The organism is Pseudomonas sp. H11T01 (genome assembly GCF_048515765.1).
Taxonomy (GTDB): Bacteria; Pseudomonadota; Gammaproteobacteria; order Pseudomonadales; family Pseudomonadaceae; genus Aquipseudomonas.
Genome location: NZ_JBLYED010000017.1, coordinates 1 through 57,671, shown reverse-complemented (window position 1 = coordinate 57,671; position 57,671 = coordinate 1). Strand labels below are relative to the sequence as shown.

Sequence of the window (57,671 nt, the reverse complement as noted above, 5' to 3'; positions counted from 1 at the left end):
CACCTTCACGCACCGGGGTGCGTTCCTGAGGTAACAGGCCGACCCGTTTGCGGCTGACACCGGTTTGTTGCTGAGCGAACACGCTTTCTGCGCCAGGGAAGCCGCCGGCACGAAGGCCATCGGCGCGACGAGTCTTGGAGATGGCCCAGAGCAGGCTGGCCTCGATAGGTGTGGTCTCGGTATTCATGTCGTGGCCGTAGAGGCACAGGCCGGCTTCCAGGCGCAGTGAGTCGCGGGCACCGAGGCCAATTGCCGCCACTTCCGGTTCAGCCAGCAGTGCGCGAGCCAAGGCTTCTGCATTGGCGGCTGGCACGGAGATTTCAAAACCGTCTTCGCCGGTGTAACCGGAACGGCTGACGTAGCAGTCCACGCCGAGCAACTTCACGCTGGCGAACTGCATGAAAGTCATCTTCGACACTTCAGGTGCCAGACGCGCCAGTACCGTTACCGCTGTCGGGCCTTGCAGGGCGAGCAGGGCGCGTTCTTCGAACAGTGGCTGAATCTCGCACTGGCCGCCGATGTGTTTGCGCAGGTGCGCCAGATCCTGATCCTTGCAGGCAGCGTTGACCACCAGGAACAGTTCGTCGTTGCCAAGGTTGGCGACCATCAGGTCATCGAGAATGCCGCCGGTTTCATTGGTGAACATTGCATAACGCTGCATGCCTACCGGCAGGTCGATGATGTCTACCGGTACCAGGGTCTCCAGCGCCTTGGCGGCATTGGCGCCGGTCAGGCGAATCTGACCCATGTGCGAGACATCGAACAACCCGGCTTGATCACGGGTGTGCTGGTGTTCTTTCATCACGCCCAATGGGTATTGCACCGGCATGTCGTAGCCGGCGAATGGCACCATGCGCGCGCCGAGCTCCAGATGCAGGGCGTGCAGCGGGGTTTTCAACAGATGTTCGGTGGACATGTTCAGCTCCTGAAAAAATGCACTGATGCAGCCTGGCTCGCATCAGCACTCAATAATGTTGACCGCCAAACCGCCACGGGCGGTTTCCTTGTATTTGCTTTTCATATCGGCGCCGGTCTGGCGCATGGTGCGGATGACCTTGTCGAGGGAGACGTAGTGTTGACCGTCGCCGCGCAGGGCTATGCGCACCGCATTGATGGCTTTCACCGAACCCATGGCGTTGCGCTCGATGCATGGCACCTGGACCAGGCCGCCAATCGGGTCGCAGGTCAGCCCGAGGTTGTGTTCCATGCCGATCTCGGCGGCGTTTTCTACCTGTTGCACGGTGCCGCCCAGCACTTCACAGAGTGCTCCAGCGGCCATCGAGCAGGCAACGCCCACCTCGCCCTGGCAGCCGACTTCGGCACCGGAGATCGAGGCGTTTTCCTTGTACAGAATGCCAATCGCCGCTGCGGTGAGCAGAAAACGCACCACGCCGTCTTCATTGGCGCCCGGAATGAAGCGCATGTAGTAATGCAAAACCGCAGGAACAATCCCTGCCGCGCCGTTGGTCGGTGCGGTGACGACACGTCCGCCGTTGGCGTTTTCCTCGTTGACGGCCAGGGCATACAGGTTGACCCAGTCGAGCACCGAGAGCGGATCGCGCAGGGCCGCTTCGGGGCTCTTGCACAATTGCTGATACAGCGCTGCCGCACGGCGTTTGACCTTCAAGCCACCGGGCAGAATCCCTTCGTTGCGGCAACCGGCGGCGACGCAATCCTGCATCACTTGCCAGATTTTCAGCAGGCCGGTACGGGTTTCCGATTCCGGGCGCCAGGCGCTTTCATTGGTCAGCATCACCTGGCTGATGGACAGGCCGTAGGTGGTGCAATGGCCAAGCAAGTCCTTGGCACTCTTGAACGGGAAGGTCAGCGGCGTGGCGTCTTCGACGATGCGATCAGCGCCTGCGGCGTCTTCATCGACGACGAAACCGCCGCCGACCGAGTAATACTCGCGGCTGCGGACCTGCAAACCGGCCGCATCAAAGGCACGAAAAATCATGCCATTGGGGTGATAGGCCAGCGGTTTGCGAATCATCGCCAAGTGGAGTTTTTCGTTGAATTCAATGCTGTGCTCACCGAGCAGGTTCAAGCGTCCGCTGCTGCGAATATCGAGCAGGCGGGCGGCGATGGTCTCGGTATCCACGGTATCCGGATGTTCACCTTCCAGGCCCAGTAACACGGCCTTGTCGCTGCCGTGGCCCTTGCCGGTGGCGCCGAGTGAGCCGTACAGCTCGACTTTGACGCAGGTGGTTGCGGCCAGTAGCCCTTCACGGCGCAAACCTTCGACGAAGCGCGCAGCAGCGCGCATCGGGCCGACGGTGTGGGAGCTGGAGGGGCCGATGCCAATCTTGAACAGGTCGAACACGCTTAACGACATGGTTGTTCTCCGGTTTCTTGTTATGAGGATCGACACAGATCTTATGGGGGCTGCGGTCCTGTGGGAGCAAGCTCGCTCCCACAGGGTTATGCGGATTTCTTGAGTGGGGCGGGTTAACCGCCCCCACACAGTTTTAAGCGTAGCTTTCGATCGACGGGCAGGCGCAGATCAGGTTGCGATCACCGAACACGTTGTCGACCCTACCGACTGGTGGCCAGTATTTGCCTTCGATCAACGATGCAACCGGGTACACCGCCTGTTCACGGCTGTACGGGTGAGTCCACTCGCCAACGATTTCCGCTGCGGTGTGCGGGGCGTTTTTCAGTGGGTTGTCATCCTTGTCCAGCGTGCCGTTTTCCACTGCGCGGATTTCTTCGCGGATGCGGATCATGGCGTCGCAGAAGCGGTCCAGTTCTTCCTTGGATTCACTTTCGGTCGGCTCGATCATCAGCGTGCCGGCCACCGGGAAAGACATGGTCGGTGCGTGGAAGCCGAAGTCGATCAGGCGCTTGGCGACGTCATCGACGCTGATGCCACTGCTGTCTTTGAGCGGGCGCAGGTCGAGGATGCATTCGTGAGCCACCAGACCATTGCTGCCGGTGTACAGCACCGGGTAGTGCTCTTCGAGGCGACGGGAAATGTAGTTGGCGTTGAGGATCGCCAGCTGCGACGCACGCTTGAGACCTTCGCCGCCCATCATACGAATGTACATCCAGGTGATCGGCAGAATGCTTGCGCTGCCGAACGGTGCTGCGCAGACCGCGCCTTCCTTGCGTTCCATGTTGGCGTGACCTGGCAGGAACGGCGTCAGGTGGGACTTCACGCCAATCGGGCCGACGCCCGGGCCGCCACCACCGTGAGGGATGCAGAAGGTTTTGTGCAGGTTCAGGTGGGACACGTCGCCGCCGAACTTGCCTGGAGCACAGAGGCCGACCATGGCGTTCATGTTGGCGCCGTCGATGTACACCTGGCCGCCGTTGTCATGAATGATCCCGCAGATTTCGCGGATGCCTTCTTCGAACACGCCGTGGGTCGACGGGTAGGTGATCATCAGCGCGGCGAGGTGTTCACGGTGCTCGATGGCTTTGGCGCGCAGGTCTTCGATGTCGACGTTGCCGCGAGCGTCGCACGCAGTGACCACCACGCGCATACCGGCCATGTTGGCGGTTGCCGGGTTAGTACCGTGGGCGGACGAAGGGATCAGGCAGATGTCGCGACGATCATCGCCACGGCTCTGATGGTAAGCACGGATCGCCAAGAGACCGGCGTATTCGCCCTGGGAGCCGGCGTTCGGCTGCAGGGAAATCGCGTCGTAACCGGTAGCAGCGCAGAGCATTGCTTCCAGTTCGTCAGTCAGTTGCTGGTAGCCGGCGCTCTGCTCGGCCGGTGCGAACGGATGCAGTGAGCCGAACTCGGCCCAGGTCACCGGGATCATTTCGCTGGCGGCGTTGAGCTTCATGGTGCACGAGCCCAGCGGGATCATGGTGCGATCCAGCGCCAGGTCTTTGTCGGCAAGCTTGCGCAGGTAGCGCATCAGCTCGGTTTCCGAGTGATAACGGTTGAACACCGGGTGGCTGAGGATCGGCGATTGGCGCAGCAGAGTGGCTGGAATGCGGCTCTCAACAGCAGCGGCCAGTGCAGCGAAGTCCGGCAGTGCTTTGCCGTCAGCCAGCACGTTCCACAGGGTTTCGATGTCGACCTGGCTGGTGGTTTCGTCGAGGGACACGCCGAGACGCTCGCCATCGACCACACGCAGGTTGATGCGTTGGGCGCGGGCCTTGTCTTGCAGGGCGGCGGTCTGGCTGCCGGTGTTCAGGGTCAGGGTGTCGAAGAAGCTCTCTTGCTCGACGTTCAGACCCAGATCGCTCAAGCCTTTGGCGAGGATCGCAGTCAGGTGATGGATGCGATTGGCGATCTGCTTCAGGCCTTTAGGGCCATGATAAACGGCGTACATGCTGGCGATATTGGCCAGCAGCACTTGGGCGGTGCAGATGTTGCTGGTGGCTTTCTCGCGACGGATATGTTGCTCGCGGGTTTGCATGGCCAGGCGCAGTGCTGGCTTGCCGTGACGGTCCACCGAGACGCCGACCAGACGGCCCGGCATGTCGCGTTTGAACGCGTCGCGGGTGGAGAAGTAAGCCGCGTGCGGGCCACCGAAGCCCAGCGGCACGCCGAAGCGTTGGGCGCTGCCGATGGCAACGTCGGCACCGAATTCGCCTGGCGGAGTCAGTACGGTCAGGGCCAGCAGGTCAGCGGCCACCGCGACCAGGGCATTGGCGGCGTGGAAGCGTTCGGTCAGTTCGCGGTAGTCGAACAGGTCGCCGTTGCTGGCCGGATATTGCAGCAGGGCGCCGAAGAAGGCGCTGACATCGGTCAGTTCGCGTTCGTCACCGACCACGACGTCGATGCCCAACGGCTCGGCACGGGTGCGCAGCACGTCAAGGGTTTGCGGGTGGCAGTGGCTTGAGGCGAAGAACGCGTGGCTGCCTTTGTTCTTGCTCAGGCGTTTGCAGAAGGTCATGGCTTCGGCAGCGGCGGTGGCTTCGTCGAGCAGCGAGGCGTTGGCGATCGGCAGTCCGGACAAGTCGCTGATCAGCGTCTGGAAGTTCAGCAGCGCTTCCAGACGGCCTTGGGAAATCTCTGGTTGATACGGGGTGTAGGCGGTGTACCAGGCCGGGTTTTCCAGCAGGTTGCGCAGGATAGGCGACGGCGTGTGGGTGCCGTAGTAGCCCTGGCCGATGTAGGTCTTGAACAGCTGGTTCTTGGCGGCGATGGCTTTGATCGATGCCAGGGCATCGGCTTCGCTTTGACCGGCGCCCAGCTCGAGGACGCTGGTGCCCTTGATGCTGTCAGGAATGACGCTGGCGCTCAGGGCTTCCAGAGAGTCGAAACCGAGGCTGTTGAGCATGGCTTGCTCATCGCCCTGACGCGGGCCGATGTGGCGCGCGATGAATTCGTTGGCGGTGCTCAAATTGATAGTCATGACGGCTCCTCAGGCTTCGGCGTTGGCTTTGATCAGACGGTCGTAGGCGTCTTGATCCAGCAGTTTGCCTACAGCGTCGGCATCAGCCGGGACAAAGCGGAAGAACCAGCCTTCGCCCAGAGGATCTTCGTTGACCAGTTCAGGGCTGCTTTCGAGCGCTGGATTGGTCTCGACCACTTCACCGTCCAACGGCATGTACACGCCGCTGGCCGCTTTTACTGATTCAACGGTCGCCGTTTCTGCGCCTTTTTCATAGGACTGCAGGTCCGGCAGTTGCACGAAAACTACATCGCCCAGCGCGTTCTGCGCGAAAGCGGTGATGCCAACAGTGACGCTGCCGTCAGCTTCGGTGCGCAGCCATTCGTGATCTTCAGTAAAACGCAACTCGCTCATGGAAACTCCTCAGGGGGCCAGACTCGTCTGGTGGACGCGATTGAATGCTCGTGCAGGGCAGAGCTGAATGGTGAGTTAGTAAGCAAAATCGCGGCCAATGTTTTTTATTACATATAAATCAATGGATTGGGCGTTTTTGAATGGGCAAGTAAACCCATGGATGTAGCGAAATCGCTACAGCGCCAAGCGAAGAAAAAAGCCTATGGGGATCAAAGCCTTGCGTAGCGGCGATTAGCGAGGTGTGTAGCGATATCATTCCACTGTAGCGCTTTCAGTACAGATGGAGGTCGCTTTTCGCTCCTGCCAGGGGGTGGTGTCAGGCCTTGCCCGGAATCCCGTACTTGCGCAATCGATGGGCGATGGCGGTATGGGAGGTTTGCAGGCGGCTGGCCAGTTGTCGGGTCGAGGGGTAATTGATGTAGAGTTTTTCCAGCAGGGTCTTCTCGAACTCTTCCATGGCCTGCTCCAGACTGTCGACTTCGGTATCGCTCTGGCGCGCTACGGAGGTGCCAGCGATATCCAGATCACCAATGTCCACCAACGTGCTTTCGCAAATCGCAGCGGCACGGAAGATCACGTTCTGCAATTGCCGCACGTTGCCTGGCCAGCGGTTACCCAGCAGCGCCGGATAAGTGCCCGGCGCCAGGCGACAGACCGGACGCTGGATCTGCGCACAGGCCTGCTGCATGAAATAACGCGCCAGCAACAGGATGTCCTGACCGCGTTCACGCAGCGGTGGGACTTCGACGTTCAGCACGTTCAAGCGATAGAACAGGTCTTCGCGGAACGAACCTTCGCTGACCATTTTTTCCAGGTCGCGGTGGGTCGCGCTGAGGATTCGCACGTTGACCTTGACCTCGCGATCACCCCCCACCCGACGGAAGCTGCCGTCGTTGAGAAAGCGCAGCAGTTTGGCTTGCAGGTACGGCGACATCTCGCCGATCTCGTCGAGGAACACCGTGCCCTGGTTGGCCAGTTCCATCAGCCCCGGTTTGCCGCCGCGCTGGGCGCCGGTGAAGGCGCCGGGGGCGTAACCGAACAGTTCACTTTCAGCGAGGTTTTCCGGCAACGCCGCGCAGTTCAGCGCCAGAAACGGTGAGCTGTGACGAGCGCTGATGGCGTGACAGGCACGAGCCACCAGCTCTTTGCCGGTGCCGGTTTCGCCCTGGATCAATAACGGGGCGTCGAGGGCCGCCACTCGTTGGGCGCGGGCCTTGAGGGTACGGATCGCCGGGGATTCGCCGAGCAGTGCGTCAAAGCCTTCGGCATGGTCGTGGTGCAGCGCGGACAGACGTTCGCCGATGCGATTGGGCTGGTACAACGTCAGTAGGGCGCCAGCATCGGTGATCGGCGTGGCGTCGAGCAATAGGGTCTGACCATTGACGGTGATTTCGCGCAACGGCAGACGAAAGCCCTGTTCGAGCAACGCCTCCAACAGCGCCGGATCGGCAAACAGTTCAGCAATGCTTTCCCCGGCCGGTTCGCGGCCATACAAAGCGATCAGCGCCGGGTTGGCCAACAGCACTTTGCCAGCGCTGTCGAGGGCCAGTACCGGGTCAGTCATCGCCGCGAGCAGTGCGTCGAGCTGCAGATGTCGACGCTGGCCGGGAAGGATATCGACCACCGTCACCGCCTGCACACCGCGCACACTGAACAACGCATCGCGCAGCTCTTCCAGCACCTGCGGGCTCAGGGTCGGGGCGTCGATGTAGACGTTGGGCGGAACCATCTCCACCGCATCCAGATTGAGATTGCGCCCACCCAGCAGGGCCAGGACTTCCTGGGTGATGCCGACGCGGTCGATGAAACTGACGTGGATACGCATGGGGCGACTGACGGTTCTGGAGTGCGGAGGGTGGCAAGTATGCCTTGGGGGAGGGGGTTAGGTGAAATCCAGCGCAAGGCTTCAGAGCGATGGATGACTCCTGTGGGAGCGAGCTTGCTCGCGATAGCGGTGGGACAGTCGACATTACTGTTGAATGTTAAACCGTCATCGCGAGCAAGCTCGCTCCCACAGGAGAGGGTTTATTCCAGGTGTTCGGGCTTCACCGGGTCACCGGGTTTGACGTTGAGCTGTTCGCGGATGTCTTCGAACATCAAGTCGTATTCTTTATGCATTGTCCGCAAGTCGGCGCTTTTCGGCATGCCGTGCTTCATCGCGGCGTGGAACGCTACGCTGGCGAAGTTGCAAGCCATGTCCTTGGTCAATGTGAATTCTTCCTCGAAGGCTTTACCGTTGATTTCGCCATGCAGGGTGAAGTGCATCGACGGGCCTTCCTTCGGGTCGCTTACGACTTCATAGTCGAGCTTGATGTCATAACCAAAATCGCGGGGCTGTAGCTTTGCGCGCTGGATATGCAGGTGACCGGGCTCGAACGTGGCCATAGGCGTCTCTCCTTCAAAGGCTGAAGAAGGGCAAGCCGTTGGCCTGCCCTGAGGTTCTTACAGATAGTAATGCCAGGTTTCGCCGTGCTGATGCGGGTGCCGGCCGTGCCCTGGACGATCGCTTCGATGTCCGAGAGTGAACCGATCACTGCGACTTTGCCAGTGCTGCGGGCTTGCTCGCGAAAGCTATTTGCAAGTCACCACCACTGCGCCCGATGCGAACCCAATTCCCCGGCCGGAATCGTCCATTGCAGTGGTGTGCCAGTCATTTTCAATGGCACCTGCAAACGATGCGCCGGCCCCCATGAAGTCTGCTCGATCAGCATCCCCTGATCACCTGCATCTTCTGCCCGCAAAGCCTGCGGCGTATTGACCTGACCATGCTCCAACAACAACTTCGCGGTGCGTGCCAATGACAGGCGCGCCGAACTGCAGTGGCCGCTACTCAAGCGCTCAGTCAGTGCGCGAATCGCGCTGGCGGCCATCAGGTAGCCAGTCCCATGATCCAGTGCCTGAACCGGCAGCGGTGTGGGCTTGTCGGTTTTTTTCCAGTGCATCCCGGCGTCGGCGATGCCGCTGCTCATCTGCACCAGGCTGTCGAAGCCTCGGCGGTTCTGCCAGGGGCCGCACCAACCGTAGGCATTGAGGCTGACGTCAATCAGCCCCGGAGCGATGTTCTGCCGTTCATCTTGCCCGTAGCCAAGGCGTTCCAGTGCGTCGGCGCGGTAGCCATGAAGCAGGATGTCGGTGTCTTTGAGCAGCGCTTCAAACACCGCGCGATCAGACTTGTCGTGCAGGTTCAGCCGGGTGCAGCGTTTGCCCAGCGTGACTTCCGGGACCACACCCGGTTCGTTCCAGTCCGGTGGATCGACGCGCAATACATCGGCACCGAGCCCGGCCAGGAAGCGGCTGGCGATCGGGCCGGCGAGGACGCGGGTCAAATCCAGCACCTTGATACCGGCCAGCGGTTGCGCCACCGAACCTTGCCATGTTTTTTCGGTTTGGTGGATGTTCGCAGCGAAGTGGATCAGCGGCTCGGCATTCACCGCCACACCTTGGGGATGGGTTTGCCATTGCTCCCAGGAACGCATCTCGGCCGCACAACCTCCGGCATCGACGACCGCTTGTTCCAGCTCGGTTTTGCCCCATTGGCTGACCTTGGCGGCCATCGTCGCTCGATCCGCGCACTGGCCCAGAACACGCTCGGCGCTGGCGCGGTGATGCGGTGCGTTGGTGTGCAGACGGATCCAGCCATCGCGGGTGGCGTAGTCGCCAGCAATCGGGTCCCAGAGTGGCGGGACGCTCCAGCCGACGGGGCGCAGCGAGGTGGCAAACCAGAAGGACGCCAGACGTCGGTCGACTTCGAGCGAGGGCCAGCGGCCGGTCTGCCTGCAAAGGAGTTCGGCGACGGCAAGGCCTGCGGCAGCGATGCTGGCGCAGGCCAGATCGGTGACGGCAAAGGCTGAGGGCAGGGCGCCGGTCGAGGTGAAACAGATGGCTTCGGGTGTTTGCGGCAAGCCGAGTGCGGCTTGAATGGACGTCAGAAAATCAGTCATCAAAGGCCCTCCGGAAGAGAGGGCAGCATAGATCAAAACTGTAGATCGTTCCCACGCGCCGCAAAGGAATGCAGCCCGTGACGCTCTGCGTCACAGAAGCGGACGCAGAGCGTCCAGTGAGGCATTCCCACGCGGGAGCGTGGGAACGATCATCACAGCGGGCTACACCCGAAATTGATGGATCAGTTTCATTTGCTGCGTCGCCAGGGCATTCAGCTGGCTGCTGATCTGGGCCGATTCGGTGGCCTGTTCGGTCAGAGTTTCGGTCACGGTGCGGATCGCCGAAACGTTGCGGTTGACCTCTTCGGCCACGGCGCTTTGCTGCTCGGCGGCGCTGGCGATTTGCAGGTTCATGTCGCTGATCACCGTCACTGCATCGCTGATCTTGCCCAAGGCTTGCACCGCTTGCTGGATTTGCCCGGCGTTGCTGTGGGCCTGGGTCTGACTCGAATGCATGGTCGCAACCACGCCACGGGTGCCACTTTGAATGCGCTCGATCACCAGGCGGATTTCTTCCACTGAGTCCTGAGTGCGTTTGGCCAGATTGCGGACCTCATCGGCGACCACCGCAAAACCACGACCGCTTTCCCCGGCGCGCGCTGCTTCAATCGCTGCGTTCAGCGCCAGCAGATTGGTTTGCTCGGCGATGCTGCGGATGACTTCCAGCACCGAACCGATCTGCTCGCTGTTGACCGCCAGCGCTTCGACTTCGGTGACCGCTTTGCTGACTTCTTCCGCCAGTAGATTGATGTCACGGGTACTGCGCTCGATGATCGACATCCCGTCCTTGGCCGATTGATCGGCACCGCGGGCGGCGCTGGCTGCATTCGAAGCACTGTTGGCAACGTCGTGAGCGGTGGCGCTCATTTCGTTGGACGCCGTGGCGACCAGATCGATTTCGCGGAACTGCACCTGCATGCCTTCACTGGTCTGGCGGGCGATTTCCGAGGACTGATCGGCCGTGCCGCGGGCTTCGGTGATGCTGTGTTTGATCTGCGCGATGGTCGGTTGCAGCTTGTCGAGGAAGCGGTTGAACCAGCTGGCCAGCTCGCCCAGTTCATCTTTCTTGCTGTACTGCAGACGCTGGGTCAGGTCGCCGTCGCCGCTGGCAATCGCCTTGAGCATTTGCGCGACGCTGTTAATCGGCCGGGTCACGCCCGACGCGGTCAGCCAGATCAGCAGCAGGCCGAGCAGGCCGGCACCGATGGCCACCAACAACGCTTTGAGCGTGCCGCTGGTTTGCGCTTCGTCGAGTACCGCTTGCAGCTTCACCGAGTCGGCGAGCAGTACCTGTTGCGGTAAATCGATCACGATGCCCCAGGCCTCGGAGTCGGGGATCGGGCTGACCGGGTAGATGGCGCGGATCAAGTCCCCTTGTTTGAGAATCTTTGGTGTGTTGCCGCTCAGCAGCTGCAGGACGTCCTTGCCGTCTGCACCGAGGGTTTCGCCGATGCTTTCACCGACCTTGCTGGCGTCAGCGCTGTAACCGGCGAGCACACCGCTGCCGGAGACAATCAGCATGTGTCCGGCGCCGTCGAACAGTTCGCGCTGGGAATCATTGGCGGCGGCTTGCAGCGAGTCGAGGGCGATGTCTATGCCCACCACACCGATGGCCTTGCCGTCGACCAACAGCGGCACGGAGATGGTGGTCATCAGCATCTGCTTGCCGGCGACGGTGTCGGCGTATGGATCAAGCAGGCAAGTGCGCTTGCTGTCGCGCGGGCAGGTGTACCAGCTGTTGTATGGGGTACCGCTGAGGCTGAGGGTGGTTTTGGTCATGTCCTCTTCGGCCATGACCGTGTTTATCCCGGGACCACCGGCGCGACTCCAGTAACTGGCGAAACGCCCGACTGAGTTGGACACGCGCGCGGTGTCGTTGGCGAACTCGCTGTCCTTGCCGTCGAGGCCGTTGGGTTCGTAGGCCAGCCAGATGCCTAGCACCGTGGTGTTGCGCTCGAAAGCGGTTTTCAGGCTGTGGTTGAGTTCTTCACGCAACGCCGAAGGTTCCAGCGAACGTTTGTCGGCCATGACTCGCAAGTCATTGATCTGGTCGGCGAGGGCGGTCACCACCCGCAAGCTTTCACCAAACGTCTTCTGCACCCGCACCGCTTGCTCGGCGGCCTTGGCCTGGAGCAGGTTTTCGACGCTGCCTGTGAGCATCCTGGTGCTGGAGGCGCTGATCAGTTGATCGTTCTGATGGGTCTGGTAAATGTTCATACCGACGATCAGACCGACCACGCCGAGCAGGCACAGACCGGACAGCAGCACGATTTTCAGGCGGATGGAGAGAGAGTCGAGCATGAGGCGATCTCGCTAATGGACAAGGAATGAGCAATGAGTCGGATGACTCGAGTGGCCAAATCCATTTAGCGCCATCTCCGGAACATCGACTCGCAGGGTGCTGGTATGAGAGCAGGCCGACGAGCGGCAGGCAGTCTGTCATAAATAATTGACGGAAATCGAGAGGGAGATATCGCGTTTTTTTGGTTTATACGCGCTTTTGTTCTGTTATTAGGTCGGGTGAGGCTCTGGGGCGGGCGTTTGCGTGGAAGAGTTTGTATATTATTTTTAACGATTTGGCAGCAACCTGAAGTGCAGACGCCTGGGAGTCAGTGGCGCTGGCTTGTCAGTGATCGAAGGTCGCGGGGGGGTTATCAGGAGGTTTGCGGCAACGCTTCCGGCCGCGACCAGATCCACAGATTGCCCAGGCTCATCCCGGCGATGGCCAGGTAGATCGGCCAGCTGTGCTCGAGGATTGCCAGCATTAATCCGGCACACAACAACATGCTCAGGGTGGCGCTGATCTTGGCCCGGCGGGCGATGATCTTGCCGTTGCGCCAGTTGCTCAGGATGGGCCCGAACAGCCGGTGGTTTTCCAGCCACGCACTCAGGCGCGGCGAGCTTTTGGTCGCGGCCCAGGCGGCTAGCAGGATGAATTCGGTGGTCGGCAGGCCCGGTACGACGATGGCGATCAGACCCAGCGCCAAGCTGGCGTAGGCCAGCAGGCCGAAAAGCAGTCGGGTGAGTTTTGAGGTGGCTGGGTGAGGCATGGGGCTCAGGGTGGATTGTAAGTCTTGCGGTTATACACATACCCTGTGGGAGCAAGCTCGCTCCCACAGGGGGTTGCATTCAGTCAGGCAATTTCGGGGGTGGTTGCATAAGCCTGTTCGAGGAGAACTGTGAAGCGATTGAACGCATCAATCGCACCTTTTTCGATATCAGCTTCTTCTTCAGCGCTGAACTCAAGCCCGTCGAGGGTTTTGATGAAGCTCTTCCAGCCTTCGGCACGACCACCGGCTGGCTCGCCGAGGTGACGGGCACCGAAGGTGTCGCTCAGACCCAGGCCGACGGCACGCTTGATCAAGAACGCTGCGCCGAGTTTCGAACCCTCTGAAACGAAGATCCAGCCCAGAGCCTCGGCTTTAGTCGGGTTTTTAACCGCGCCGGCGATCGCTGCCGGTACGTCTGTCTCGAGATCGGCGAGGTCAGCCTTGGCCTGTTCGGCGCGGCAGCGAGCTGACAGGTCCGGGACGATGGTGATCAGCTCGGCATCGTTGTACAGCGCCACCAATTCTGACTGGAACAGGTACTGGGCCACGACGAAGCGGGCGAAGTTGGCCGGGGTTTCGAACGGCGCGTGTGCTTTGACCAGCGCGTCGAGTTTGCGGTGAGGTTCGTCCGTGATCTGGTTCAAGCGTTGCGAGCGCAGACTTGGGCGCTGGGATAAATCCTGAGTGGTCATGAAGAAGTCCTTGAGAATGAGAGGCGCTTTGTAACTAGACGAACCGGAAGACGCGGCAGCGTAAAAAATCCTCACTGCGTCACGGCAAAGCGCGACGCAGTGAGGGCCACGGATCAGATATCCCAGACCAGATTGACCGCGAAGTTGCGACCCGGCTGGGTCAGGCGGTCGAGGTTGGCCGGCGCGAGCACGGCGGCTTCGCCGGTACCGTCAAAGCCGCGCACGTCATCCCACAGCCAGTACTTCTTGTCAGTCAGGTTGTACAGGCCAGCGTTGACGGTGACGTCGTCGGTAACCTTGTAGAACCCGCTGAGGTCGAGAATGCCGAAGCCTGGTGACTTGAACTGGCTGCTGACGCCGTCCGGCGACTTGAAGTTGCTGTCGTCGACGCGGTCTTTTTTCTTCACCAGAGTCCAACTGAGCAAGGCACCGTAGTTGTCCTGGTCGTAGCCCAGGCCCAATACGCCGGTCAGCGGGTTGACGCTGTTGATCGGCTCGCCGGTGTCGTTGTTGCGACCGTAGGCGTAGGCCACCGAACCCTGGGTGTAGAGACCTTGCGGTGCGCCGAGGGTGTCCAGTTGCAGGCGACCTTTGACTTCCACGCCCTTGATGGTGGCGTGCTTGATGTTGTTGGTCTGGAAGGTTTTCTCGGTGTAACCGGGTTTGATCGCGTCTTCGTTGATGAAGTCGCGGTATTTGTTATAGAACACCGCCACGTCGAACGAACCGGACTCGAAATTACCGCGCAGGCCGGTTTCGTAGCTTTTACTTTTCTCGGGTTCCAGGCCTGAGTTGGGTTCGACGATGTAGTTTTCGCTGAGGTTTTCAAAGCGGCCATACAGCGCCTTGGCCGATGGCGTGCGGAAACCTTCGGCGTATTGACCGTACCAGGTGTACTGATCGGTCAAGGCGTAGGTCAGGCCGAACTTGGGCGATACTCGCTCCCAAGTCTTGTTCTTGTCGCTGACCGTGCCTTTGCCGTCGGCGGCGACGGTGTTGAGAAATTCCTGAGTGATGTGCGGCTTGAGCTGGGTGTAGTCGTAGCGCAGGCCCGGCAGGAAGGTCCAACGGTTCCAGCTGATTTGATCCTGGGCGAACAGGCTGTAGGTGTTGATGGTCGGGTCGGGGAAGTCGCTGGATTTCTTCAGTACGTCGGCGGGGCTGATGGCACCGATGGTCCTGCAACTACCAAAGACCGTCAGGCAGGTACCGCTGCCGCTGCGCGAACCGGTGACTTTCTGCTGCTTGAGGGTGGTGCCGTAGGTCAGCAGGTGCTCGGTCTCACCGATGCTAAATGCCTTGTCCAATTGTGCATCGAGTACCCATTGGCGCTCTTGGTAAAGCGTGTCGCGGCTACGCATGACGTTGCGGCTGAACGGGAAGTAGTTTTCCAACGTGCTCTGATCGGTCTTGGCGATCTGATAGTTCAGGCTCCATTTGACGTGATCGGCCACTGCTGTATCGAGGGCAAAGCTGTTTTCCAGGCCGAAACGCTCGCGGGTAACAGTGTCATTACCGGTACGTGAACGGTACATGCCCTGGCCCTGGCCTTTGTCGAACGGACCACCGACGGCACTTTTCTGATGGGTGTCTCGGTCATCCTTGTACTTTTCGTAGGTCAGGCCCAGACGCGAGTCCTCACCGTAGTTCCAGCCCAGTTTGGCCAGCACGTTGGTGGTGCGCACGTCTTCCGGGTTGGCGGCAGTGCGTTCCAGGCCGGTGCCGTTGTTGCTGCCGAAGGAGTCGGTTTCATGACCGTCGCGCTGACTGAAATGCAGCAGGCCGTCGAACTGATCGACGCGACCGGCGACGGTGCCGGACTTAAGCCAGCTCTCGTCGGCAGAGTTGTAGCCGGTTTTCAGGCGCGCGCCGAAATCCTGCCCCGGCTTGATGATGTCGTCCGGGTCGAGGGTGAAGTAGCTCACTGCGCCGCCAATCGCGTTACTGCCGTAGAGCACCGACGCCGGGCCGCGAAGGATCTCCACGCGCCTGATGATTTCCGGGTCGACGTAGTTGCGGTGGGTCTTGGCGTACGGGCCGTTGTAGAAGTCATCGGGGACTTCTACGCCGTCGACCTGGGTCAGAATCCGGTCGCCATCGATACCACGGATGTTGTAGCCGGTGATGCCGCCACGCTGGCCAGCACCGCCCACCGAAACACCCGGCTCGTAGCGCACCAGTTCCTTGATGGTGTTGACGTTCTGCCGGTCCAGCTCTTCACGGGTGTGAACCGTGACGGTGCTCGGCACGCTGGTCACGTCCTGTTCCTGACGGGTGGCGCTGATGGTCATCTGTTGCAGGGCAAGGGCGCCGCCGGTGCGCCGTTCCAGAACGATGTTGTTGTTACCCAGTTTGCGGTAGCTCAGGTGGGTGCCCGCCAGCATCCGGTCCAACGCCTTTTCCGGCGGCAGTGAGCCATGCACGCCAGGCGATGCGACACCTTCAGCGAGTTCTGCCGGCAGGCCGACTTGCCAACCCGTCACGGCAGTAAAGGCGTTCAATGCCGACACCAGCGGTTGCTGAGCGATGGCGAAGGTGTAGTCGCCCATGTTGCGGGTCGGTTGCTCGGCTGCGGTGGCCGCCATGACCGGTGTGGCGTGCGCGCAGGTCAGGATGGCAGCAGTGAGCAAGGACAGCGTGCAGTTTTGCAGACGTGCAGAAGATGAAGAGGACCGGCTGTTGAGGCGAGAGGACATCGATAACGCTCCGTGTCGCACGAATCTTATAGGTGCAGATCAGCATTCAAAATGCGAATCAATTGCATTGGCTATAACGAGACGTTCTACCGATTGCGATCGAGTAAAAATAAATTCGAATTAGTTGAGGATCACCAACGCCGGGAATTCCTGGAGCCTGGCGGAAGTGATCTGGGCCAGGGAGCGAACCACGTCCAGCGGCTGGTCGAGGCGATAATTGCCGGTGACCGCAACATCAGCAAGCTGCTCGTTGTTGTTGATGATCCAGCCCGGGTAATAACGGCGAAGCTCGGCCAACACTTGGCTCAGCGGGCAGTTCTCGAATACCAGCCGACCCTGAACCCACGCCAGATCCTTGTCGAGGTCGAGCTTGGCCGGCCGATCAAACCCGTTTGGGCCGATGCGGATGCTTTCCCCGGCAAAGAGGCGCACTCGCGCATCGTCATGGGTCGTCTGTAAATCGACATCGCCGCGCTGAACCCGGACCTGAGCCACGCCGTCCAGATAACGCACGGCGAATGCGGTGTCGCGCACGCTGGCCTTGACCGGGCCGGCATCGATTTCCAGCGGCTGGCCACGATTGGCCGGCACGTCGAAAAACGCCTCGCCCTGATACAAACGGGCAACGCGCTGTTGGTCGTTGATGGTGCTGGAGAAGGCCGAGTTGGTGTTGAGCAGCACTTGGGAGCCGTCTTCCAGTTGCAGACGCTGGCGCTCACCGACGACGGTCAGATGATCGGCCTGTAAACGCAGTGGCAGGTTGCTGAAACTGAACAAACCCAGCACCAACACGGCCGCAGTGGCCAGGGGCTTCCAGTGCGGGCGCAGGCGTGAAAGAAACGATATTTTGCGTTTCGCGCTTAGATTTTGCGCGCACTGCGCCACTTGCGGGCCGTCCCAGATGGCCTGGGCTTTGGCAAAGGCCTCGGCATGTAACGGCGAGGTTGCGAGCCAGGCGTGGAATTGCCGGGTGTGTTCCTCGTTCGGACTTTCCAGCACGATCAGCCAATCCAGCGCCTGATCCATGGCGTTGTCGCTGGTGGAGTCCGGCGCCATGGCTGGCGGGCGGGGTCGGTGGGTGTCCGTCACGGGCGTTCCTCGGCGGTGTCTGCAGCACAGCAGTTTCAAGCGTCAAGCGGCAAGCTTCAAGCTGTTGCGTCTAGAAACGTTCGGCGACGCCGACGCAGATGGCCATGATCAGTTTGAGTTCTTTTTGCACGGTGCTCAGGGACACGCTGAGCTGCTCGGAGATTTCCAGGTAGCTGTGCCCATGCAGGCGGCTGAGAATAAAAATTTGCTGTTGGCGGGGGCTGAGTTGGCTGAGGCTGATGTTCAAGCGTTCGAGCAACTGTTCGGCATGGGCAGCATCTTCGGCGCTGCTCAGGGGCGCGGCGACACTCTGAACCACGTCCAGCGGGACGTCTTCGAGCATAGTCCGGGCCTGGATGCGCCGCGAACGCAGATGATCCAGAGCCAGGTTGCGGGCGGTCTGAAAAACGAAGGGTTCCAGGTGATCGATGGCCCGCTCGCTCAGGGCGCGGGTCACGCGCAGGTAGGTTTCCTGCAAGAGGTCCTCGGCGGTGCTGTGGTTGTTGACCATTCGCTCCAGCGTGCGCAGCAGAGAGACTCGCTGAGCGAGGAAGACGTGGTTGAAATGCGATTGACTCACAGTAGGACCTGATCCATTTCTCAGTCAATGATAATGATTATCATCTGCATAAATGGTCAAGTACTACTTAGTGAGGGCTGTATTTACGGCCGGGCAGCGCGGCCGCTGATGTGAGTCAGTTCCGCACTCTGCAGACATCAATATCCCCCCCACATCGCTGCCATAAATGACTCGCCAATACTGGAAGTGCCCACTTTTTTTATGAGTGGGGGGGCAAAACGCATGACGCGCCTTCAGACAGATACACGTCTCTTCGAAGAAATACGCGATACCAAAAGTCCTACTCCTGCCGGGTAAAGATGGCTCGATAAGTCGGATGTTTCATTGTTTGTCGTAGGGCTTATCCCAAGCTGCTCCGGCCCACTCAGACTGTTCTGGATGAGTGCTATAACGCCCTGTTTTCACCCCGCGCCAGCGGAGGTTATAGACAGGAGCATCAAGTGATGGCACTCCAGGAATGGGAAAAGCCTTTTTTCAACAACGGCGCATCGTTGCCGCGCATGCGTAGGCAACTCGCTCGCGCACTGGCAATCAGCAGTCTGGCCCTGGCCGCCAGCGGTTGTGCGTTTGCCCCCGCCGAGAGTTTCACCTTGCAGGCCGAGGTGCCGGCGGATTTCAGGGTCAAGGCGGATGCGTATTACGTGCCGGCCACCGGGGAAACCTGCGTGGCACCGCCGCGCAAAAGCGGGCGGGTGGCGCCGGATCGCAAGTTCTTCACCAGTGAATACCAGAACGTCCCGCGCACGGCTGAATTCCAGATCCCGCTGAGCACCCGCGCCGGCGGCTGTCCGTTGGTGTTGAGCAGTTTGAAGCTGGATCTGCGTGGGAAGTGGGGGCCAGACCGGCTTGATAGTGATGGCGACTTTGCCAGCCTTTCCTTTCGCGATGAACTTCCCGCAGGGCTTACAGCCTTTCCCGTCTCGGGTACGCAAGCGTTTGAGGGGCAATGTCAGTGGCTGTTTCGCACCGCTGGCCCCGAACGCTACATCATAAAAATCTTGCAATGCCGGGCCGCCGATGCGCAGGGGAACAGGCTGAAACGCATGGCCGGCGGGGTGTTACCGCGCGATCAGTTGCCGGGCAGGACGGTGAGGATGGTGTTCAGGATGGCGGAGCAGGAAGAGCCGTATTACAGCGGATGGTGGTTAGAAACGCCTAACGGCTGGAAAGCGTGCACTGGTCGTTGGGGGACCACCAATGAAGAACGATGTATCGAGCCACCTCAATTTACTGATTTCAAAATGCCGGATGGTCGCGAGTGCACCGTCTACCCCAACTGCACTGAATAAGGATATAACGCTATGACACTCCAGGAACGAGAACAGCCTTTCTTTAGCAGCAAAATGCTGGCCTGCCCGCTGCGCGGGCATTGGGTGAGCTTCCGTCTGGTGGACGAATTTGGCGACGGCAAGCCCTATGGTGGCTTGCCTTATGTTCTTCGGGACAGCGTCGGCCAAGAATACACCGGCAGACTCAATGGCGAAGGCTTTGTAAAGTTAGAGAACCACTACCGTGGTCCTATTGTGCTGACTTTAGATGCGCCGCATTCCCGTATCCACGAACTTTACACTCGACTGATGGACCGGAAGCACTACCCCCTCCCCATCACCGAACTCCAGGTCCGCGCCGAACAAACCCGCTTCTTCCACGACGACGGTTTTCGCCGTGAACACAATCCGGCCATCAAAGACGCCGACGTCTTCACACAGGTCGAAGTGCGGGACCTGGTTCGTCATGGCGCGCATTTGCCGCCGGTGGTCAAGCGCATCTACGAGCCGCAGTGGTCGCTGCTCAGGGCCATGGGCGAGCTGGGTTTCGACACCGCGCAACGCCGGGAGGGGAGGTTGCCGCGCATGCGTAGGCAACTCGCTCGCGCACTGGCAATCAGCAGTCTGGCCCTGGCCGCCAGCGGTTGTGCGTTTGCCCCCGCCGAGAGTTTCACCTTGCAGGCCGAGGTGCCGGCGGATTTCCGGGTCAAGGCGGATGCGTATTACGTGCCGGCCACCGGGGAAACCTGCGTAGCGCCGCCGCGCAAAAGCGGGCGGGTGGCGCCGGATCGCAAGTTCTTCACCAGTGAATACCAGAACGTCCCGCGCACGGCTGAATTCCAGATCCCGCTGAGCACCCGCGCCGGCGGCTGTCCGTTGGTGTTGAGCAGTTTGAAGCTGGATCTGCGTGGGAAGTGGGGGCCAGACTGGCTTGATAGTGATGGCGACTTTGCCAGCCTTTCCTTTCGCGATGAACTTCCCGCAGGGCTTACAGCCTTTCCCGTCTCGGGTACGCAAGCGTTTGAGGGGCAATGTCAGTGGCTGTTTCGCACCGCTGGCCCCGAACGCTACATCATAAAAATCTTGCAATGCCGGGCCGCCGATGCGCAGGGGAACAGGCTGAAACGCATGGCCGGCGGGGTGTTACAGCGCGATCAGTTGCCGGGCAAGACGGTGAGGATGGTGTTCAGGATGGCAAAGGAAGAACTGCCAGCGGTTGGCGATAACTGGGTTCAGTTTCCTAACGGCTGGAAACGCTGCATGGGCGAAAACCTTGAAGACCAATATGCCTTTTGCCGTGGTAATACGAGCGACTTTAAACCTTTCAAAATGCCGGATGGTCGCGAATGCACCGTCTACCCCAATTGCACTGAATAAGGAAATTAAGACATGGCACTCCAGGAACGGGGAAAACCCTTCTTTAGCAGCAAAATGTTGGCCTGCCCGCTACGCGGGCATTGGGTGAGCTTCCGTTTGGTGGACGAGTTTGGCGACGGTAAGCCCTATGGCGGCTTGCCTTATACCCTTCGCGACAGTGTCGGTCAGGAATACACCGGCAGGCTGGATGGCGAAGGCTTTGTAAAGTTAGAGAACCATTATCGTGGCCCTGTTGTACTCACACTGGATGCCGCCTATCGAGGCGTGAACGATTTCTATGACGCCTTGCTAAAAAGGGAGCACTACCCCCTCCCCATCACCGAACTCCAGGTCCGCGCCGAACAAACCCGCTTTTTCCACGACGACGGTTTTCGCCGTGAACACAATCCCGCCATCAAAGACGCCGACGTCTTCACACAGGTCGAAGTGCGGGACCTGGTTCGTCATGGCGCGCATTTGCCGCCGGTGGTCAAGCGCATCTACGAGCCGCAGTGGTCGCTGCTCAGGGCCATGGGCGAGCTGGGTTTCGACACCGCGCAACGCCGGGAGGGGAGGTTGCCGCGCATGCGTAGGCAACTCGCTCGCGCACTGGCAATCAGCAGTCTGGCCCTGGCCGCCAGCGGTTGTGCGTTTGCCCCCGCCGAGAGTTTCACCTTGCAGGCCGAGGTGCCGGCGGATTTCCGGGTCAAGGCGGATGCGTATTACGTGCCGGCCACCGGGGAAACCTGCGTAGCGCCGCCGCGCAAAAGCGGGCGGGTGGCGCCGGATCGCAAGTTCTTCACCAGTGAATACCAGAACGTCCCGCGCACGGCTGAATTCCAGATCCCGCTGAGCACCCGCGCCGGCGGCTGTCCGTTGGTGTTGAGCAGTTTGAAGCTGGATCTGCGTGGGAAGTGGGGGCCAGACCGGCTTGATAGTGATGGCGACTTTGCCAGCCTTTCCTTTCGCGATGAACTTCCCGCAGGGCTTACAGCCTTTCCCGTCTCGGGTACGCAAGCGTTTGAGGGGCAATGTCAGTGGCTGTTTCGCACCGCTGGCCCCGAACGCTACATCATAAAAATCTTGCAATGCCGGGCCGCCGATGCGCAGGGGAACAGGCTGAAACGCATGGCCGGCGGGGTGTTACCGCGCGATCAGTTGCCGGGCAGGACGGTGAGGATGGTGTTCAGGATGGCGGCCGAGGAACGCCCCTATATGCGGGACAACTGGATTCGTTTTCCGCAAGGCTGGAAACGCTGCATGGGCAAGAGTCTTGAAGACCAATATGCCTTCTGCCGCGGAAACACTACTGATTTCAAACCTTTCAAAATGCCGGATGGTCGCGACTGCACCGTCTACCCCAACTGCACTGAATAAGGACATAACGCTATGACACTCAAGGAACGGGAAAGACCCTTCTTTAGCAGCAAAATGCTGGCCTGCCCGCTGCGCGGGCATTGGGTGAGCTTCCGTTTGGTGGACGAGTTTGGCGACGGTAAGCCCTATGGCGGCTTGCCTTATACCCTTCGCGACAGTGTCGGTCAGGAATACACCGGCAGGCTGGATGGCGAAGGCTTTGTAAAGTTAGAGAACCATTATCGTGGCCCTGTTGTACTCACACTGGATGCCGCCTATCGAGGCGTGAACGATTTCTATGACGCCTTGCTAAAAAGGGAGCACTACCCGCTCCCCATCACCGAACTCCAGGTCCGCGCCGAACAAACCCGCTTCTTCCACGACGACGGATTTCGCCGCGAACACAATCCGGCCATCAAGGACGTCGATGTCTTCACTCAGGTCGAGGTGTGTGATCTGGTTCGTCATGGCGCGCATTTGCCGCCGGTGGTCAAGCGCTTCTACGAGCCGCAAGGGTCGCTGCTCAGGGCCATGGGCGAGCTGGGTTTTGGCCCCGAACAGTCAGCCGACTCGTTCGGCATTGCCCTGAGCCCGAACCAGCACCATGTGCTGGAGGTGCGGCCGATGCGTGCCTTGCGGCCGATGCTCTCCACCGATGACAAATTCTGCGCGCTGAACCTCTATCAGTTGGCGCTGATGGCGACCTTGAGTTACACCGATTTCGGCCAGGAACCGGCCAAACGCCCGGTGGACACAGTGCGCTTTCCGCTGGACCCGAGCATTGGCAACTTGTTTGGCGAGGCGCTGGCCAATTACCGGGAAAGCTGGCGAGTCGATAAGGACCAGCCCCATCGGTTCTACCCGCTGTATGAAGACGTGCCGTATTCAAAGCGTCTGGAGATTTTGCCGTTCGACCCGACGTTGTATGAACTAAACCATCCGGACAAGGGCGAAGAACAGGAACATCCGGCCAACCAGCACTTTTTCGATGACCAGCAAGACGGTGGCGATACCCAGGCGTTTATCTGCCATCACGACGAAGTCATTCTGATTTCGGTCCGTGGTACGGCGAGTCTGAAAGATGGGATGCGTGATGTGCACGCTCTTCAAGTTCCGTTCGAAGAAGGTGTCGGGCAGGTTCATAAGGGTTTTTACAGCGCGTTTCAGGCGATGCGGGAGTTTGTACAAAGCTATCTGGGCCGATTCCACACGGGTCAAAAAATCATTATCTGCGGGCACAGTCTGGGTGGTGCCATCGCCCTATTACTGGCAGAAGCACTGCGTCGCAACACCAAGCAGAAATACAACATCCTCCTCTACACCTACGGCGCCCCGCGCGCCGGCGACTCGACCTTCGTCGAAGGCGCCGCCGACCTCGTTCACCACCGTATGGTCAATCACAACGATCCGGTGCCCGGCTTGCCGGCACCCTGGATGAACGCCGACTGGAAGGTCTGGGTACCGGGTCTGGCGTTGACTTTTTTCAGCGCCCCTTATGGCCTGTTGATGTTTGGTACAGGCCTGGTGCGGGTTGACGGTTATCCCTATCAACATCACGGGGAACAGCAGCACTTTATGCCCGTGCGCTTCGATGCCAAGGAATGGTCGTCGATTCTCTGGAAACCGGGCTGCGAATCCATCGAAGAGGCCGCGTGTACCGCGATGCTGAGGACCACTCGGCGCGGGGATATGCCGGTGCGCGACGGCGTGCTCGCCCAGCTGATTCACTACAAAGATCACATGATGATCGCCAGTTACATCCCTTTCGCCTGGGCGACCTTGCGCCGCTGGCAGCAAACTCAGGAAACCGGTGTAACCGTGGTCACCGAACGTGAGTACATCGTTGTCGATGACGCACTGATAACACTCAAGAAGGACCTGTACGAGTATGCCCGCGAGCCGTGGCATAACCCGAACCTGCGCGCCGAGACTGCGCAGGAGAAAGCTGCAAGGGGCGCTTTGCGCGCAGAGCGTGATCGGCTGGAGCGAACCCGCAAGCGCCTGGAAACCTTGCGTTATCGCAGCCTGACCCTGGCCGATGTGTATGGCAGCGCCGCGCAATTACCGGAGTTCACCACGGGGTTGGAGCGCTGGGCAAAGCACACTGAAAACCAGAGTTTGGTGCAAATGGCGATGATCCCCAAGCCCTTGGATGACGGCCTTTGGCTGGCGGGCCAACCGCATACGCTGGATATCGACTCGATTATTTGAGTGTCGCCCACTTCGACTTTAAAGGACTAACGAATGTTTGACTCTTACTCTAGACCGCCCCTGTACCTCGATATCACGGGGCAGCAGCACGACTTCCAAGTGCTTGCCTTCAAGGCCAGCGAATCGATCAGCCAGCCCTATGAAGTCACCCTGGAACTGGTCAACGAGCGTTCGAATCTCGACCTCGAGACGCTGCTGCACCAACCGGCCTTCCTCGGTTTTGGCCCTCCTGGCGAGGGCCTGCACGGGCTGATCCATAGCTTTGCGCAACGCGAATCGGGTAACCGCCTGACACGTTATGAACTGACGCTGGTCCCTCACTTGGCTTATCTGGCCCTGAGCAGTGATCAACGAATTTTTCAGCAGCGCAGCGTCCCGCAGATCATCACCCAGGTGTTGAAAAAGCACGGCATTCTCGGCGATGTATTCAGCTTTCAGCTGGGCCGCACCGTCTATCCACCGCGCGAGTACTGCGTGCAGTTCAACGAAACCGATTTGGGTTTTATTCAGCGACTCTGCGAAGAAGAAGGCATTCACTATCATTTTCAGCAGAGCCCACAAGGGCATTTACTGGTGTTTGGCGATGATCAGACGGTGTTCCGGCGGTTAGCCCCCTCAATGTTTCAACAAGACAGCGGCCTGCTTGCCGAGCATCCGGTGATCAACCGCTTCGGGGTGCGTCTGGCCACCCGCTCCAGCCAAGTGGCACTGCGGGACTATCACTTCGAAAAGCCGAACCGCACCCTTGAAGAAAAGGCGAAAAGCCCGGTCACTCCGCCCCTGGAGGATTACCACGCACCGGGCCGTTTCACTAACGGTGTCGAGGGAAAGCGCCTGGCCACTCGCAGGCTGGAGCGCCATCGCAGTGATTACCGGTTAGCCGAAGGCGCCAGTGACCTGAGTAACCTGCACAGCGGACATTTTCTCGAACTGCGCGACCATAATCGCGCTGAATGGAATGATCTTTGGCTACTGACTGCCCTGGTGCATGAAGGCCATCAACCTCAAGTCCTGGAAGAAGCGATGTCCGGTCAGACCAGCGCCACGGATTTTCAGGGCTATCGCAATACGTTTACCGCGACACCTTGGGATGCGCTGTATCGACCGCCGATCAAACACCCCAAACCCACCATTGCCGGCAGCCAGACCGCCAAAGTGACCGGGCCTGCGGGGGAGGAAATCCACTGTGATGAATACGGGCGGGTCAAAATCTGTTTTTTCTGGGACCGTACCGACCCGCAAACCGACAAAAGCAGTTGCTGGTTAAGGGTGTCGAGCAGTTGGGCCGGAGACCGTTACGGGGCTGTCACCATTCCCCGGGTAGGGATGGAGGTGCTGGTCACTTTTATTGATGGCGACCCTGATCGCCCGTTGATTACCGGTTGCCTGCATCACCTCACCAACCCGGTGCCCTATGAGCTGCCGGCAAACAAGACCCGAAGCGTTTTTCGCAGTCGCAGTTCACCCAAGAGCGGGGGGGTCAATGAGTTGCATATCGAAGATCGCGTCGGGCAAGAGTTGATCTACCTGCGCGCTCAGCGCGACCTTGAACATAAGGTCAAAAACGATAGTTGGCTGGAAGTTGGCCGCGAGCGTCGGGAAACCATCAAAGGCACCAGCATCAGCGTGCTGGAGTCCCAGGAGCTGCGCACCACCCACGGTGATCGCCAAACCCGGATCATGGCCAATGATCATCTGTCTGTCGCGCAGAACAGCCATACCCGCGTCGGTCAGGTTCTGGTGGCTGAGGCGGGTCAGGAAGTCCACTTCAAGGCGGGCGCACATCTGGTGCTGGACGCGGGCGCTAGCCTGACCTTGAGTGCCGGCGGCCACCATCTGGTGATGGGGCCGGGGGGGATTTTCAGCAGTAGCGCGATTCAGTCAGGTGGTGACCCGATGCGAGGCACGCCTGCTGCTCCGTTGATACCGGGTACTGCGCAGGCATTGACGACCCCGACTGAGCGGGCGCCGGTCATTGCGTTCGTCCAGCGTACGTTGATGGCGGTCTCTGCCGAGCAGGCCACAGACTTCTGTCCGCTCTGCGAGGCCTGCCGCGAAGGTGTTTGTTCAATCGAAGGAGAGTCTTGATGAGTAATCTGCCCGTTCAGTGGATGGCCCAGCAGTTACAGCTCGGCCATAGCGTGTGCCTGATCCTTGACTCGGATGCTGCGCCCGCGATGCATCAGGACCTTCTGCGCCAACGTACCGCCGCGCAATATCGCAGTGTTTACAGTGAAACTGCCGTCGCCGATCTGGCCACAGCTGGCCCTTTCATTTTTTTGATAGATGATCTGGATCCGTCGGTGCTCAATGATTTGATCGAACGACCTCGGCGTGATTGGGGTTGGCTGGTCAGCATTCAAATCTGCGCAATTGAAGCGCTGGTGACACATTGGCGCGAACGCCTGCTTATCGGGCAACGACCGCAACAGGCGTTGTACCGTTTCCACGATAATCGGGTGCTGACACGGGCGCTTGCGCATCTTCCCGAGTCGGCGTATCCCGAATACCTCGGCCCGATTATCAGCGCCTGCTATTGGCAGGGCGAGCATTGGGCGATGGCCGAGAATCCGACGCCCGGTGAATACCCTGTCCCCGACGCGCCGCAGTGGCTGAGTATCCCGGCACCGATCAGCCAGGAAAGGGCAGTGCTGCTGGCCAATATCGGTCAGTACCTATTGGCGGAGTACAGTCAGGACTTGGCTCGGCTGCCCGAAAACCAGTCTCCACACACCTGGCTGACGGAGCAACTCAACCTCGCGCAGCAGTGGGGATGGAAAACGCCGGAGCAACTGCATTTTTTGATCGTCGAGCGCCTGCGAGAAACGCACACGCCCGGTATCAAAAGCTGGGATCCACTGCCTGAAGAGCAGGCGCAGGCTCATTTTGAACGTCTGAGTAGCGAGTTGCAGCCCACGCTCAATACTTGGCCATAGGAAAGGCTTGTCCTAACGCCGCCCCTGCAGATACGCCTCGTAATCGGGAATCCGGTACGTGTGCGGCTGATCCATCAGCGGACTGCTGAGCAGGTAGTCGGCGCTGCATTCATTGCAGGCCACCGGGATGTTCCAGACCGCCGCGACCCGCAGCAATGCCTTGATGTCTGGGTCGTGGGGTTGTGGCTCGAAGGGGTCCCAGAAAAACACCAGCATGTCCACCCGCTGCTCGGCGATTCGCGCGCCGAGCTGCTGATCGCCGCCCAACGGGCCGCTGATCATACTTTCCACGGGCAGCCCCAGACGTTTACTCAGCAGCAGGCCGGTGGTGCCGGTCGCGACCAGTTCGTGCTGGGCGAGCTTGTCCTTTTGCCGCTCGGCCCAGTCGAGCAGGAACACTTTGCAGTGGTCATGGGCGACCAGGGCGATGCGCTTGCGCGCCGCCATGGTTTTCTGGGTAAAGCTGATACCGATCATCGGTTGCTGTTCCACAGGGGATCCGCCTTATTCTGCGTTGCGCACTTATTCGGCGTTACAAAGCGCCAGGCAGTTATCGAGCATGCGGTTGGAGAAACCCCACTCGTTGTCGTACCAGGCCAGCACTTTGAGCAGTTTGCCGCTGACCTTGGTGTGGTTGGCATCGAAGATCGACGACAGCGGGTTGTGGTTGAAGTCGCTGGAGACCAGCGGCAGGGTGTTGTAGCCGAGAATCTTCGAATGCTGGCTGGCTTCTTTAAGCAGCGCATTGACCTCATCGGCCGTCGCTTCGCGCTTGAGCTGCACGGTCAGGTCTACCAGCGATACGTTGATCACCGGTACGCGCACCGACATGCCGGTCAGTTTACCCGCCAGTTCCGGCAACACCAGGCCCACCGCTTCAGCGGCGCCGGTCTTGCTCGGGATCATGTTCTGGGTGGCCGAACGCGCACGGTACGGGTCGACGTGGTAGACGTCGGTAAGGTGCTGGTCATTGGTGTAGGCGTGGATAGTGGTCATCAAACCGCTTTCGATGCCCAGCTCGCGGTGCAGCACTTGGGCCACGGGGGCCAGGCAGTTGGTGGTGCACGACGCGTTGGAAATGATCTGGTGCGATTGGCGCAGAATGTCGTGGTTGACCCCGTAGACCACGGTGGCGTCGGCGCCTTTGGCCGGTGCCGAGATAATCACTTTGCGTGCGCCGGCAGTAATATGGGCGGCGGCTTTGGCACGGTCGGTGAACAGACCGGTGCATTCGAAGACGACGTCAACTTTCTCGGCAGCCCATGGCAGCTCGGCCGGGTTGCGGATGGCGCTGACCGCGATACGGTCACCGTTGACGGTCAGGGTTTCCTGATCGTGCTGCACGTCGGCATCAAAAATGCCGTGGACGGTGTCGTACTTGAGCAGGTGCGCGTTCATCGCGCTGTCCCCCAGATCGTTGATGGCGACGATCTGCAGATCCTGACGGTAACCTTGGGTATAGAGTGCTCGCAGGACGTTACGGCCAATACGGCCAAAGCCATTGATTGCAATTCTTAGAGTCATTTGAAAAGGCGCCTGTCGTCGTTTTGTTGTTGGAATAACAAGATTATTCGTAAAAAAATAGAAAACAAGCCTTTTTAGTGGCAATATTTTGTTTTATCTACAACGAGTGACCTGAATCAACTGGTCCAGAAGATTGAAAAACACGTCTGCAATGCCACGCGCAGACCCCCTTCAATCAGCATAGACAATCAGGTCGCCACATCCGTTAGCCTGGAGTTCTAAACATGCATCCCCGCGTCCTTGAGGTCACCGAACGGCTTATTTCCCGCAGTCGCGCTACGCGTGAGGCTTACCTTGCATTGATCCGCGGTGCCGCCAGCGATGGTCCGCAACGCGCCAGGCTGCAATGTGCCAACTTCGCCCACGGCGTGGCCGGTTGTGGCACTGAAGACAAAAACACGCTGCGGATGATGAATGCCGCCAACGTGGCAATCGTTTCGTCATATAACGACATGCTCTCGGCGCATCAGCCGTATGAGCACTACCCGGAACAACTCAAACACGCACTGCGCGAGATCGGTTCGGTCGGCCAGTTCGCCGGTGGCGTGCCGGCCATGTGTGACGGCGTGACCCAGGGCGAGCCAGGCATGGAGCTGGGCATTGCCAGCCGCGAAGTGATCGCGATGTCGACTGCCGTGGCGCTGTCCCACAACATGTTCGACGCTGCGATAATGCTCGGTATCTGCGACAAGATCGTTCCCGGCCTGCTGATGGGCGCATTGCGCTTCGGTCACTTGCCGACGATTTTTGTCCCGGGCGGGCCGATGGTCTCGGGGATTTCCAACAAGGAAAAAGCCGACGTCCGTCAGCGTTACGCCGAAGGCAAGTGCAGCCGCGAAGAGCTGCTGGAATCGGAGATGAAGTCCTACCACAGCCCCGGCACCTGCACCTTCTACGGCACCGCCAACACCAACCAGTTGCTGATGGAGGTCATGGGCCTGCACTTGCCGGGCGCATCCTTCGTCAACCCGAACACCCCGCTGCGCGATGCCCTGACCCGCGAAGCCGCGCACCAGATCACCCGACTGACCAAACAAAGCGGCAACTTCATACCGCTGGGCGAGATCGTCGACGAGCGTTCGCTGGTCAACTCCATCGTTGCCTTGCACGCCACCGGCGGCTCGACCAACCACACCCTGCACATGCCGGCCATCGCTATGGCCGCGGGCATTCAACTGACCTGGCAGGACATGGCCGACCTCTCCGAGGTGGTGCCGACCCTGTCCCACGTTTACCCGAACGGCAAAGCTGACATTAACCATTTCCAGGCGGCGGGCGGGATGTCGTTCCTGATCCGCGAACTGCTGGAAGCCGGTCTGCTCCACGAAAACGTCAACACCGTGGCAGGTGTTGGCCTGAGCCGCTACACCCAAGAGCCGTTCCTGGCGAACGGTGAGCTGGTGTGGCGTGAAGGTCCGATCGAGAGCCTCGATGAAAATATCCTGCGTCCGGTTGCCCGTGCGTTCTCGCCAGAAGGCGGTCTGCGGGTGATGGAAGGCAACCTCGGTCGCGGCGTGATGAAGGTCTCGGCGGTCGCGCCAGAGCACCAGATCGTCGAAGCACCGGCGGTAGTGTTCCAGGATCAGCAAGACCTGGCCGATGCGTTCAAGGCTGGCCTGCTGGAGAAAGATTTTGTCGCCGTGATGCGCTTCCAGGGCCCGCGCTCCAACGGCATGCCGGAACTGCACAAAATGACCCCGTTCCTCGGCGTGCTGCAGGACCGTGGCTTCAAGGTCGCGCTGGTCACCGACGGGCGCATGTCCGGCGCTTCCGGGAAAATTCCGGCGGCGATCCACGTCAGCCCAGAAGCCTTTGTCGGCGGCGCGCTGGCGCGGGTGCTCGACGGCGACATCATTCGTGTCGATGGCGTCAAAGGTACCTTGCAGCTTATGGTGGACGCCGATGAATTCGCGGCCCGCGAGCCAGCCAAAGGTTTGCTGGACAACGGCATTGGCTGCGGCCGCGAATTGTTCGGTTTCATGCGCATGGCCTTCAGCTCGGCAGAGCAGGGCGCCAGCGCCTTTACCTCTGCTCTGGAGACCCTTAAGTGAAGCTAGCGCTGGTCGGTGACATTGGCGGAACCAATGCGCGTTTTGCGTTGTGGAAAGACCAGCGACTGGAGTCGATCCAGGTGCTGGCCACGGCAGACCATGCCTGCCCCGAAGAGGCCATTGGCGTCTATCTGAGCGGGCTGGATTTGCCCCTCGGTTCGATCGGGTCGGTATGCCTGTCGGTGGCCGGTCCCGTCGGTGGTGACGAATTTCGCTTTACCAACAATCACTGGCGGTTGAGTCGTAAAGCCTTCTGCCAGACCTTGCAGGTCGATCAATTGCTGTTGGTCAACGATTTCTCAGCCATGGCACTGGGCATGACGCGCTTGCAGCCGGATGAGTTTCGCGTGGTTTGTGAAGGTACTGCCGAGCCGTTACGCCCGGCGGTGGTGATTGGTCCGGGTACTGGTTTGGGGGTCGGCACGTTGCTGGATCTGGGCGAGGGTCGTTGGATGGCGCTACCGGGAGAAGGCGGGCATGTCGATTTGCCGTTGAGCAGTCCGCGAGAAGCTCAACTGTGGCAGCACATCTACGATGAGATCGGTCATGTCAGCGCGGAAACTGCGCTCAGCGGCAGCGGCTTGCCACGAGTCTATCGAGCGATTTGCGCGGTGGACGGGCATGAACCGGTCCTCGATACGCCGGAGGCGATCACCGCTGCCGGTCTGGCGGGGGATCCGATTGCGCTGGAAGTGCTGGAGCAGTTCTGCTGCTGGCTCGGCCGCGTCGCCGGCAACAACGTGCTGACCACGGGTGGGCGTGGCGGGGTGTATATCGTGGGTGGGGTTATTCCACGCTTTGCCGACTTCTTCCTGGAGAGTGGTTTTGCTCGTTGCTTCTCCGACAAGGGCTGCATGAGCGATTACTTCAAGGGCATTCCGGTGTGGCTGGTGACGGCGCCGTATTCCGGCCTGACCGGCGCGGGCGTGGCGTTGGAGCAGTCTCTCCCTGCTTGAAATGATTACCTGTGGGAGCGGGCTTGCTCGCGAAGGCGGTCTATCAGTCAACTTCGATGTTGAATGTGATGGCCCCTTCGCGAGCAAGCCCGCTCCCACAGTGTTTCTGCGGTGTTTGCAGATTCGATCCTTAAGGCATAATCCGCTCTATCCATAACAACAAGGACGACCCACGTGAGTTCAGTCAGTAAGTCGATTTTGTTGGTCGATGACGATCAAGAGATACGCGAGTTGCTGGAGACCTACCTCAGCCGCGCGGGCTTTCAGGTGCGGACCACGCCCGACGGCGCCGGGTTTCGCCAGGCCTTGAACGAGGCACCGAGCGATCTGGTGATCCTCGACGTGATGCTGCCGGACGAAGACGGTTTCAGCTTGTGCCGCTGGATTCGCCAACACCCGCGTCAGGCCCAGGTGCCGATCATCATGCTGACCGCCAGTTCCGACGAAGCCGATCGGGTCATCGGTCTGGAGTTGGGGGCCGACGACTACCTCGGTAAACCTTTCAGCCCTCGTGAATTGCAGGCGCGGATCAAGGCGTTATTGCGCCGGGCTCAGTTCGGCCAAGAGCGCTCCGGCGGTGAGGTGTTGTCCTTCGATGAGTGGCGACTGGATATGGTCAGTCATCGCCTGTTTCATACTGACGGCGAAGAAGTGATTTTGTCTGGCGCCGATTTCGCCCTGCTGAAACTGTTCCTCGACCATCCGCAGGAAATCCTCGACCGCGACACCATCGGCAACGCCACCCGTGGCCGCGATTTGATGCCGCTGGACCGTATCGTCGACATGGCGGTCAGCCGCTTGCGTCAGCGTTTGCGCGACACCGACAAACCACCGCGCTTGATTCGCACGGTGCGCGGTAGCGGTTATCAATTGGCAGCCAATGTGGTTGCCAGCAATGGTCACTGAGTTCTTCAGCAGAATCGCTCGGCGCGTGCCGGTGCCGCGCTCGTTACTCGGGCGAATGTTGCTGCTGACGTTACTGGCGGTGCTGTTCGCGCAGACGCTGTCGAGTGTGATCTGGGTGTCGCAATTGCGCGCTACCCAGCTTGAAGGACTGGTCACCAGCGCCCGCAGCCTGGCGCATTCGATGACGGCCAGCGTCAGTTACTTCCGGTCGTTGCCGGTGGCTTATCGGCCGCTGGTGCTTGATCAGTTGCGCAGCATGGGCGGCACGCGATTCGTCGTGACCCTCAACGACAAGCCGTTGGGCATGGACGTGCTGCCACCGACACCCCGCAAGCAAGCCGTGCTCAAGGCGGTAGAAGAGGTGCTGCGCCAGTCCCTGGGCAATGAGGCCGTTATCTCGGTGCAATTCGTCAGCGCCGAAGACCTGCGGATCTTCAACGGTGGTTTGAAACTCGATGAGTTGCCGCGTTCGTGGGCCCATTACGCGTTGACCCTGGAACCGGTCAATCCGCCGGTGCTGGTCACGCAAATCCAGTTGGCCCCGGGCGAATGGCTGTACATCGCCTCGCTGTTGCCCGAACCCTACACCAGTCTCGAAGAGCAAGGGCTGCCCTCGCAGCAGGTCTGGTTCATCCTGCTGACCAGCGGTTTTCTGCTGCTGTTCATTGGCTTGCTGGTGCACTGGCAAAGCCGGCCACTCAAGCGCCTGGCGCGCGCGGCGCGGGACATGTCGTTGGGCGCCGAAGTCGAACCGGTGGCGGAGGGCGGTGGCAGTGAAGTGGTCGAGGTCGGCCGCGCTTTCAATGCCATGCGTGAGCGCATCAGTCGCTACCTGACCGAGCGCAGCCAATTGTTCAGCGCCATTTCCCACGACTTGCGCACGCCGATTACTCGTCTGCGGCTGCGGGTCGAACTGCTGGAAGATGAACAGCTGCAGACCAAGTTCGGCCGCGACCTCGATGAACTGGAGTTGCTGGTCAAAGGCGCGCTGCAATGTGTCAAAGACACCGATATCCACGAAAATATCGAGCCGGTGGATCTCAATCATGTGCTCGACTGCCTGGTCGAGCCCTATCTGGGCCCCAACGGCAACGGTCGCGTAACCCAGCAGGGTCGGGCACTGGCAACCTATCCCGGCAAGCCGCTGGCGCTCAAGCGCTGCATCGGCAACCTGATCGACAATGCCCTGAAGTACGGACAGAAAGCCCATCTGCACATCGACGACGATGACAGCGCGTTCATCCTGCATGTCGACGATGAGGGGCCTGGGGTGCCTGAGCAACGAATGGAGCAGGTGTTTGAACCGCACTTTCGTTTGGCAGGGCAACAGCAGGGATATGGCTTGGGATTGGGCATCGCCCGCAACATTGCTCACAGCCATGGTGGTGAAGTGAGTTTGCAGAACCTGCGTGAGGGTGGGTTGCGAGTGACGTTGCATTTGCCGCGTTCGGTGGATTGATTGGGTGGTTCGCCAGATTTACCGCGTTATCGTTCATCGCGAGCAAGCCCGCTCCCACACTTAATCTGCGTCAGCCCACGATGGTGTGATCGGCACAAATTTAATGTGGGAGCGGGCTTGCTCGCGATGGCGGCGGAACATTCAACACAACTTATGAAGCCTGGCCAAATGTCACTGATCGGTGACATTCCACCGGTCCTTCGTTACCTGCGCCGCTCCCCCTGTTGTTTAGACTCAACTCAGTCATAACAACAAAAAAAAGGTTCTCAATGGACACCACGCCTCCAACGTTCAGCAGTTGGCTGAACGCACCTGCCCATCACTCCTGGCTCGCCGCTGAAGGCCTGCGCCTGTTGTCATTCGCCAAGGCTTCCAGGGTTGCCGAAGGTTTCGGCAACCTCGACGATCTTGGCCACCTCCCGGCCAATGCCCACGGCGAAACCATGAACACCGCCCGCATGACCCACAGTTTTGCCATGGCGCATATTCAGGGTATTCCCGGGTTTGCCGAGCTGGTGGATCACGGCATCGCTGCCCTCAGCGGACCATTGCGGGATGCAGAATTCGGTGGCTGGTTTGCTGCGCCGTCCCACTGCGACGGCAACACCGACAAAGCCGCCTACCTGCATGCCTTTGTCGCGCTGGCTGCCAGCTCTGCGGTGGTCGCCGGGCGTCCGGGGGCACAGGCCTTGTTGGCGGACGCGATCAACATGATCGACGAGCATTTCTGGAGCGAGGAGGAGGGCGCCATGCGCGAGTCTTTCAATCGCGACTGGAGCTTCGAGGAGGCTTATCGCGGCGCCAACAGCAATATGCACGCAACCGAGGCCTTTCTGGCCCTGGCGGATGTCACCCAGGACAGTCGCTGGCTGGATCGCGCCTTGCGCATCGTCGAGCGAGTCATCCATGGTCACGCGGCGGACAACGCGTTCATGGTCATCGAACATTTCGATCGTCACTGGCAGCCGCTGCGCGAGTACAACCAGGACAACCCGGCCGACGGTTTTCGGCCCTACGGCACTACGCCGGGCCATGGTTTTGAATGGTCACGGCTGCTCTTGCACCTTGAGGCTGCGCGAGTGCAAGCCGGTTTGCTGACACCCGGTTGGTTGGCGGTCGATGCGCAAAAACTGTTCGAGAATAACTGTCTTCACGGCTGGGAGGTCGACGGTGCACCGGGCATCGTCTACACCCTGGACTGGGACAATTGCCCGGTGGTTCGCCATCGACTGCACTGGACTCACGCCGAAGCCAGTGCTGCGGCCAGCGCCTTGTTCAAGCGCACGGGCGAACAACAGTACGAGGCCTGGTATCGGCGTTTTTGGGAATTCTGCGAAACCCGTCTGATCGATCGAGACAATGGCAGCTGGCATCACGAACTGGACCCGCAGAATCAACCCAGCGCCGATATCTGGCCCGGCAAGCCCGATCTCTATCACGCCTGGCAAGCGGTTCTGCTGCCCCGATTACCGCTGGCGCCGAGCATGGCGACTGCGTTGGCGCAGTTATCCCAGAGCGCTGCTATGTAACCATGTCGTGACATTTACGCGTCCCTTCGTTACCCGCGAAGGCCAAAGCTCTGTTTAAAATCATTTGCAGCGCAAGCACCAGACTTGCATGCATAACAACAAGAAAGGTACTCCGATGAATGCGATCACTCGCCTCGCCACTGTCATTTCTCTCGCCTCGTTGTTTCCCCTCAGCGCGCTTGCTGCCGATGCCAAAGGTACGGTGGAAGTTGTGCACTGGTGGACCTCGGGTGGTGAAGCAAAAGCTATCGATGTCCTGAAAAAACTGGTCGAAAAAGACGGTTATATCTGGAAGGACAGCGCTGTTGCCGGCGGCGGCGGTGCAGCTGCCATGACCGTGCTGAAAACCCGCGCCGTCTCCGGCAACCCGCCTTCTGCCGCACAGATCAAAGGTCCTGACCTGCAAGAGTGGGGCGCTCTGGGTCTGCTGACCAACCTCGATGAAGTTTCCAGCCAGAACAACTGGGACAAGCTGCTCTCCAAGACGGTTTCCGACACCATGAAGTACGACGGTCACTACGTGGCTGTGCCGGTGAACATCCACCGGGTCAACTGGTTGTGGATCAACCCGCAAGTCTTCAAGAAGGCCGGCATCGACAAAGCCCCGACCACCCTCGACGAATTCTATGCCGCTGGCGACAAGCTCAAAGCCGCCGGTTTCATCCCGCTGGCCCATGGCGGTCAGCCTTGGCAGGACAGCACTGTTTTCGAAGATCTGGTGCTGAGCATCATGGGGCCGGAAGGCTACAAGAAAGCTCTCGTCGACCTCGACGAGAAAACTCTGACCGGCGCGAAGATGGTCGAAGTGTTTACCGCGCTGAAGAAACTGCGCGGTTACATGGACCCGGACGGTACGGGTCAGGACTGGAACCTGGAAGCCGCCAAGGTCATCAATGGCAAGGCTGGCATGCAGATTATGGGTGACTGGGCCAAGAGCGAATGGACTGCCGCTGGCAAGATCGCCGGCAAAGACTATGAGTGTGTACCGTTCCCGGGCACTCAAGGCAGCTTCACTTACAACATCGACTCCCTGGCGATGTTCAAGCTGTCGGCCAAGAACAACACGCCCGCCAACATCGCTGCACAGAACGATGTCGCCAAGATCGTGCTCGAGCAAGAATTCCAGTACGTATTCAACCAGAACAAAGGTTCCATCCCGGTTCGCAATGACCTGGACATGAGCAAGTTCGACGCCTGTGGCCAGGCTTCGGCGAAGGACTTCGCCGAAGCGGACAAAAACGGCAAGCTTGAGCCAAGCATGGCGCACAACATGGCGACGTCCCTGGCCGTACAGGGCGCCATTTTCGACACCGTGACCAACTTCATGAGCAGCCCTTCTGCTGATCCGGCCAAAGCCGGCCAGCAAATGGCTTCGGCGATCAAAGCGGCCAAGTAGCTTTTTGCTTTAGTAGCAATGTTCGACCGCCGCAGGCAGGCCTGCGGCACACCCCTCACCGTTGTCTGTGCTGCATGAGCCCTGGCCCATGTTGTTGGAGGCGCTCGGTCTGGATTTCACTTCTCCAACAGGAGTTTCCCGATGAGCTCTGTGGCGGTATTTAGCAAAGCCTCACCGTTCGATGCGCTGCAGCGCTGGCTACCCAAATTGGTGCTGGCGCCAAGCATGCTGATCGTGCTGGTCGGCTTCTACGGCTACATAATCTGGACATTCGTTCTGTCCTTCACCAATTCCAGCTTTATGCCGAGCTACAAGTGGGTCGGCCTGCAGCAATACGCGCGTCTGCTGGATAACGATCGCTGGTGGGTCGCGAGCAAGAACCTGGCGGTTTTCGGCGGGATGTTCATCGCCATCAGCCTGGTGCTCGGCGTGTTTCTCGCGGTGCTGCTGGACCAGCGCATTCGCAAGGAAGGCTTCATCCGCACCATCTATCTGTACCCGATGGCGCTGTCGATGATTGTCACCGGTACGGCCTGGAAGTGGCTGCTCAACCCGGGCCTGGGTCTGGACAAGATGCTGCGCGATTGGGGCTGGGAAGGCTTTCGCATGGACTGGCTGATCGACCAGGATCGCGTCGTTTACTGCCTGGTGATCGCCGCGGTATGGCAAGCCTCGGGCTTTGTCATGGCGATGTTTCTGGCCGGTCTCCGCGGGGTCGATCAGTCGATCATCCGTGCCGCCCAGGTTGACGGTGCAAGCCTGCCGACCATCTACCTGCGCATCGTCCTGCCAAGCCTGCGTCCGGTGTTTTTCAGCGCCTTCATGATCCTCGCGCACATCGCCATCAAGAGCTTCGACCTGGTGGCGGCGATGACCGCCGGTGGCCCGGGTTATTCCTCCGACCTGCCAGCGATGTTCATGTATTCCTTCACCTTCAGCCGTGGCCAGATGGGCGTCGGTTCGGCCAGCGCAATGATGATGCTCGGCGCGATCCTGGCGATTCTGGTGCCGTACCTGTACTCCGAATTGAGGGGCAAACGCCATGACTAACCTGCCTGGCAAACCGGCCCTGCGCCTGAGCCGTGTGGCGATCTACGCCACCTTGTTGCTGGCGGCGGCGGTGTACCTGATTCCGTTGGTGGTGATGCTGCTGACCAGCTTCAAAAGCCCCGAAGACATCCGTACCGGTAACCTCTTGAGCTGGCCGCAAGTGATCGACGGCATCGGCTGGATCAAGGCCTGGGACGTGGTCGGCGGCTACTTCTGGAACTCGGTGAAAATCACCGTACCGGCGGTGCTGATCTCGACGTTCATCGGTGCCATGAACGGTTATGTGCTGTCGATGTGGCGCTTCCGGGGTTCGCAGTTGTTCTTCGGTCTGCTGCTGTTCGGCTGCTTCCTGCCGTTCCAGACCGTGCTGCTGCCGGCCTCGTTCACCGTCGGCAAACTCGGCCTGGCTAATACCACCACGGGCCTGGTGCTGGTGCACATCGTCTACGGGCTGGCGTTCACCACGCTGTTCTTCCGCAACTACTACGTGAGCATTCCCGATGCGCTGGTCAAGGCTGCGCGGCTGGATGGCGCGGGGTTCTTCACCATCTTTGGACGAATCCTGCTACCGATGTCGATCCCGATCGTGATGGTCTGCCTGATCTGGCAGTTCACGCAAATCTGGAACGACTTCCTGTTCGGCGTGGTGTTCGCCAGTGGCGATGCGCAGCCGATTACCGTGGCCCTGAACAACCTGGTCAACACCAGCACCGGGGCCAAGGAATACAACGTTGATATGGCAGCGGCGATGATCGCCGGGCTGCCGACACTGCTGGTCTACATATTCGCTGGCAAGTATTTCCTGCGTGGTCTGACGTCCGGCGCGGTCAAGGGGTAAAACATGGCAACTCTCGAATTACGCAACGTCAACAAAACCTACGGCAGCGGCTTGCCGGACACCCTGAAAAACATCGAATTGAAAATCAATGACGGTGAATTTCTGATCCTCGTCGGCCCGTCCGGCTGTGGCAAGTCGACCTTGATGAACTGCATTGCCGGCCTTGAGAACATCAGCGGCGGGGCGATTCTGGTGGACGATGCCGACATCAGTGGTATGAGCCCCAAAGACCGTGACATCGCCATGGTGTTCCAGTCCTACGCGCTGTACCCGACCATGAGCGTGCGCGACAACATCGCCTTCGGTTTGAAGATCCGCAAAATGCCGGCGGCCGAGATCGAAGAAGAGGTGGCACGTGTCGCCAAGCTGCTGCAAATCGAACACCTGCTCAGCCGCAAGCCCGGCCAGCTCTCCGGTGGCCAGCAACAGCGCGTGGCCATGGGCCGCGCACTGGCCCGGCGGCCGAAGATTTATCTGTTCGACGAACCGCTGTCCAACCTCGACGCCAAGCTGCGGGTCGAGATGCGCACCGAAATGAAACTGATGCACCAGCGCCTGAAAACCACCACGGTCTATGTTACCCACGACCAGATCGAAGCCATGACCCTGGGCGACAAAGTGGCGGTGATGAAGGATGGGATCATTCAGCAATTCGGTACGCCGAAGCAGATCTACAACGACCCGGCCAACCTGTTCGTTGCCAGCTTCATTGGCTCGCCGCCGATGAACTTCATCCCGCTGCGTTTGCAGCGCAAGGAAGGCCGTTTGGTGGCGCTGCTCGACAGCGGCCAAGCGCGTTGCGAGCTGCCTATGGGGATGCAGGACGCAGGTCTTGAAGACCGTGAAGTGATCCTCGGGATGCGTCCGGAACAGATCGTTCTGGCGCCGAGCGAGCCTAATGGTTTGCCGATCATTCGTGCCGAAGTTCAGGTGACTGAGCCGACCGGTCCGGACACCCTGGTGTTCGTCAATCTCAACGAGACCAAGGTCTGCTGCCGCCTGGCGCCGGACGTCGCGCCGCAAGTGGGCGAGACCCTGACCCTGCAATTCGATCCATCCAAAGTGCTGCTCTTTGACGCCAAGACCGGAGAACGCCTGGGGGCTGCCGGCCTGCCGAAAACCGAGAGCCACAGCGCCAACGTCGCTCAATTCAAAGGCCGCTAAAGATCAAATGTGGGAGCGGCGGTGCGGCGATCCGACTTGCTCGCGAATGCGGTGTATCAGTCGACATCGATGTTGAATGTCAGTCCGCTATCGCGAGCAAGCCCGCTCCCACAGTAGATTCGCGGCGAATGGTCGACACCCGCCGCAATCGATGTAAACCGCGTTAGATAAAAACAGTTAATAACAATAAAGACGAGGATGTAGGGATGAAGAAGAAGAACAACGCTCAGCTTATCTGCCAATTGTCAGCTGTTGCGGTGATGATCATGGCCGGTACCGTACACGCGGCTGACGCGTTCAGCGCCGACTCCAAGTGGATGACGGGTGACTGGGGTGGCGAGCGGACCAAGCTGATCGAACAAGGTATCGACATCAAGGCGGACTACGTCGGTGAAGTGGGCGGCAACCTCCACGGCGGCTTCAACGACGACAAGACGGCGCGTTACGCCGACCAGTTTGGCCTGGGCGTGGCGCTGGACCTGCAAAAACTGATGGGCTGGGATAACACCCAGGCCAAGATCCAGCTCACCAACCGTAACGGTCAGAACATCTCCAATGACCGTGTCGGCGACCCGCGTGCCGGCACCTTGAGTTCCTCCCAGGAAGTCTACGGCCGTGGCCATATGGTCCGTCTGACCCAATTGTGGGTCCAGCACCAGTTCCTCGACGGTAAACTAGACGTCAAAGCCGGTTACTTCGGCGAAGGCGAAGACTTCAACACCTTCCCTTGCGAGTTCCAGAACCTGGCGTTCTGCGGTTCCCAAGCGGGTAACTGGGCGACCGGTATCTGGTTCAACTGGCCGGTCATGCAGGCGGCGGTTCGCGTGAAGTACAACATCACGCCTGAGTTCTATGCGCAGATCGGCGCGTACAACCAGAACCCATCGCAACTGGAGCACGGTAACGGCTTCAAGCTCAGCGGCAGTGGCACCAAGGGCACTGTTTTGCCGGTCGAACTGGTCTGGTCGCCGAAGGTCAACGACCTGCCGGGCGAATACCGTGTGGGTTACTACAAAAGCACGGCTCCTGCCAATGACGTGCTCAAGGACGACAATGGTGGAAATGCCGCTACGACGGGTGCGCCCAATCGTGTTCACGACAGCAAGCACGGTTACTGGTTCGTTGCGCAGCAGCAACTCACCAGCCACAACGGCGACGCTTCCCGCGGTCTGAACGTCGCGGCCAACGCGACCTTCCACGACAAGGACACCAACCTCGTCGATAACTACCAATCGCTGATGTTTGTGTACAAGGGGCCGTTCGATGCACGTCCTAAAGATGACGTCGGTATCGGTTTCGCCCGTATCCATGTCAACGATGACGTGAAGAAAAACGCCGAGTTGGTCAACGCCGCCAATGGTGTCACCGACTACAACGATCCGCTGTTCTCGCCACTGCGTACCACCGAGTACAACTACGAGATCAACTACGGTTTCCACGTTACCAACTGGTTGACTGTGCGTCCTAACCTGCAATACATCACTCACCCGGGCGGTGTTGATCAGGTCGATAACGCGATCGTCGCCGGTTTGAAAATTCAGTCGGTGTTCTAACGCTCTTGCGATAAGCTCCCTCTCTATGTGCGCATTTTGCGGACGGCCCTGGCTGTCCGCTTTTTTTTGGGGGCGCACCCTGGGTAGGGCAAATGATTTTCAGGACCGCGGCACATGCTTGAGCATCCGCTACAACGCTTTTTCAAATCCCTGCGCGAGCGCCCGACGTTTGCGTGGGAGCGCTATCAGTTGCGTGATGTGTTGGTGATCGATCATCCGCTGTGTCAGGCGGTGTTCAGTCGCCAGGGCGCGCAATTGCTGCACTTCCAGCCGAAGGGGCAAAAGCCCTGGCTCTGGTGTGCGGCGAAGTGGCCGCAGGTCGGGGCTATTCGTGGTGGCGTGCCGGTGTGCTGGCCTTGGTATGGCCGTCATCCAAGCGAAAACGCCTGGCCCTCCCATGGCTGGGCACGGTTGATCGACTGGAAGCTGCTCGACAGCAGCACTGATGACGATGGCGTGCGCCTGCACTGGCAATTGCAACTGTGCGACTGGCAAGTGGACCTGCACGCGCACCTGGGCGAAAGCATGGACTTGCGCCTGAGCACCGAGCATCAAGACAGCCTGCCGTGCCAATTGAGTCATGCATTGCACGCTTACTGGCGTATTGGTGATGTTGGCGAGGTAGCGCTGTCTGGGCTCGACGGAGCACAGGGTTATGACCAGCTGAATCGCCGGGTTTGCCAGCAGGAAGGCGAGTTGCGGGTCGATGGCGGCTGCCAGCGGGTGTTCCAGCATGAGGGCGAATTGCAGCTGATTGATCACGCCTGGCAGCGCGAGTTGTGCATCGATACGGGCGACAGCGCCGACACCGTCGTCTGGCATCCCGGGGCACGGCCGTTGCTGGGTGTGAGCTGGAGCGAGGTTTCAGGGTTCGTCTGCGTCGAAGCGGCCAACGGCGGGACCGATAGCCTCAGCCTGGCGCCGGGGGAGAGGGCGCATTTGAGTTTGCAGGCAAGGGTTGGGGTTTAGGTGTGTCAGGCAGATCGACCCCTCACCCTAACCCTCTCCCCAAGGGGGAGAGGGAACTGACCGAGGTGTTCTTTCGAGTTACATCGACCTGAGAGACCCGGTCGAACTCAGGTTTTGATAAGCATGGAGATCGGCTCCCTTTCCCCCCCGCCCCTCCGGGGCGGTCCGGCGTTCCGGGAGGGCTGGGGTGAGGGGTGGTTCTAAAATTGGTAATACATTTCAGAACACCACACTTAGCTAAACTCATCCCCAATCGGATACCGACTGGCGTTGAGGCTTTCCTTGATCTTGCGCAGGTGCGGCTGGAAATCCACGCCACGGCGCAGGGTCATGCCGGTGGCGAGGACATCGAGCACCGTAAGCTGGATGATCCGCGAGGTCATCGGCATGTAGATGTCGGTGTCTTCCGGCAGCGGAATGTTCAGGCTCAGGGTGCTGGCTTTGGCCAGCGGCGAGCCGGCGGCGGTCAGGCCGAGTACCGAAGCGCCGTTCTCCCGGGCGATGCGCGCCACTTCCACCAGTTCGCGGGTGCGGCCGGTATAGGAAATGATCACGAACAACTCGCCGGTATGCGCCACTGAAGCAATCATCCGCTGCATCAGCACGTCGGCATGGGCGGTGACGGCCAGGTTGAAGCGGAAGAACTTGTGCTGCGCATCGAGCGCCACGGGTGCCGAAGCTCCGAGGCCGAAGAAGTGAATCTGCCGGGCCTGAATCAACAGATCGACGGCGCGGCTGATGAGGTTCGGGTCCAGCGCCTGACAGGCACTGTCCAGGGACGCGATGGCGCTGCCGAAGATTTTCTGGGTGTAGGCCTCAGGATTGTCGTCGGCCTCTACCGCACGGCTGACATACGCCGCGCCGCTGGCCAGGCTCTGGGCCAGCTGCAGTTTAAGTTCCGGGTAGCCGCTGACGCCGAACGAGCGGCAGAAACGGTTGACCGTCGGCTCGCTGACCGAAGCGGCCTGGGCGAGGGCGGCAATACTGAAGCGTGTCGCCTGCTGCGGGTTGAGCAGGATGACTTCGGCGACTTTACGTTCAGCCTTGTTCAATTCTTCGAGGCGTTTCTGGATCGTTTCCAGAAGATTTCGCACGCGGTCCATTCGGATTTCCTTGGTCGGCTATGCAAATTGGGCCTTTGGAGCAGCCCTTGGCGGTGGCCTATCCTACTGATGGCCTCGACCTACCACCACTCGGAATCTGTATTTTGAGTAAATGTTGTGGTTATTACTACATTTTCCCTTGAGTGATGCCTTAAAAAAAGGTATTTGTAGCTTAACTTGATAAAAGAACAAACATCATGCCCTCGATTACGGTTGAACCGTGCACCTTTGCCTTGTTCGGCGCCCTCGGCGATCTGGCGCTTCGCAAGTTGTTTCCTGCCTTGTACCAACTCGATGGCGCTGGCCTGCTGCACGAAAACACGCGGATTATCGCGCTGGCTCGTGAGCCCGGCAGCGAGCAGCAGCATCTGGCATTCATCGGGGCCGAACTGCGCCGTTATGTGGATGCCAAGGAGCTCGACGAAGCGGTGGCCGAACGCTTCCTGGCGCGCCTGAGTTATCTGCATGTCGACTTCCTCAAGGCTGACGATTATGTCGCCCTGGCCGAACAGGCAGGCAGTGCGCAGCGTGTGATTGCTTACTTTGCCACCCCGGCGGCAGTCTACGGCGCGATCTGCGAGAATCTGTCGAAGGTCGGTCTGACCGAGAACACCCGCGTGGTGCTGGAAAAACCCATCGGTTCGGACCTCGAGTCGTCGCGCAAGGTCAACGATGCGGTGGCGCAGTACTTCCCGGAAAACCGTACCTACCGGATCGACCACTATCTGGGCAAAGAGACGGTGCAGAACCTTATCGCACTGCGCTTTGCTAACAGTTTGTTCGAAACTCAGTGGAACCAGAATTACATCTCCCACGTGGAAATCACTGTGGCGGAGAAGGTTGGTATCGAAGGTCGTTGGGGCTATTTCGACAAGGCCGGTCAACTGCGGGACATGATCCAGAATCACCTGCTGCAATTGCTCTGCCTGATCGCCATGGACCCGCCAGCCGATCTGTCCGCCGACAGCATCCGTGACGAGAAAGTGAAAGTGCTCAAGGCACTGGCACCGATCAGTCCGGAAGGCCTGACCACGCAAGTGGTGCGCGGCCAGTACATCGCCGGCCACAGCGAAGGCAAATCGGTACCGGGTTATCTGGAGGAAGAAAACTCCAACACCCAGAGCGACACCGAAACCTTCGTTGCCCTGCGTGCTGATATTCGCAACTGGCGTTGGGCCGGGGTGCCGTTTTACCTGCGCACCGGCAAGCGTATGCCGCAGAAATTGTCGCAGATCGTCATCCACTTCAAAGAACCGTCGCACTACATCTTCGCCCCCGAGCAGCGCCTGCAGATCAGCAACAAACTGATCATTCGCCTGCAACCGGACGAAGGCATTTCCTTGCGCGTGATGACCAAGGAACAAGGCCTGGACAAGGGCATGCAACTGCGCAGCGGTCCATTGCAGTTGAATTTTTCCGACACTTATCGCAGCGCACGGATTCCCGATGCCTACGAGCGGTTGTTGCTGGAAGTGATGCGCGGCAATCAGAACCTGTTTGTCCGTAAAGATGAAATCGAAGCCGCGTGGAAGTGGTGTGACCAGTTGATCGCCGGGTGGAAAAAATCCGGTGATGCGCCCAAGCCGTACGCGGCCGGCTCCTGGGGGCCGATGAGCTCAATTGCATTGATTACGCGAGATGGGAGGTCGTGGTATGGCGATATCTGAATTCAAACTGCCTCAGGGCGTCAGCGCTCATGAGTTCCGCAGCCCGGTGCTGCTGGCAGAAGGCCTGGCACTTAAGGTCGCCAAGCAACTGAGCGACGCTATCAGTGCAAGCGGTACTGCGACCCTGGTGGTGTCCGGTGGACGTAGCCCGGTGGCGTTTTTCCAGCACCTGGCCAAGCAGGATGTGGACTGGGCGAACGTGGTGATTACCCTCGCCGATGAGCGCTGGGTACCGGTGGAACACGCTGACAGCAATGCCGGCCTGCTCAAACGTTATCTGTTGCAAGGTCCGGCTGCGCAGGCACGTTTCCTGAGCCTGTACAGCGCTCAAGCGAACCTGGAAGAAGCAGCGCAGCGGGCAGATCGCTTGTTGGCCGAATTGCCGCCCATTGATGTGCTGGTGTTGGGCATGGGCGATGACGGTCATACCGCGTCGCTGTTCCCCAAGAGTCCGAACCTTGGCGAAGCACTGAAGCTTGATAGCTCGCGTCGCTGCTGGCCGATGCTGGCACCGACTGTGCCTCGTCAGCGCCTGAGCATGAGCCGCGCGCTGCTGGCGTCGGCGAAGGTCACTGTTCTATCGATTTCCGGTCAATCCAAATTGACCACCCTGAGTGCCGCACTGGCCGGTGACGATGTCGCCGAAATGCCGATTCGCGCGTTTTTGCAACCTACGTTAGAGATTTACTGGTGCCCATGAGCCAAGGATCAGCCGCTATGAAAAACACACTCCCGACCGTTTCCATGGCGGACAAAGCTGCCCTGATCGACGACCTCTGCGCCAAGGCGCGGATTCTGCCGGTGATCACCATCGCCCGTGAGCAGGACATTCTGCCACTGGCCGATGCGCTGGCGGCCGGTGGTTTGACTGCCCTGGAAGTAACCCTGCGTTCGCAGTTCGGCCTCAAGGCGATTCAGCTGCTGCGCGAGCAGCGTCCGGAGCTGGTGACCGGTGCCGGCACCGTGCTTGATCGCTCTATGCTTGCCGCTGCTGAAGCGGCCGGCTCGCAATTCATCGTCACCCCGGGCATCACCCGCGACTTGCTCGAAGCCAGCGTCGACAGCCCGATTCCGCTGTTGCCCGGCATCAGCAACGCTTCCGGCATCATGGAAGGCTACGCATTGGGTTATCGCCGCTTCAAGCTGTTTCCGGCGGAAGTCAGCGGCGGCGTGGCTGCGATCAAAGCCCTTGGCGGTCCGTTCGGTGAAGTACGCTTCTGCCCGACTGGCGGCGTTAGCCCGGCCAATATCAAGAGCTACATGGCACTGAAGAATGTGATGTGCGTCGGCGGTAGCTGGATGCTGGATCCCGAGTGGATCAAAAACGGTGACTGGGCGCGGATCCAGGAATGTACGGCTGAGGCGTTGGCGCTGCTGGACTGATTGGTTTTACTAAATTCGTTGTTGTTCTACGGCTTTACGGTGCACTTGGTCGGTGCGCCGTTTTTTTTTGCCTGTAAGAAAGGACTATGTCTGATGTACCGCGGCGTCTGCTTCGCGGGCAAGCCCGCTCCCACAAGAGCGCCGCTGTACCTGTGGGAGCGGGCTTGCCCGCGAAGACGATGGTACTGGCAACGAAGAGCTAACGGCTCAATTCAATCAATGCCCGCGCCAACAACCGCATATCCGCTGCCGTCGTGGTAAACCCCGGCGTAATCCGTATACACGGACCGCACGCCGAACCGCTACGTACCACGGTAAACAGGTTGTAGTCGTTGAGCAGCCGCTCGGCCATCACCTGCTGGTCGGCGTGCCGGGTGAAGCGCATTGAGGTAATGCCGCAATACAGTCGCGGGTCGTCCGGGGTCATCACTTCGATTCCCGATAACTCGCGAACTTCTTTCACCCACACATTGCGCAGGTAGTTCAGTCGCGCCCCTTTGGCGGCTGAACCGCCCATGACCCGATGTTCTTCAAACACCAGGGGCAGGGTCAGTAACGCCGGAATATTCGGCGTGCTGTAGGCCGTGCGAGAGCGAATGTCGGTGATCGGGAAGTGGCTTTCCCCCATGTCCGGATCAATGTCGGCCAGGCGCTGCGGGGCGATGTAGACAAAACCCAGCGTCAGCGGTGCACCGATCCATTTCTGCAGATTGAAACCGGCAAAGGAGATACCCAGCTCCTCGAGGTTGAACGTGATCTGGCCAAGGGCATGGGCACCGTCGAGAATCACGTCGACGCCCTGTTCGCGGGCCGCGGCGGCAATCGCCTGTACCGGCATGACCAGCCCGGTGCGATGGGTCACGTGGGTCAGCGCCATCAGCTTCAAGCGTGGATAACGCACGAAGGCTTCCCGGTAAGTCGCCAGCAAACTGTCGAAGCTGGCGGGGTGGCTATGCTCGATCTCAATCACTTCCACCCCGCGATTACGCGCCAGCCAGCGCATGGCGCCTTTGACCGTGTCGTACTCCAGATCACTGAACAGCACTTGATCGCCGGGTTGCAAGGCGTTGTAGTTGCGGATCAACGATTGCAAGGCATCCGAGGCGCAGCGGGTGAGGGCGACCGCTTCGGGATCGGCCCCCAACAGATCGGCCAGTTGCCTGCGAATCTGCACGCTTTCGACCTGTTCGAATCGCTGGCGCGCATACACTGAGTTGCCGCGATTGATGAAGGCGATATTGCGCTGGTATTCATCGACCACGGTGCGGCTCATGCGACCGAAGTAGCCGTTTTCCAGGTTGATGGGACCTGGCTCAAGGTCGAAGCGGTCAGCGAATGTCAGCCAAAAATCTTCGTCGTGGGCGCGGTGGGTATTTTCGGGCATGGGACGACTCGGTCAATGGCGAGGTTTGGGTTTGCCATGCTTGACCCGCAGTGGGTCGAGCAGGTCGGACAATCCGTTGTGATCAATTTCCTGCATCAAGGCCAGCAAGCCGCCCAGTTCGCCGTGAGGGAAGCCTTCGCGAGCGAACCAGTTCAGGTATTGGCCGGGCAGGTCGGCAATGATGCGGCCCTTGTACTTGCCGAAGGGCATTTCGCGAGTGACCAGCAGTTCAAGCTTTTCGGGATTCATGGTGCAGCCGTCTTGAGTCAATACCTTGGAAAATACAGGCATTCTGCATGCAGGCCAAATGACAGATCATGCAAATAGCGCGGATACAGATTTTCATTTAAAAGTTAACTTATTGATTAATAAAACTAAAGTTTCAAATCCAGACTGGCATGCGAGGTGCAGCACCTAATGCACCTCTCTCAACCTGGAAGGAGTTGAAAAATGACTGACATGAATAAAGAAGCGATTTCGGTCCTGAACGATCTGATCGAGACCAGCAAGGACGGTCAGGAAGGCTTCAAGACCTGCGCTGAAGACATCAAGCATCCAGAGCTCAAAGCGCTGTTCGTCAAACGTTCGGCCGATTGCGCCACTGCCGCTGCAGAACTGCAGACTGCCGTGCGTTCGATGGGCGGTGATCCGGAGACTAAAACTAGCGTTAGCGGTGATCTGCACCGTCGCTGGGTCGACCTCAAATCGCTGGTGACCGGTAAGGATGAAGAAGCGGTGCTCAATGAAGCCGAACGCGGTGAAGACCACGCGCTGAAGGCTTACAAAGGCGCACTGGAAAAAATCACCAAGCACAATCTGGTGGGTATTCGTGATCTGGTCGAGCGCCAGTACCACGGCGTCCAACGCAATCATGATCAGGTGAAAGCCCTGCGCAATCAGGCTCGCGCCCGTTCGTAAGCCCGCCAGCATGTCAAAAACGCCAGCCAGTCTGGCGTTTTTTGTGGTCTGGATTTAGTACTGGACTAATAATAGTTAGCTAGCTAATAATTTGCCCTTCCTATCCTCATGCTTATCCCGACTATCGTTACGGTGTCGTTTCAAGGGTGCTCTTCGTGCGTATGACCTTGCAGGCCCTGCTTGCGCCCAACCTCCCCGCGCTGCAGTTTGCGATCAAAACCGTGCTGGGCGGTGGCCTGGCGCTGTGGCTTGCATTGCGCTGGGGTCTGGAGCAGCCCGCCTGGGCCTTGATGACGGCGTTTATCGTTGCGCAGCCGTTGTCCGGGATGGTGGTTCAGAAGGGGCTGGCACGACTGATGGGCACCCTGGTGGGAACCATCATGTCGGTGGTGTTCATTGGGCTATTTGCCCAAACGCCCTGGCTATTTCTGCTGGCACTGGCGCTGTGGCTGGGGCTGTGCACAGCCAGTTCGACCTTGCTGCGCAGCGCCTGGTCCTATTCCTTTGTGCTGGCCGGTTACACCGTGGCGATCATTGCCTTGCCGGCGTTGACGCATCCGCTGACGGTGTTCGATCAGGCCGTGGCGCGCTGCACTGAAATCAGCCTTGGTATTCTCTGCGCCACGGCTACCAGCGCCTTGCTCTGGCCGATGCGGGTCGAGCGGCAACTGGCCGAGCAGGCGCGCACGGCCTGGCACAGCGGGTTGCAAGCTGCTCGTGCAACCTTGGCCGGCGATGCTCAGGCGCGCAAAGGATTGCTGGAGATTCTCGGGCGGATCGTCGCGGTGGATGCCCAACGCGAGCACGCCTGGTTCGAGGGCGGCCAGGGTCGCCAGCGCGCGCGGGCGGTCAGCGGCTTGAGTCAAAAACTGTTGATGCTGTTGCGGATCGCCCGTTCGGTGCGTCGGCAATGGCGGCAACTGGACGAGCACGAAGCCGAACAGTTGGCGCCGTGGTTGAGTGAAGTGCAGCAGGCTTTGGATGCTTCAGACGCGCCGACTTTGCAAGCCTTGCGTCCTCGGGTGCTGGACGCCGCCCATGACCCGCAAATCAGTTCGGCACAAAGTTATTGTCTAGCACGTTTGGCCCTGCTGCTGGATACCGCCTTGGTAGCGGGGCTGGCATTGCGTTCGGTGGAGGAGGGCAGTAATCCGAGTGAGCAACCCAACAGCCTGACACCTCACCGCGACCTTGCGCTGGCGCTGGTGTTCGGTGCTCGCAGTGCGCTGGCCTTTTTGACGGTTGCATGTTTCTGGCTGGCGACCGCCTGGCCCGCTGCATCGGGGGCGATGCTATTGACCTGTGTGGTCTGCAGCCTGTTTGCCAGCCGCGAAAACGGCGCGCAGATCGGCATGAGTTTTCTGCGCGGGATCTTGCTGGCGATTCCTGTGGCTTTTATTGTGAGCGAAATCCTGCTGCCGCAGTGGAGCGGTTTCCCCATGCTGTACATGGCCATGGGCGTGCCGTTGTTCTTCGGTGCGCTGGGCATGGCCAAGCCACAGATCGGTGCGACTGCCACCTCCTTTTGCATGGGCTTCGTGGTGCTGGTATCGCCGTTGAACGCGATGATATTTGACGTCGCAACCTTCCTTAATAGTGCACAGGCAATATTGCTCGGCGTGGGAGCGGCGGTGTTGGCTTTCCATCTGCTGATCCTGCGTAACCCGGCGTGGCACGCTCGTCGTTTGCTGGCTGCGACCCTCGATGATCTGGTGCGTCTGACCCGGCGCAATTTGCGCGGTGCTGAAAGCTGGTTCGGCGGGCGCATGGCCGATCGTCTACTGCAACTGGCGCGGCATTATCCGGAGTTGCCACAGCAGGCTCGCAGTCGCTGGGATGACGGTATGCTCGGTTTGGACATCGGCGATGAGCTGCTGCATTTGCGCTTGAGCCTGGCCGTGGCACAAGTCCCGATCAGCAGGCAACAGCGCAACTATCTTCAGCAGCTGGAACGTGTGCTGGAGCAAGGCCCGGCCAGTAGCCGCGCCGACGCACTGGCCGAACCCAGCGCTGAATTGTTGCAAGCTCTACAGGCGTTACCGCCCAGCGATGCGCTGAAACTGGCGCAAGGCGCGGTGCTGCAATTGCAAAACAGCTGGCGCAGTTGGTGTCGCCAACAGGAGGAAAGCCATGGGGCTGCGTGAGTGGTCAATGGGCGGGATTTTGCTCAGTCCGTTTCTGATTGATGTCGTGTTGGCGCTGCTGCTGACAGGGGCGTTGCGCTTGGTGCTGCGCATGACGCCGTTGGGGCGCTGGATCTGGCACGAAGCACTATTCGATTGTGCCTTGTACGTCTGTGTATTGACCTTGATCACCGTCGTCCTCGGACCCTTATGGAGTTGCCCATGCGTACATTGGTACGTGTTGCTTTTACCCTGTGCCTGGTGGCTGTGGCGGTGTTTGCCGGCTTCCATCTGTGGCAGTACTACATGATCACGCCCTGGACCCGGGATGCGCGGATCCGTGCCGACGTCGTGATCGTCGCACCGGACGTCTCAGGTTGGGTGCGTGAGCTTAAGGCCTACGATAACCAGCAGGTGAAGGCTGGCGATTTGCTGTTGAGCATTGATCGTGACCGTTTCGAAGCCGCACTGGAGAAGGCTCAAGCGGTGGTGCAGACCCGTCAGCAGCAACTCAGTTTGCGTGAGCATGAAGCCAGCCGCCGCGCGAGCCTGGGGCCGCAGGCGATCAGTGCCGAGTTACGGGAAAACGCGCAGATCAACGCCGGGATTGCCCGAGGTGAACTGCGCCAGGCTCAGGCTGAAGCGAAGGTCGCCGAACTCAACCTGGCCCGTAGCGAGGTGCATGCACCACGCAACGGGCACATCACTAACCTGCGTCTGGCTGAAGGCAACTACGTGAGTGCCGGACAGCCGGTGATGGCCTTGATCGACGATTCAACCTTCTACGTGCAAGCCTATTTCGAAGAGACCAAATTGCCGCGTATTCAGGTCGGTGACCCGGTCAAGGTCTGGTTGATGAGCGCAGGCGAAGCGCTGCAAGGCCATGTCGAAAGCATCAGCCGCGGCATCACCGACCGCAACGCCACGCCGGATACGCAACTGCTGGCGCAAGTAGAGCCAACCTTCAATTGGGTGCGCTTGGCGCAGCGGATTCCGGTACGGATCAAGCTCGACAAACTGCCCGAAGGCGTCAACCTGAGCGCGGGAATGACCGCAAGCGTGCAGGTTGAGGAGGGAAGTCGATAGTTGAAGCGCTGACGCTCATTGTGGCGAGGGAGCTTGCTCCCGCTGGACTGCGAAGCGGTCCCAATTCGGAGACCGCATGGTGTCAGGTAAAACGCATCAGCCGGCTTCACGACTGCTTCGCAGCCGAGCGGGAGCAAGCTCCCTCGCCACAGGGTTAACCGATACTAATCGCCGGCAACGTCGGCAATGTCACGGTCTGCTGTTTACGCGGAGCCAGGATCTCGGCCTCGCCGTCCACCACCAACTCATCACGCTGGTTAAACACTCGAGTGGCGATGCGTACGCGGAATTTCGGCAGCTTCTCGAGGATTTCCAGGCGTACGGTCAAGGTGTCACCGATCTTCACCGGCTTCTGAAAGCTCATTTGCTGACCGATATAGATAGTGCCCGGTCCAGGCAGCTCGCACGCGACGGCGGCGCTGATCAGGGCACCGCTGAACATACCGTGAGCGATACGTTCCTTGAACATGGTCGCTGCGGCGAACTCGGCGTCCAGGTGCACCGGGTTGTGGTCGCCGGACATCGCGGCGAAAAGCTGAATGTCGCGTTCTTCAACGGTTTTGCTGTAGCTGGCGGTCTGACCGACTTCGAGGGCTGCGTATGGGGTGTTGGTAACCTGGGTCATCTATCTCAAGTCCTGTGACGAAATAAGCAAATTAACTAAATTGATTTAAACAAACGTTATTCGGTTTTTGGCGGGCGACGATGCTTCAGGGCTTGCTCTAGCCAGGCCAGCACATCGTTCATCACTTCATCGCGATTGCTGTCGTTGAATAGTTCGTGCCGGGCCTGCGGGTAGATATTCAATTGCAGGCATTGGTTCCCGGCGCTGCGTAGCGCGTCGGCGAGGTCCTTGAGACGTGTGCCGTTGCTCACCGGATCACATTCGCCGCCCATCACCAGCAGCGGCAGGCCCGGATCGATCTGAGCGAGATTGGACGCTTTGCTGATTTGCTGCAACCCGCCCAACATGTCGATCCATAGCTGATTGGTGCACCGGAAGCCGCAGAGCGGGTCGTTGACGTACTTGTCGACTTCGTCGGGATCCCGGCTGAGCCAGTCATAAGGTGTTCGATTGGGTTTAAATGATTTGTTAAACGATCCAAATGACATCCATTCGATCAGCGCACTTCGGCCGGTCGCACCCTGGCGTAGACGTTCGAAACGCGCGATCAGGCGGGCGACGCGGTAGAGCGCAATGGGTTGAAAATTTGAACCACTGAGAATCGCTCCGTGCAAGCTGGCACTGTGGTGCAGCAGATAGCCTTGGGCGACGTAGCTGCCCATGCTGTGACCGAGCAGCACGATAGGCGTTCCGGGGTGCTGCTGGCCGATGTGCTGGTTAAGGCAGGCCAGGTCGCCGACCACTTTGCGCCAGCCATCCTTGTCCGCGTAATGCCCCAGCACGCCGTGCTCGGCGGTTTTGCCGTGCCCGCGCAGATCCGGGGCGTACAGCCCATAGCCTTGAGCGCAGAGTATTTCGGCCAGGCGAGCGTAGCGACCACTGTGTTCGGCCATGCCGTGGGCCAGCAGGATCAACGCCTTGAGCGGTACTTCAGGTAACCACTGGTTGACGTAAAGGCGGCTGCGGTCACTCGCGGTCAGCCAGAAAGTGTCGTGGATCATGGCGATTCCTTTGCACGGGGTCGTTGCATTGTATAGCTCATCAAAGGATTGACGCCTGATCAGGGCGTGCCTCAGGAACAAGATTCACGCTATCAATGAGACTCGTGCGCATATTTGCCTGAATCGCCATAGCTGCTAACGTCCGGAGAGTCCCGCCTTTCATAAAACAGAGATGCGGCCCGGATACGCTCAGGTAAAGAGGACAAGAACAATGCAACCTGATTTCTGGAATGACAAACGCCCGGCCGGCGTTCCCCTGGATATCGATCTGGGTGCCTACAAGTCGGTGATCGAGGTTTTTGAGCGTTCCTGCAAGAAGTTCGCTGACCGGCCGGCGTTCAGTAATATGGGTGTGACCCTGACGTACGCTGAGCTGGAGCGCTACAGCGCAGCCTTCGCCGGTTATCTGCAAGCGCACACGGATCTGGTCGCGGGCGACCGTATCGCGGTGCAGATGCCCAATGTCCTGCATTACCCGATTGCTGTGTTCGGGGCGTTGCGCGCCGGGTTGATCGTGGTCAATACCAATCCTCTGTACACCCCGCGTGAGATGCGTTATCAGTTCAAGGACTCCGGCGCCCGGGCGCTGGTCTACCTGAATATGTTCGGCCAGAAAGTCCAGGAAGTACTGCCCGATACGGATATCCAGTACCTGATCGAAGCGAAGATGGGCGACCTGATGCCGTCCGCCAAGGGCTGGCTGATCAACACCGTGGTCGACAAAGTGAAGAAGATGGTGCCGGCCTACAACCTGCCCCAGGCCATTTCATTCAAGAGCGCGCTGCGTCTGGGCCGTGGTCATGGCATCAAGCCTTTAACCGTCAGCCTCAACGATATCGCGGTGCTGCAATACACCGGAGGCACCACGGGCCTGGCCAAGGGTGCGATGCTCACTCATGGCAATCTGGTTGCCAACATGCAACAGGCGCGTGCATGTCTGTCCCAGCTTGGTACCGATGGCCAGCCACTGCTCCGGGAAGGCCAGGAGGTGATGATCGCGCCATTGCCGCTCTATCATATCTATGCCTTCACCGCGAACTGCATGTGCATGATGGTGACCGGTAACCACAACGTGCTGATCACCAATCCGCGGGACATCGCCGGCTTTATCAAAGAACTGAAAAACTGGCGCTTCTCGGCGTTGCTCGGGCTTAACACCTTGTTCGTCGCGTTGATGGAACACCCGGATTTCAAGACCCTGGACTTCTCCAGCCTGAAGCTCACCAATTCCGGCGGGACTGCGTTGGTCAAGGCCACCGCCGAGCGTTGGGCGCAGCTCACGGGTTGCCGGATTACCGAAGGTTACGGCCTGACCGAAACCTCGCCGGTCGCTTGCACCAACCCTTACGGCGACAAATCACGACTGGGCACCGTGGGGCTTCCAGTGCCGGGTACCACCCTGAAAGTCATTGACGACGACGGCGTCGAGCAGCCGTTGGGCGAGCGCGGCGAACTCTGTATCAAAGGCCCGCAAATCATGAAGGGCTATTGGCAACAACCGGAAGCCACGGCGCAAGTTCTGGATGCCGAAGGCTGGTTCAAGTCCGGCGATATCGCGGTGATCGATCCGGACGGTTTCGTGCGTATCGTCGATCGCAAGAAAGACATGATCATCGTCTCGGGCTTCAACGTGTATCCGAATGAAATCGAAGACGTGGTCATGGCCCACCCGAAAGTCGCCAACTGTGCGGTAATCGGTGTGCCTGACGAGCGTTCGGGGGAGGCGGTGAAGTTGTTTGTGGTTGCGCGCGAGTCGGGTGTCAGCCTTGAGGAGCTGAAGGCTTACTGCAAGGAAAACTTCACCGGCTACAAAGTGCCAAAACACATTGTGCTGCGTGACTCGTTGCCAATGACGCCGGTGGGCAAAATCCTGCGACGGGAGTTGCGCGATATTGCGTGATGGGTTTGTAGGTAGGGAGTGGGATCGATTCGATCCCACTCTTTTTTTACCGAAAAAAAACGGCTGTAACGCCCGGATTAGAGCGATTAACGGGTTTATAGAATTTTTGCTCTAAAAGTGACCGTAGAGTTTTACAGAGTCATCTTTATGACCATCCAAGCCTTCTTTGGCTCTAGTCGGCCCTTGGCAAAGCTGCTACTCTCGGCCCGCTTTGTGACTTCTCGGCCTAAGTAAAAAGCCAGACTCACCAACAAAGAGACACCCATAAAAAACAAACACCAATAATAATCGCATCAAATGCGATGATGAATTCGCGTTGCTGAGGAGTGGGCTTCCATGATCGAAAATTTTTGGAAGGATAAGTACCCTGCCGGGATTGCTGCCGATATCAATCCAGACGAGTATCCGAATATTCAGGCGGTGTTGAAGCAATCTTGCCAACGCTTTGCCAACAAACCGGCCTTTAGCAACCTCGGCAAGACGCTCACCTACGGTGAGCTGTATGAATTGTCGGGCGCTTTTGCCGCTTACCTGCAACAGCATACGGACTTGCAACCGGGCGATCGAATCGCCGTGCAGTTGCCGAACCTGTTGCAATACCCGATCGCCGTGTTTGGTGCCATCCGCGCTGGTCTGATCGTGGTCAACACCAACCCGCTGTACACCGCGCGGGAAATGGAACACCAATTCAACGACTCCGGTGCCAAAGCGCTGGTCTGCCTGGCCAACATGGCGCATCTGGCCCAAGCCGTGGTGCCCAAGACCTCGGTCAAGCATGTCATCGTCACCGAAGTGGCCGACCTCCTGCCGCCACTCAAGCGCCTGCTGGTCAATAGCGTCATCAAGTATGTGAAGAAGATGGTCCCGGCCTATCACTTGCCCAAGGCCATCAAGTTCAACGACGTATTGAGCAAAGGCCGCGGCAAACCAGTTTCCGATGCGAACCCGACCAGCAGCGATGTCGCTGTATTGCAATACACCGGCGGCACCACGGGCGTGGCCAAGGGCGCAATGCTCACCCACCGCAACCTCGTGGCGAACATGTTGCAGTGCAAGGCGCTGATGGGTTCCAACCTTAACGAAGGCTGTGAAATCCTGATCACACCGCTGCCGCTGTACCACATCTATGCCTTCACCTTTCATTGCATGGCGATGATGCTCATCGGCAACCACAACATCCTGATCAGCAACCCGCGCGATCTGACGGCGATGGTCAAGGAATTGTCGAACTGGAAATTCAGCGGCTTTGTCGGCTTGAACACCTTGTTTGTGGCCCTGTGCAATAACGAGGCATTCCGCAAGCTGGACTTCTCGGCGCTGAAAATCACCCTGTCTGGTGGCATGGCCTTGCAATTGGCCGCTGCCGAGCGTTGGAAAGCGGTGACCGGTTGCTCCATTTGCGAAGGTTACGGCATGACCGAAACCAGTCCGGTGGCGACGGTCAATCCGAACCAGAACATCCAGATCGGCACCATCGGCATTCCGGTTCCGTCCACACTGTGCAAAGTCATTGATGACGCTGGCGTTGAACAGCCGCTGGGCGAAGTGGGCGAACTGTGCGTCAAGGGTCCACAAGTCATGAAGGGTTACTGGCAGCGTCAGGAAGCCACCGACGAAATCCTCGACAGCGAAGGCTGGTTGAAGACCGGCGATATCGCGATCATCCAGCCAGACGGTTACATGCGCATCGTCGATCGCAAAAAGGACATGATTCTGGTCTCCGGATTCAACGTCTATCCGAACGAACTCGAAGACGTGCTGGCGACTTTGCCGGGCGTGTTGCAGTGCGCAGCCATTGGCGTGCCGGACGAGAAGTCGGGCGAAGCGATCAAGATTTTCATCGTCGCCAAACCGGGCGTGACCTTGACCAAGGAGCAGGTGATGCAACACATGCGCGCCAACGTCACCGGCTATAAAGTGCCGAAAGCCGTTGAGTTCCGCGATGCGCTGCCAACCACTAACGTGGGCAAGATCCTGCGCCGTGAACTGCGCAGCGAAGAACTGAAGAAGCTGAGCGTGAAGGCATAAACAGGCTGTAAAACACAAAGCCCGCCAAGTGCGGGCTTTTTGCTGGTGCGCCAGGCATGGCGCGTTGCGCGTAAGCGCAACCAGTTTGGCTGTGGTGGCCACGCTGGTGACTTGGAGGTGAAAGTCCTCTACACACCCGGCAAGGGGAAGTGTTAGCCAGAGGCAAGGGTGT

Annotated in this window: 44 protein-coding genes and 4 pseudogenes (1 of these 48 running past the window's edge); 26 read left to right on the top strand and 22 right to left on the bottom strand. The window is 59.4% G+C overall.

The features are described 5' to 3' along the window. The 15 genes and pseudogenes from gcvT to ACN1C3_RS21815 form a co-directional block, all read right to left on the bottom strand. Positions 1-916: the 5' portion of a glycine cleavage system aminomethyltransferase GcvT gene (gene gcvT / locus ACN1C3_RS21885; protein WP_419117842.1), read on the bottom strand. Its footprint begins 209 nt before the window's first position; the window shows 916 of its 1,125 coding nt (coding positions 1-916); it begins with the start codon at positions 914-916; its stop codon lies off the left edge, out of view. 42 nt (positions 917-958) lie between these two features. Then, the gene (locus tag ACN1C3_RS21880; protein ID WP_419117841.1) at positions 959-2,335 is read right to left on the bottom strand and encodes an L-serine ammonia-lyase; all 1,377 of its coding nucleotides are present in this window, start codon (positions 2,333-2,335) and stop codon (positions 959-961) included. Positions 2,336-2,468: 133 nt separating this feature from the next. Then, positions 2,469-5,318 (bottom strand): aminomethyl-transferring glycine dehydrogenase, encoded by a 2,850-nt coding sequence (gcvP, locus tag ACN1C3_RS21875; protein ID WP_419117840.1) that lies wholly within the window; start codon positions 5,316-5,318, stop codon positions 2,469-2,471. Between the two features lie 9 nt (positions 5,319-5,327). Next, complete coding sequence (gcvH, locus tag ACN1C3_RS21870; RefSeq protein ID WP_419117839.1) at positions 5,328-5,711, bottom strand: glycine cleavage system protein GcvH; 384 nt, start codon at positions 5,709-5,711, stop codon at positions 5,328-5,330. Positions 5,712-6,027: 316 nt separating this feature from the next. After that, complete coding sequence (locus ACN1C3_RS21865; RefSeq protein WP_419117838.1) at positions 6,028-7,536, bottom strand: sigma-54-dependent transcriptional regulator; 1,509 nt, start codon at positions 7,534-7,536, stop codon at positions 6,028-6,030. 200 nt (positions 7,537-7,736) lie between these two features. After that, positions 7,737-8,096 (bottom strand): DUF5064 family protein, encoded by a 360-nt coding sequence (locus tag ACN1C3_RS21860; protein ID WP_419117837.1) that lies wholly within the window; start codon positions 8,094-8,096, stop codon positions 7,737-7,739. A 65-nt stretch (positions 8,097-8,161) separates the two neighbouring features. Further along, a pseudogene (locus tag ACN1C3_RS21855) lies at positions 8,162-8,275 on the bottom strand (carbamate kinase); the annotation flags it as partial. Positions 8,276-8,293: 18 nt separating this feature from the next. Continuing rightward, the gene (locus ACN1C3_RS21850) at positions 8,294-9,652 is read right to left on the bottom strand and encodes a CoA transferase (protein ID WP_419117836.1); all 1,359 of its coding nucleotides are present in this window, start codon (positions 9,650-9,652) and stop codon (positions 8,294-8,296) included. A 162-nt stretch (positions 9,653-9,814) separates the two neighbouring features. Beyond that, positions 9,815-10,330 (bottom strand): annotated as a pseudogene (locus ACN1C3_RS21845) (methyl-accepting chemotaxis protein); the annotation flags it as partial. Positions 10,331-10,720: 390 nt separating this feature from the next. Then, positions 10,721-11,680: pseudogene (locus tag ACN1C3_RS21840) on the bottom strand (chemotaxis protein); the annotation flags it as partial. Positions 11,681-12,306: 626 nt separating this feature from the next. Continuing rightward, complete coding sequence (locus ACN1C3_RS21835) at positions 12,307-12,702, bottom strand: YbaN family protein (RefSeq protein ID WP_419117835.1); 396 nt, start codon at positions 12,700-12,702, stop codon at positions 12,307-12,309. A gap of 83 nt (positions 12,703-12,785) precedes the next feature. Further along, positions 12,786-13,394, bottom strand: a complete 609-nt coding sequence (locus ACN1C3_RS21830; protein WP_419117834.1) for a biliverdin-producing heme oxygenase — start codon at positions 13,392-13,394, stop codon at positions 12,786-12,788. Positions 13,395-13,507: 113 nt separating this feature from the next. Then, entirely contained in the window at positions 13,508-16,090 is a 2,583-nt protein-coding gene (locus ACN1C3_RS21825; RefSeq protein WP_419117833.1) for a TonB-dependent receptor, read from the bottom strand. Positions 16,091-16,210: 120 nt separating this feature from the next. Beyond that, positions 16,211-17,179: a FecR family protein gene (locus tag ACN1C3_RS21820; protein ID WP_419117832.1), complete on the bottom strand. Its 969-nt coding sequence runs from the start codon at positions 17,177-17,179 to the stop codon at positions 16,211-16,213. A gap of 70 nt (positions 17,180-17,249) precedes the next feature. Then, positions 17,250-17,759: an RNA polymerase sigma factor gene (locus ACN1C3_RS21815; protein WP_419117831.1), complete on the bottom strand. Its 510-nt coding sequence runs from the start codon at positions 17,757-17,759 to the stop codon at positions 17,250-17,252. 443 nt (positions 17,760-18,202) lie between these two features. Between ACN1C3_RS21815 and ACN1C3_RS21810 the strand changes: the two genes are divergently transcribed. The 6 genes from ACN1C3_RS21810 to ACN1C3_RS21785 are packed head-to-tail and all read left to right on the top strand — an operon-like array spanning position 18,203 to position 26,886. Beyond that, the gene (locus tag ACN1C3_RS21810) at positions 18,203-19,048 is read left to right on the top strand and encodes a hypothetical protein (protein WP_419117830.1); all 846 of its coding nucleotides are present in this window, start codon (positions 18,203-18,205) and stop codon (positions 19,046-19,048) included. Between the two features lie 12 nt (positions 19,049-19,060). Beyond that, entirely contained in the window at positions 19,061-20,404 is a 1,344-nt protein-coding gene (locus ACN1C3_RS21805) for a hypothetical protein (RefSeq protein ID WP_419117829.1), read from the top strand. Between the two features lie 12 nt (positions 20,405-20,416). Then, on the top strand, positions 20,417-21,760 hold the full coding sequence (locus tag ACN1C3_RS21800; RefSeq protein ID WP_419117828.1) for a hypothetical protein: 1,344 nt from the start codon (positions 20,417-20,419) through the stop codon (positions 21,758-21,760). A gap of 12 nt (positions 21,761-21,772) precedes the next feature. Beyond that, a complete protein-coding gene (locus ACN1C3_RS21795; protein ID WP_419117827.1) occupies positions 21,773-23,950 on the top strand; it encodes a lipase family protein in 2,178 nt (725 codons plus the stop codon). Positions 23,951-23,983: 33 nt separating this feature from the next. After that, complete coding sequence (locus tag ACN1C3_RS21790; protein ID WP_419117826.1) at positions 23,984-26,038, top strand: type VI secretion system tip protein VgrG; 2,055 nt, start codon at positions 23,984-23,986, stop codon at positions 26,036-26,038. After that, positions 26,038-26,886 (top strand): DUF4123 domain-containing protein, encoded by an 849-nt coding sequence (locus ACN1C3_RS21785; protein ID WP_419117825.1) that lies wholly within the window; start codon positions 26,038-26,040, stop codon positions 26,884-26,886. Before ACN1C3_RS21790 ends, ACN1C3_RS21785 begins: the two co-directional genes overlap by 1 nt. A 12-nt stretch (positions 26,887-26,898) precedes the next feature. Here ACN1C3_RS21785 and ACN1C3_RS21780 read toward each other — a convergent pair whose 3' ends face one another. Next, the gene (locus tag ACN1C3_RS21780) at positions 26,899-27,363 is read right to left on the bottom strand and encodes a methylglyoxal synthase (RefSeq protein ID WP_419117921.1); all 465 of its coding nucleotides are present in this window, start codon (positions 27,361-27,363) and stop codon (positions 26,899-26,901) included. Positions 27,364-27,408: 45 nt separating this feature from the next. Next, positions 27,409-28,410, bottom strand: coding sequence for a type I glyceraldehyde-3-phosphate dehydrogenase (gene gap, locus ACN1C3_RS21775; protein ID WP_419117824.1), 1,002 nt, complete (start codon positions 28,408-28,410; stop codon positions 27,409-27,411). A gap of 224 nt (positions 28,411-28,634) precedes the next feature. Between gap and edd the strand changes: the two genes are divergently transcribed. The 11 genes from edd (at position 28,635) to ACN1C3_RS21720 (ending at position 42,281) form a co-directional block, all read left to right on the top strand. Then, entirely contained in the window at positions 28,635-30,461 is a 1,827-nt protein-coding gene (gene edd, locus ACN1C3_RS21770; protein WP_419117823.1) for a phosphogluconate dehydratase, read from the top strand. Further along, entirely contained in the window at positions 30,458-31,417 is a 960-nt protein-coding gene (locus ACN1C3_RS21765) for a glucokinase (RefSeq protein WP_419117822.1), read from the top strand. Before edd ends, ACN1C3_RS21765 begins: the two co-directional genes overlap by 4 nt. 174 nt (positions 31,418-31,591) lie before the next feature. Further along, positions 31,592-32,323, top strand: a complete 732-nt coding sequence (locus tag ACN1C3_RS21760; protein ID WP_419117821.1) for a response regulator — start codon at positions 31,592-31,594, stop codon at positions 32,321-32,323. Next, positions 32,313-33,782, top strand: a complete 1,470-nt coding sequence (locus ACN1C3_RS21755; RefSeq protein ID WP_419117820.1) for an ATP-binding protein — start codon at positions 32,313-32,315, stop codon at positions 33,780-33,782. The genes ACN1C3_RS21760 and ACN1C3_RS21755 overlap by 11 nt, the downstream gene beginning before the upstream one ends. A gap of 269 nt (positions 33,783-34,051) precedes the next feature. Beyond that, a complete protein-coding gene (locus ACN1C3_RS21750) occupies positions 34,052-35,311 on the top strand; it encodes an AGE family epimerase/isomerase (protein ID WP_419117819.1) in 1,260 nt (419 codons plus the stop codon). Between the two features lie 115 nt (positions 35,312-35,426). Next, a complete protein-coding gene (locus ACN1C3_RS21745; protein ID WP_419117818.1) occupies positions 35,427-36,707 on the top strand; it encodes an ABC transporter substrate-binding protein in 1,281 nt (426 codons plus the stop codon). A 141-nt stretch (positions 36,708-36,848) separates the two neighbouring features. Beyond that, positions 36,849-37,757 (top strand): carbohydrate ABC transporter permease, encoded by a 909-nt coding sequence (locus ACN1C3_RS21740; protein ID WP_419117817.1) that lies wholly within the window; start codon positions 36,849-36,851, stop codon positions 37,755-37,757. After that, entirely contained in the window at positions 37,750-38,595 is an 846-nt protein-coding gene (locus tag ACN1C3_RS21735) for a carbohydrate ABC transporter permease (protein ID WP_419117816.1), read from the top strand. Before ACN1C3_RS21740 ends, ACN1C3_RS21735 begins: the two co-directional genes overlap by 8 nt. A 3-nt stretch (positions 38,596-38,598) precedes the next feature. Next, the gene (locus ACN1C3_RS21730) at positions 38,599-39,759 is read left to right on the top strand and encodes an ABC transporter ATP-binding protein (RefSeq protein ID WP_419117815.1); all 1,161 of its coding nucleotides are present in this window, start codon (positions 38,599-38,601) and stop codon (positions 39,757-39,759) included. Between the two features lie 206 nt (positions 39,760-39,965). Further along, positions 39,966-41,312, top strand: a complete 1,347-nt coding sequence (locus ACN1C3_RS21725) for a carbohydrate porin (protein ID WP_419117814.1) — start codon at positions 39,966-39,968, stop codon at positions 41,310-41,312. A 114-nt stretch (positions 41,313-41,426) separates the two neighbouring features. Then, on the top strand, positions 41,427-42,281 hold the full coding sequence (locus tag ACN1C3_RS21720; protein ID WP_419117813.1) for a D-hexose-6-phosphate mutarotase: 855 nt from the start codon (positions 41,427-41,429) through the stop codon (positions 42,279-42,281). Positions 42,282-42,514: 233 nt separating this feature from the next. Here ACN1C3_RS21720 and ACN1C3_RS21715 read toward each other — a convergent pair whose 3' ends face one another. Beyond that, entirely contained in the window at positions 42,515-43,375 is an 861-nt protein-coding gene (locus ACN1C3_RS21715) for a MurR/RpiR family transcriptional regulator (RefSeq protein WP_191624367.1), read from the bottom strand. 206 nt (positions 43,376-43,581) lie between these two features. Here ACN1C3_RS21715 and zwf point away from each other — a divergent pair, with 206 nt between their 5' ends. Genes zwf through ACN1C3_RS21700 form a run of 3 tightly spaced genes read left to right on the top strand, consistent with a single transcriptional unit; the run spans position 43,582 to position 46,434 of the window. Next, positions 43,582-45,051: a glucose-6-phosphate dehydrogenase gene (gene zwf / locus ACN1C3_RS21710; RefSeq protein ID WP_419117812.1), complete on the top strand. Its 1,470-nt coding sequence runs from the start codon at positions 43,582-43,584 to the stop codon at positions 45,049-45,051. Beyond that, complete coding sequence (pgl, locus tag ACN1C3_RS21705) at positions 45,038-45,751, top strand: 6-phosphogluconolactonase (RefSeq protein WP_419117811.1); 714 nt, start codon at positions 45,038-45,040, stop codon at positions 45,749-45,751. The genes zwf and pgl overlap by 14 nt, the downstream gene beginning before the upstream one ends. 17 nt (positions 45,752-45,768) lie before the next feature. Beyond that, positions 45,769-46,434: a bifunctional 4-hydroxy-2-oxoglutarate aldolase/2-dehydro-3-deoxy-phosphogluconate aldolase gene (locus tag ACN1C3_RS21700; protein WP_419117810.1), complete on the top strand. Its 666-nt coding sequence runs from the start codon at positions 45,769-45,771 to the stop codon at positions 46,432-46,434. 199 nt (positions 46,435-46,633) lie between these two features. On the opposite strand, the gene ACN1C3_RS21695 is transcribed toward ACN1C3_RS21700, so the two are convergent. Both ACN1C3_RS21695 and ACN1C3_RS21690 read right to left on the bottom strand, forming a co-directional pair. Continuing rightward, a complete protein-coding gene (locus ACN1C3_RS21695) occupies positions 46,634-47,818 on the bottom strand; it encodes an aminotransferase class V-fold PLP-dependent enzyme (RefSeq protein WP_419117809.1) in 1,185 nt (394 codons plus the stop codon). Between the two features lie 12 nt (positions 47,819-47,830). Continuing rightward, positions 47,831-48,067, bottom strand: coding sequence for a DUF3820 family protein (locus ACN1C3_RS21690; protein ID WP_419117808.1), 237 nt, complete (start codon positions 48,065-48,067; stop codon positions 47,831-47,833). Positions 48,068-48,268: 201 nt separating this feature from the next. Here ACN1C3_RS21690 and ACN1C3_RS21685 point away from each other — a divergent pair, with 201 nt between their 5' ends. The 4 genes and pseudogenes from ACN1C3_RS21685 to ACN1C3_RS21670 all read left to right on the top strand — a co-directional run bounded on the left by ACN1C3_RS21685 (position 48,269) and on the right by ACN1C3_RS21670 (position 51,945). Beyond that, positions 48,269-48,736, top strand: a complete 468-nt coding sequence (locus ACN1C3_RS21685) for a ferritin-like domain-containing protein (protein WP_419117807.1) — start codon at positions 48,269-48,271, stop codon at positions 48,734-48,736. A 155-nt stretch (positions 48,737-48,891) separates the two neighbouring features. After that, positions 48,892-50,880: an FUSC family protein gene (locus ACN1C3_RS21680; protein WP_419117806.1), complete on the top strand. Its 1,989-nt coding sequence runs from the start codon at positions 48,892-48,894 to the stop codon at positions 50,878-50,880. After that, positions 50,867-51,070: pseudogene (locus tag ACN1C3_RS21675) on the top strand (DUF1656 domain-containing protein); the annotation flags it as partial. The gene ACN1C3_RS21680 and the pseudogene ACN1C3_RS21675, both read left to right, overlap by 14 nt. A gap of 11 nt (positions 51,071-51,081) precedes the next feature. Continuing rightward, on the top strand, positions 51,082-51,945 hold the full coding sequence (locus ACN1C3_RS21670) for an efflux RND transporter periplasmic adaptor subunit (protein ID WP_419117805.1): 864 nt from the start codon (positions 51,082-51,084) through the stop codon (positions 51,943-51,945). Positions 51,946-52,099: 154 nt separating this feature from the next. Here ACN1C3_RS21670 and ACN1C3_RS21665 read toward each other — a convergent pair whose 3' ends face one another. Both ACN1C3_RS21665 and ACN1C3_RS21660 read right to left on the bottom strand, forming a co-directional pair. After that, positions 52,100-52,570 (bottom strand): MaoC family dehydratase, encoded by a 471-nt coding sequence (locus ACN1C3_RS21665; protein ID WP_419117804.1) that lies wholly within the window; start codon positions 52,568-52,570, stop codon positions 52,100-52,102. A 56-nt stretch (positions 52,571-52,626) separates the two neighbouring features. Next, entirely contained in the window at positions 52,627-53,571 is a 945-nt protein-coding gene (locus ACN1C3_RS21660) for a lysophospholipase (RefSeq protein ID WP_419117803.1), read from the bottom strand. Between the two features lie 211 nt (positions 53,572-53,782). Between ACN1C3_RS21660 and fadD2 the strand changes: the two genes are divergently transcribed. Next, positions 53,783-55,471: a long-chain-fatty-acid--CoA ligase FadD2 gene (gene fadD2, locus ACN1C3_RS21655; protein WP_419117802.1), complete on the top strand. Its 1,689-nt coding sequence runs from the start codon at positions 53,783-53,785 to the stop codon at positions 55,469-55,471. A gap of 336 nt (positions 55,472-55,807) precedes the next feature. Next, entirely contained in the window at positions 55,808-57,499 is a 1,692-nt protein-coding gene (fadD1, locus tag ACN1C3_RS21650; protein ID WP_419117801.1) for a long-chain-fatty-acid--CoA ligase FadD1, read from the top strand. Positions 57,500-57,671: the final 172 nt, after the last annotated feature.

Bases quoted from the DNA above. Each gene is read 5' to 3' on its own strand.
- fadD1 (WP_419117801.1), top strand. From the start codon at position 55,808: ATGATCGAAAATTTTTGGAAGGATAAGTACCCTGCCGGGATTGCTGCC.
- ACN1C3_RS21780 (WP_419117921.1), bottom strand. From the start codon at position 27,363: ATGATCGGTATCAGCTTTACCCAGAAAACCATGGCGGCGCGCAAGCGC.
- ACN1C3_RS21825 (WP_419117833.1), bottom strand. From the start codon at position 16,090: ATGTCCTCTCGCCTCAACAGCCGGTCCTCTTCATCTTCTGCACGTCTG.
- ACN1C3_RS21810 (WP_419117830.1), top strand. From the start codon at position 18,203: ATGGCACTCCAGGAATGGGAAAAGCCTTTTTTCAACAACGGCGCATCG.
- fadD2 (WP_419117802.1), top strand. From the start codon at position 53,783: ATGCAACCTGATTTCTGGAATGACAAACGCCCGGCCGGCGTTCCCCTG.
- ACN1C3_RS21865 (WP_419117838.1), bottom strand. From the start codon at position 7,536: ATGCGTATCCACGTCAGTTTCATCGACCGCGTCGGCATCACCCAGGAA.
- ACN1C3_RS21735 (WP_419117816.1), top strand. From the start codon at position 37,750: ATGACTAACCTGCCTGGCAAACCGGCCCTGCGCCTGAGCCGTGTGGCG.
- ACN1C3_RS21880 (WP_419117841.1), bottom strand. From the start codon at position 2,335: ATGTCGTTAAGCGTGTTCGACCTGTTCAAGATTGGCATCGGCCCCTCC.
- ACN1C3_RS21720 (WP_419117813.1), top strand. From the start codon at position 41,427: ATGCTTGAGCATCCGCTACAACGCTTTTTCAAATCCCTGCGCGAGCGC.
- ACN1C3_RS21740 (WP_419117817.1), top strand. From the start codon at position 36,849: ATGAGCTCTGTGGCGGTATTTAGCAAAGCCTCACCGTTCGATGCGCTG.
- ACN1C3_RS21835 (WP_419117835.1), bottom strand. From the start codon at position 12,702: ATGCCTCACCCAGCCACCTCAAAACTCACCCGACTGCTTTTCGGCCTG.
- ACN1C3_RS21755 (WP_419117820.1), top strand. From the start codon at position 32,313: ATGGTCACTGAGTTCTTCAGCAGAATCGCTCGGCGCGTGCCGGTGCCG.
- ACN1C3_RS21690 (WP_419117808.1), bottom strand. From the start codon at position 48,067: ATGAATCCCGAAAAGCTTGAACTGCTGGTCACTCGCGAAATGCCCTTC.
- ACN1C3_RS21805 (WP_419117829.1), top strand. From the start codon at position 19,061: ATGACACTCCAGGAACGAGAACAGCCTTTCTTTAGCAGCAAAATGCTG.
- ACN1C3_RS21795 (WP_419117827.1), top strand. From the start codon at position 21,773: ATGACACTCAAGGAACGGGAAAGACCCTTCTTTAGCAGCAAAATGCTG.
- ACN1C3_RS21665 (WP_419117804.1), bottom strand. From the start codon at position 52,570: ATGACCCAGGTTACCAACACCCCATACGCAGCCCTCGAAGTCGGTCAG.
- ACN1C3_RS21830 (WP_419117834.1), bottom strand. From the start codon at position 13,394: ATGACCACTCAGGATTTATCCCAGCGCCCAAGTCTGCGCTCGCAACGC.
- ACN1C3_RS21660 (WP_419117803.1), bottom strand. From the start codon at position 53,571: ATGATCCACGACACTTTCTGGCTGACCGCGAGTGACCGCAGCCGCCTT.
- edd (WP_419117823.1), top strand. From the start codon at position 28,635: ATGCATCCCCGCGTCCTTGAGGTCACCGAACGGCTTATTTCCCGCAGT.
- gap (WP_419117824.1), bottom strand. From the start codon at position 28,410: ATGACTCTAAGAATTGCAATCAATGGCTTTGGCCGTATTGGCCGTAAC.
- ACN1C3_RS21695 (WP_419117809.1), bottom strand. From the start codon at position 47,818: ATGCCCGAAAATACCCACCGCGCCCACGACGAAGATTTTTGGCTGACA.
- ACN1C3_RS21730 (WP_419117815.1), top strand. From the start codon at position 38,599: ATGGCAACTCTCGAATTACGCAACGTCAACAAAACCTACGGCAGCGGC.
- gcvP (WP_419117840.1), bottom strand. From the start codon at position 5,318: ATGACTATCAATTTGAGCACCGCCAACGAATTCATCGCGCGCCACATC.
- ACN1C3_RS21785 (WP_419117825.1), top strand. From the start codon at position 26,038: ATGAGTAATCTGCCCGTTCAGTGGATGGCCCAGCAGTTACAGCTCGGC.
- pgl (WP_419117811.1), top strand. From the start codon at position 45,038: ATGGCGATATCTGAATTCAAACTGCCTCAGGGCGTCAGCGCTCATGAG.
- ACN1C3_RS21750 (WP_419117819.1), top strand. From the start codon at position 34,052: ATGGACACCACGCCTCCAACGTTCAGCAGTTGGCTGAACGCACCTGCC.
- gcvH (WP_419117839.1), bottom strand. From the start codon at position 5,711: ATGAGCGAGTTGCGTTTTACTGAAGATCACGAATGGCTGCGCACCGAA.
- ACN1C3_RS21745 (WP_419117818.1), top strand. From the start codon at position 35,427: ATGAATGCGATCACTCGCCTCGCCACTGTCATTTCTCTCGCCTCGTTG.
- zwf (WP_419117812.1), top strand. From the start codon at position 43,582: ATGCCCTCGATTACGGTTGAACCGTGCACCTTTGCCTTGTTCGGCGCC.
- ACN1C3_RS21685 (WP_419117807.1), top strand. From the start codon at position 48,269: ATGACTGACATGAATAAAGAAGCGATTTCGGTCCTGAACGATCTGATC.
- ACN1C3_RS21790 (WP_419117826.1), top strand. From the start codon at position 23,984: ATGTTTGACTCTTACTCTAGACCGCCCCTGTACCTCGATATCACGGGG.
- ACN1C3_RS21860 (WP_419117837.1), bottom strand. From the start codon at position 8,096: ATGGCCACGTTCGAGCCCGGTCACCTGCATATCCAGCGCGCAAAGCTA.
- ACN1C3_RS21700 (WP_419117810.1), top strand. From the start codon at position 45,769: ATGAAAAACACACTCCCGACCGTTTCCATGGCGGACAAAGCTGCCCTG.
- ACN1C3_RS21800 (WP_419117828.1), top strand. From the start codon at position 20,417: ATGGCACTCCAGGAACGGGGAAAACCCTTCTTTAGCAGCAAAATGTTG.
- ACN1C3_RS21850 (WP_419117836.1), bottom strand. From the start codon at position 9,652: ATGACTGATTTTCTGACGTCCATTCAAGCCGCACTCGGCTTGCCGCAA.
- ACN1C3_RS21670 (WP_419117805.1), top strand. From the start codon at position 51,082: ATGCGTACATTGGTACGTGTTGCTTTTACCCTGTGCCTGGTGGCTGTG.
- ACN1C3_RS21725 (WP_419117814.1), top strand. From the start codon at position 39,966: ATGAAGAAGAAGAACAACGCTCAGCTTATCTGCCAATTGTCAGCTGTT.